Here is a 55,992-nt window from a genome sequence, read left to right on the forward strand (position 1 = left end):
CAGGAAACGCGGCGAAGGCAAACGCCACAACGCCGCCCTGATCTGCCTCACCCGCCGCAGGATCGATGTCCTGCACGCCATGCTCAAACACCGCGTCATCTACGAGCCGACACACGAACAAGCCGCCTGACCAAGCCCGCAGACCTTGACCGAACAGATAAGAGCACCCCCCCCGCAACCCATAACGAATCACCGCCCGATCAACCGGCAACGGCGGACCGGGCGGGAGCGTGTTGGGGCCGGTGGCCGTCGACCGGGTGCTCGACCTCGGTGACGAACCGGTGCGCGGGTTTCTGCGCGGCCGTACGGCGCGGCGGACGAGCCGGCGTAGCCGTCGCGGACGAGGGCGCGGTGAGCGTGAACCACACGACCTTGCCGGACTCACCGTCCGGCCGCACTCCCCAGTTCTCGCTCACCGCGGCGACCATCGCGAGCCCCCGCCCACAAGTGGCCGTAGGCGAAACCTCGTCGATGTCGCCCACCACGGGAAGCCGGGGATCGCGATCGCGCACCGAGACCATGAGCTGGTCCAGCAGCAGCTCGATCTCGACGACGCACGTCTTGTCGGGCTGCGCGTGCCGGTGGACGTTGGTCAGAAGCTCTGTGACACCGAGCGCGGCCCGGTCTATCAGAGGATCCAGATGCCAGTAGCGCAATTGCGCAGAGACGATTCTGCGGACCTGGCCGATCCGCGACGGCAGGGCTTGGAGCTCCACCGTGCAGTGCCTGCTTGGGTGACTGATCACGGCTGCGACTCCCCGACTGAGGTCCGGAAGAACACGGAGTTCGGATCCAGCAGGGTGGTCGAAGAAACGGCCGCCTGCTGTTGTGTCCGGCGGGCTGGTTCGCAGCGTTATCGCCGGTAAACCCAGAGTGACGTGAGACCAGAGTGACTCAGGGGCCGCGGTCCCGCAACTCGCGGTCGGCTACTGCTCCTCAATGGCGCGGAACAGCCGCTGCACGGCGAGCGCGAATCACTCCGTGCCCCGGACGAACCACTCCACCGCACGGCCCGGTCGCTCCACCACGCGCACCGGCCACTCCACTGCACGGCCACTCCACCGCACGGCCACTCCACCACACGGATGGTCCGCCGCACGGAGAACCCGCCGCGAGGTTCACCCGCCCCGCCCGGCCGCCTTGCGCACGGCCTCGATGAACCGGCGTGCGGCGGGCGGGCCCGGCTGCCCGGGCGCGGGGTCGTGTTCGCCGAGGGTCAACAGATACCTGTTGCCGTTGAGGTCGGCCAGCGCCCGATCCTCAGGGGCGAACCAGGGCTTCGACGCACGCACCGCCTGCACCGGCGCGCTGTCGATCTCGCTGCCGTAACTGGTGAGCAATTCAAGCCTGCCGTCATTGATCCGGACCTGTCCGGCCCGGGTGAGCGAACGCAGCCGCTTCCCGATCCGCACGCCCGTGGCCGTGAACTCCGGCTCCGCCATGCTTCCCCGCCCCCTTGGTCCAGGACATCTGGTGATCCAGTGTGCGCCCCCGTTCAGGACGTTCGTCCCGCTGCGGTGCAGTCTGCCCGCCGAGGCCGTCGAGCACCAGTACGCACGGCTCGGTCACGGTGAGTATCCGAAGCACTCGCACGAGTGCGCCCCCGGGCCCCACGGGCGGCCGATCGCAAACCCGCAGCAAAGGCGTCGCAAACCCGTCACGAGCCCACCGAACCCTTGCCCCAGGGCCGCCTTTGAGTCGCCCAAAGGCATGTTTATGCAGGTGAGAAGCGTGCGGAAGGTGCATATGATCGAAGCGTCGGCCGCGCGAGACGCCGTCGGCGCAACGTGTAAGGAGCCCCGCCGTGAGCACCACCCCCCAGGCCCTGACCGGTGCCACCCTCGACGTCGACCGCAGCGACGCCGCCTACCGGAGCTGGCTGAAAGAAGCCGTCCGCAAGGTCCAGGCCGACGCCAACCGCTCCGCCGACACGCACCTGCTCCGGTTCCCGCTCCCGGAGAAGTGGGGCATCGACCTGTATCTGAAGGACGAGTCGACCCACCCCACAGGCAGCCTCAAACACCGCCTCGCCCGCTCCCTCTTCCTCTACGGCCTCTGCAATGGCTGGATCCGGCCCGCCCGCCCGGTGATCGAGGCGTCCAGCGGTTCCACGGCGGTCTCCGAGGCGTACTTCGCCAAACTGATCGGGGTGCCCTTCATCGCGGTCATGCCGCGCACGACCAGCGCCGAGAAGATCCGCCTGATCCAATTCCACGGCGGGCAGTGCCACTTCGTGGACGACCCGCGCAAGATGTACGAGGAGTCGGCCACCCTCGCGGTGGAGACCGGCGGCCACTACATGGACCAGTTCACGTACGCGGAGCGGGCCACGGACTGGCGCGGCAACAACAACATCGCCGAATCCATCTTCCGCCAGCTGGAGTTGGAGCGTTTCCCGGAGCCGGCGTGGATCGTCGCGACGGCCGGCACGGGCGGTACCTCGGCGACTCTCGCGCGCTATGTCCACTACATGCAGCACGACACCCGCGTCTGTGTCGCCGACCCGGAGAACTCCTGTTTCTTCGAGGGCTGGACCACCGGCGATCCGGACGTCACCCGCGACTGCGGCTCCCGCATCGAGGGCATCGGCCGCCCCCGTATGGAACCGAGCTTCGTCCCCGGCGCCATCGACCGCATGATGAAGGTCCCCGACGCTGCCAGCGTCGCCGCCGTGAGAGCCCTGGAACAAGCCATCGGCCGCAAGGCGGGCGGCTCCACCGGCACCGGCCTCTGGAGCGCCCTCAAAATCATCGCCGAGATGGTCGCGACAGGCCAACAGGGCAGCGTGGTAACCCTGTTGTGCGACCCGGGCGACCGCTACCTGGACAAGTACTACTCGGACACGTGGCTCGCGGAACAGGGCCTGGACATCACCCCGTACAGCAAGGCGATCACCTCGCTTTTGGCAACGGGAGTATGGCCAACCTGAGTTGATGAACACCGTTTAGGGGGTGCCCCATTTAGGGGCGCGAGGCTGTATCGATTTGCGGCTCCGCCGCGTGGGCGCGACCAGCCCCCACGCAGCCGCAGACGACGTACTCCCGTGAAACCTCTATCCGACTAGTCGCCGGTCCAAAGCCATCACCGCACCCTTGAACGCCCGCCCCAACCCAGCCCGAGCCACCCGCACAACCCCCCTGAACAACGCCGTCCCATCCGCGGCGAACGTCCACTGAACCCGAGTCCCACTCCCCGCAGGGCTCAACCGCCACTCCTCGGCCATCGCACGGGCGCCCGGCGCGTTGGTGACGTCGACCCGATACGCGTACACCTCCGCCGGCTTCGCCGCGATCACCGTCTCGCGAAAGTGCCCGCCACCCGTGAGCCGGATGTCACGCCCGGCCCCGTCGTCGACGGACCGCGCACTGGTGACGGCCGAGAACCACTCCGCCCACCCCGGCACGTCGTCGTTGAGAGCGTGGAAGACCGCGTCCGGCGCCGCTGACATCTCCTGCGTGAAGACCAGACGCACCGGAGCGGTGTCGATGAAGTCGAGCCCGACGGGACGCAGTTGGTTGGCCATGGACGCGAACCCCCTTGACAGGTAAGGGAAGTTGATCGGGGTGGGTGGCGTCACGGTAGCTGGCGACCCGTCAGATGTCTGCCCCGTCATCAACTTCGCCCGCCACCACGAGCCGTAGATGCTCAGAGATATCGGCGCGCGCCTCCGCGGGCAACCCCGCGTCCGTCACGAGCGTGTCGACCTGTTCCAGCGCGGCGAACGAACTCAGGCCCACCGTCCCCCACTTGGTGTGGTCGGCGACGACCACGACCCGCCGCGCGGACTGCACGAGCCGGCGGTTGGTCTCGGCCTCCGCGAGGTTCGGGGTCGACAGGCCGGCCTCGATCGATATGCCGTGCACGCCGAGGAACAGCATGTCGAAGTGGAGCGCCGCGATCGCCTGGTCGGCCACCGGGCCCACCAACGAGTCGGAGGGGGTGCGCACTCCGCCGGTCAGCACGACCGTCGCCGCGCCCTGCCGCTGCCCCGAGGTCCGCTGCGCCGCGTGGAACACGTCAGCCACCCGCACCGAGTTGGTGACCACGGTGAGGTCGGGGACCTCAAGCAGGTGATGCGCGAGCGCGTACGTCGTCGTACCGCCCGAGAGCGCGATCGCCGTACCCGGCGCCACCAATTCCGCCGCCGCCCGCGCGATGTCCTCCTTGGCGGTCAGCTCCAGGCCCGACTTCGCCTCGAAGCCCGGCTCGTGCGTGCTCGCCTCGACGACCGGGACCGCTCCGCCGTGCACCTTCTCCAGGACGCCCTGGCGGGCCAGCGCGTCGAGATCGCGGCGCACGGTCATGTCCGACACGCCGAGCTTGCGGGTCAGTTCGTTGACGCGGACGCCACCGCGGCGCCGGACCTCGTCGAGGATCAAGGCGCGCCGCTGCTCCGCGAGGAGGTTCTGATTCTCACTCACGTACGCTCCGGTCCTTTCGCCGCAACCCGTCAGACTGCCCGCGCGCCTGCCCCGACCAGGACATTTTCCCCGGCGGCGGTGCGCGGACGCCCCAATCCTCGCACGCCCCCGCAAGCACCGCGCCACCGCCTGTCCCGACGCGCACATGTCATTCGGTCATCATCCGTCGCTCGCGTGTCACACGGATCGGGGAGATTCGGTGACGGGGCGTGTGCGACGCGCCGGAAAGGACGATCCTGGTGTGCACACGGACACAGCCAGACAGTGCGTCACGGGGGATGTGCGAACAGTGGAGCGTGTACAGGAACACGCCGTCACGAGCGAGGCGAAGACGCTTGCCGGACGGCCCGAACAGACCGAACCCGCCCTGGAACTCCTGGTCCACGGAGTCGGCGGCACCACGCCCGAGGAGATGCTCGGCGATCCGCGCACGGTGCGGATCACCGGCGACGACACGGCGGCCGTCTTCCGGCGCGCCGCCGACGTCGACGCCGAGTCCCGGCCCGCCGACCAGCGCACCGGTCCGATCCGCGAGGCCTACGTCTGGTGCAACCTCACCTCCGGCAACGGCACGCGCGCGTTGTGGCTGTTGCTGCTGCCGTTCATGGTGGTCAACCTCGCGCACTGGATGCGCCCCACCGCCCGCGACCGGAAACGGACGGTGCGTTTCTACGGCCTGCTGGTACGCCTCGCGGGACTGACCCTGACCGTGCTGCTCGTCGCGGCCGCCTGCGAGGTCGCCCTCGACCTCGCCGCCTGGCAGTGCGCCGGCACGCGCGCGTGCGCCGAACGGCACACGTGGCTGGGCTTCCTGTCGCCCGCGATGTCCCACGACAGCTGGTGGAGCCGCCCCGGCCGCCGCCTCGCGCTCGCCGCCCTGGTGCCGACCGCGCTCACCGTCCTCCTCTGGTACCTCTCGCGCCGCACCTGGAGCGAGTACGAGTCCCAGCAGCCCATACCCCGCAGAGCGGAACCCGACGACGAGCCCGACCGCAGCTCCCTGGGCCGCCCCGGGTTCTGGTACGGCCGCCGTCTGGTCGCCCGACTGCGCGCCGCGCACACGGCGGCCGGCCTCCTCACGGTCGCCGCGGCCGTCACCGTCTCGGCGGCCCGCTTCGACCGAGGGCCCGACGGCTCCGACCCGCTGGCCCGCCTCGGCACACTCCTGGAGACCGCACTGGGCGGCCTCGCCTTCGTCGTGGTCTACGTAGTGTGCCGTCGGGGCCGCAGCGAGAACCGCCTCGACCAGGCCCTCGACCGCCGTCTCGTACGCCGCCTGCCGCTCGGCGCACTCCTGCTGCTCGCCCTCGCGCTGCTGTACGCCGGCTGGTCGCGCCCGGGATGGCAGTCGTCCGGGCGGCTGCCGGGCGACACGACGTTCGGCGGAATCGCCCTGGTGCAGGGCCTGTTGGTGGTCGTCCTGGCCGTCGTAGCCCATCTCCTGCACCGCACCCGCCCCGATCCGCGCTCCGCGATGCGGGGCCTCGGCGGACCGGCCGTGGCGATGCTGGCCTGCGCCCTCGGTGGCGTGATGTCCGGCGGGGTCTCGCAGCGGGTCTCCGACTGGCTGGACGGCACCGGCACCTCCATCGCGGGCCCGCCCGTCCTGCTCACCTGGCAGGCCTCGGTGATCCCGACACTGCTCGTCGTCGTCCTCGTCCTCTGCGCCGGAATCGGCCACCGCACCTGGCGGCTGCGCCGTAGCGAACTGGCCGCGGTGGCGCGCGACTATCCGGGCGGGCGGAAGGACCGGGCGCGCACCGCCAAGATCGCGAGCACGCGCGCGATGGCCGCGCTCACGGACCGTGGACCTCTCCTCGTCGCCGTCATCTCCTCCGCGACCCTGCTCCTGGGCGCCGGTGCGCTCGTCGGCGCCTTCGCCACCGACAGGACACCGGAACGCGCCGGCGAGGACGGCCACGCCTTCGTGCACGGCGCCGCCCAGACCTCGCAGGGCCTCGGCTCCTGGCTGATCGGACTCGGCTTCATCCTCTTCGTCACCTGGGGCAGGCGCGCCTACAAGGACGCCTCCGCGCGGCGCACGATCGGCATCCTGTGGGACGTCGGCACCTTCTGGCCGCGCGCCGCCCACCCCTTCGCCCCGCCCTGCTACGCCGAGCGCGCGGTCCCCGACCTGACCTGGCGGATGGCCACCTGGACCCGCGCCACCGGCGGCCGTCTCGTCATCTCCGGCCACTCCCAGGGCAGCGTCCTCGCGGCCGCCGCGGCCTGGCAACTCAAGCCCGCCCAGCGCAAACGCGTAGCCCTGCTCACCTACGGCTCACCCCTGGAGCGCCTCTACGGCCGCTGGTTCCCGGCCCACTTCGGACCGGCCGCGATGACCCGGCTGCACCGCGAGGTCGACTGCTGGCGCAATCTGTACCGGCTCACCGACCCCATCGGCGGCCCGGTGCGCGTGTCCGGCGACTGCGGCCCCGAGGTCGACCACGAACCACCCCTCAAGGACCCACTGGAGTACGGCCGTACGGCACGGCATCCGCTGCCCGCGCCGATCCTCGGCCACTCCGACTACCAGGCCGACCCGGCGTTCGCCGAGGAACGCGAGCGGCTGCTGGCCCGGCTGCGGCCCGAGGTGCCGCCTCAGGGCAGCTCGGGCAGGTCCTCCGCGTAGAGCAGGGTCAGGTCGTCCGTGCTCGGCTCCTCGAACTGGGCGACCCGGCTCGCGTGCCGCTCCACCATCGCCTCGAAGGTCTGCCGCGCAGTACGGCCGTTGCCGAACGCGGCGCCCTTCGGGATCGCCGTGAAGTACTTCGTCAGCCCCTCGGACGCGCCCTCGGCCAGCCGGTACTCGTGCTCCTCGGCCTGCTGCTCGACGATCCTGAGCAGTTCCTCGGGGTTGTAGTCGCTGAAGGTGATGGTCCGTGAGAAACGGGACGCCACACCGGGGTTGACGGACAGGAACCGCTCCATCTCCGCCGTGTAGCCCGCGACGATCACCACGACCGCGTCGCGGTGGTCCTCCATCAGCTTCACCAGCGTGTCGATGGCTTCTTTACCGAAGTCGCGTCCCGAGTCCTCCGGAGAGAGGGCGTACGCCTCGTCGATGAACAGGACTCCGCCGCGCGCCTTGTCGAAGGCCTCCTGGGTGCGGATCGCGGTGGAACCGATGTGCTCGCCGACCAGGTCGACGCGGGACACCTCGACGAGATGGCCCTTCTCCAGGACTCCGAGGGAGGCGAGGATCTCGCCGTAGAGCCGGGCGACCGTCGTCTTGCCGGTGCCGGGGGAGCCGGTGAAGACCAAGTGCCGTTTGACGGAGGCCGCCTTGAGGCCGGCCTGCTGGCGGCGGCGGCCCACCTCGATCATGTCGGTGAGGGCGCGCACCTCGCGCTTGACGCTGTCCAGGCCGACCAGTGCGTCGAGTTCACCGAGGACGGCCTTGGAGGAGCGGGACTCCTTCTCCGGGTCCGTCGCGGTGATCAGCGGGTCCTGCTCGGCCGTGCGCTGGCTGGGGATCGCGCCCAGCACGCTGGTCGACTGGCTTGCCGTCTCCACGGCTGTCTCGTGAGCGGTGGGCGGCTTGAGGCCGCTCTCGTCGCTGGTGCAGTCCTCGACGACGGGTCCCGTGCCGGGCGCCGCGTCCGGTCCGGCGTCCGCGAACTCGTAACCGCCGCGCGCGCACCGCTCCGTACGGCACTTCTTCAGCGTCGTACGACAGCCGTCGATCACATGGAAGCCGTAGCCGCCGCTGCCCGTCACTCGGCAGCCGAGGAAGGTGCCCCGGCCGCCCGCGGAGACGTAGAAGCCCGCCTCGGCGGGGGAGTCGACCGTGCAGCGCTCGATGGTGGGGTCGGCGCCCTTGGTGACGATGACGCCGGTCTGGGTGGCGTCCACGGTGCAGTTGTTCAGGGTGCCGCCGCTGCCGTGGTCCCGGAACCACGCGCCCGTGGCCGCGTCCCGGATCCGGCAGTCGTCGAGCTGCGCGGTCGCACCGTCGCTCACCGACACGGCGGTGTTGCGTACTTGGGAGATGTCGCTGTCGACGACGTCCGCGCGTGAACCGCGGTCGAGCACGAACAGCGCGTCCGGTACGTCGTGCACCCGGCACGAGTCGAGGACCGCGGTCGCGCCGTCACTGACCCACACCGCCGGGTAGTCGCCGGTGCTGTCGAAGATCTCGCACTGGTTGGCGTCCACGCGCGTGCCCGGGTCCCACACCGACAGTCCGTTGCGCCCGAACTGACGCACCGTCGTCCGGGTCAGCGTCAGCACCGAACGGGAACGCAGATCCACCGCGTTCTCCGGGATGTCGTGGATGCGGCAGTCGGCCAGCGTCAACACCGCATCGGTGTCGAGCGTGACGCCGTCCGCGGTCGTACGGTGCACATCGCAGTCGGTGAGGTGTGCGGTGGCCCGGCCGGTGATCTGGACGCCGCTGCCCCGCGTCTCGTAGACCTCGCAACCCACCGCCTCCAGCGCGGAGTTCTCGCCCGTCGCCGACAGACCCACCCCCGACGCGTGGTGGATGCGGCAGCGCTCCAGACGCGGGTGGCCGCCGCCGCGGACCGCGACGCCGGCCTGGCCGGCCGAGACGACCTCGCACTCCTCGAACACCCCGCCACCGCCGTCGAGTACGGCGATCCCGATGCCGGCCGGATTGTCGACCGTGCAGCGCCGCACGGTGGGGCGGGCACCGCCGCGGACCTCGATGCCGGATGCCGACCGTGTGACGATCCGAAGGTCCGTCAACTCCGGTGCGCCGTCCTCGACAAGGAGGGCGGGAGCGGCCGAGTCCTGACCCTCGACATGCAGGTCCTGGACGATCGCCGAGGCGCGGACCGTCAACGGCACGCCGTCCAGGGGCGCGATGCGCACCGAGCCGGGCGAACCCTCGGGGCCGCGCAGGGTCACCGACCGCTGGACCACGAGGTTCTCCCGGTAGGTGCCGGGAGCGACAGTCAGTACGTCGCCCTCGGCCGCGGCCTCCAGGGCGGCGGCGAGCGACGCGTACTCACCTGTGCGGCGCCGCCACCGCGATGTACCGGTGTGCGTCACCTGGACCGTGCCCTGTGCCATGGCGCTGCTGTGCCCCCACCTCGTGGTACGCGGGTTGATGCCGAAGCCTTCGCCGGTCCACCGTAGCGTGCGTGCGGGCGGTGGGTTGACCAGAGCCGGAAGGCTGTCAGCTGCCGGTGCCGGTCCGGCCCCAGTCCGGGCCCGCCCGCTCCCACGCCCGGTCCCAACGGGCGTACCTGCGGCGGACCATGCGCCACAGCACGAACCGTCTGCCGCTGTCGACGAGGCCGGCCGTCAGCAGTGCCGCGCCGAGCCCGGCGAGCACGGCGTGCGTCGTCGCCGTGGCCGAGTCCAGCGGGCGGGCCACTATGTGTCCCTGCTGGTCCGTCCAGAGCCTGAAGTGGTCGCCCGCGTGCGGGGTGTTGAGGCTGGCCATGACCGCGCCGTGGTGGGCGGTGCCGTCCGGGGCGGTCCAGTCGGCGAGGACCTTGCTGCGGATGTCCCGCGCGGTGGACGAGTCGGGGTCGGGGTTGAGCTCGGCCCCCTTCAGCTTCTTGACCACCGTCGCCGTCACGACGTGCCGGACCGCGCGCTGCTCCCGCACCGACCGCTGCAGGCTGTCCTGCGCGACCGCGCCGACGAGCGAGCCGATGACGGGTGCGGCGACCAGGACCAGCAGCAGGACCACGAGGGCCAGCCAGGCCTCGACCAGATCGGTCGCGCGACGCAGCGGATTGCGCCGCCAACGCCACAGGCCCCTGATTGCTCCCACCGTCCCGCACCCCCTTCCCGCTCCGTGATAACTCCAGGCGTGGCCGTTCACCCAAGAGCCCCGGCAAAGAGAGAGCGAAATCACCTCTCACCGGCCTCTCATGAACTTCTCACGGGATCTCAACGACCGGGCCCACGGGGAGGGTTCCCGCCTCACGCGCTCTTCGGCGGAACCTCGTGCGCTCTCGGCGGATCTCCGCCTACGCGAGGATCCGGACCGGATCACCGATACGGATCGTGCCGGTCGACCGGGGGAGCAGGTTCTGCCCGAAGACGAGCTTGCCGTCGATACGGCGGTGCCGGGCCAGGGTGCGCAGGGGCTCCTTGCCGCGCTCGGCGGTGCCCTGGTCGGTGGTGGTCACGACGCAGCGCCCGCACTTCTTCGCGACCCGGAAGGCGACCTCGCCGATCGTGACGTCCGACCAGTCGTCCTCGGCCCAGGCCTCGGTGCCCGCGACGACGACATTGGGCCGGAACCGGTTCATGGGCAGCGGGCCCTCGTCCGGGTGATCCCCTTGCGCGACAAGGGAGTTGAGGGCGTCGAGGGAGGCCTCGGAGGTCAGCAGCAGCGGATAGTTGTCGGCGAAACTGACGGTCTCACCGGGAAGCGCGTAGGCCGGGTCGACGGGCCTGCGGGTGGCGGGATCGTCCATGTGGACAAGACGTACGGCGGAGCCCAGGTAGTCGCTGCACCAGATGTGCGCGGTGTCCGGCCCCGGCACCGCGTCGACCTTGGTACCGAAGATCTCCGTCGCCACGGTGGTGACCGGCTCCGGAACGGCCACGGTCAGCGGGTCGTGGCCGGGCGCGGACAGACGAACACCGCCGCCGGGCAGAAGCTCGGCGGCGGCCAGCGCGAGACGCGGGTGCTCGCGTTGCGTGACGACCTTTCCCCCGTCGTCGATCAGCACCCAGCGTCGGTCCCCGGCCAGTCCCCAAGGCTCCACGAGAGCCTCCCGGGGCGAGAAGCCCCGGAGCGCCTTGACCGGATGAACGTGGATCGACCGCAGCTCCGCATTCCCCATCGCTCCATCGTGCCAGGTGGCACCGACAACGCAGGGTGCGGATCAGTAACCGCCGCGGTACTGCTGCTGGTTGTTGTACGGGTCCTGCTGGTACGGGGCCGGGGCCGGGCGGGGAGCCGCCGGACGCATCGCCTCGTAGCCGGCCGGAGCCGCCATCGGGCGCGGCTGCTGTTGCTGCTGCCCGGGGTAACCGCGCGGCGGTGCCTGCTGCGGGATGTAGGCGGCGGGCGCCTGCTGCAGCGGGGCGGGCTGCTGTGCCTGCGGATAGCCGTAGTTCTGCGAGGGGCCCGCCGGCAGAGCGGGCAGTGCCGACGGCAGCGCCGGCAGGTTGCTCCCCGGCATGTCGTAGGCGGCGGGGACCCGGATCGGGGCGATCTGCGGGGTACCCCGCTCGGCCACGAGGGAGTCGTAGATCGGGGTGTCCGGGAAGGAGGCGGAGTAGTAGCCGCCGCCATAAGTGGAGCGGGGGGAGGTCATGGCACATAAGTTAAGCCCACGATGTGCTGGTTGGGGAGACCGATTAGAGGGTTGTTTTCCGTGTCGGGGGTGGCACGGGATCCCCAATGCGAGCGAACTTGTCAAAAAAGGGCATCGACCTGTGTTCGGATCGGGTAAAAGCCTAGTTCCCGGCGGGTTACCAGCGGTTGGCCGACGGTGTTGACGCGCTCCTGATGGGCGTTCGCCGCCCCGGGGAATAGGTTGTGCGGGTAGACACCTGATGGGCTGCCGGGGCGTGTCCTGGCACGGCGACACGTGATGTGGGGGCAAGCATGTCGATGCCGAAGGGATCGAATGTTCCGGTGCCGACGACGGCACTGCGCGTCGAATTGGGCTGGCGGTCCGGACCCGGAGTCCCGGACGCGGACGCCTCGGCGCTGCTGCTGGTCGACGGGAAGGTCCGTTCCGACGGCGACTTCGTTTTCTACAACCAGCCGGAGCACTCCTCCGGCGCGGTCCGCCACGAGGGCAAGGGCAACGCCGGCGGGAAGGTGACCGACAGCCTGCTCGTCGACCTCGCGCGCGTGGAGCCGGCCGTCGACCGCATCGTTCTCGCCGCCTCCGCCGACGGCGGAACGTTCGGCCGGGTCCCCGACCTGTACATCGAGGTCCGGGACGCCGTGCAGAACACCGCGGTCGCCCGCTTCGACAGCACGGGCGCGACGGTCGAGACCGCCTTCGTGCTCGGCGAGTTCTACCGCCGCCAGGGCGCCTGGAAGTTCCGGGCCGTCGGCCAGGGCTACGACAGCGGACTCGAAGGCCTGGCGACCGACTTCGGCATCACCGTGGACGAGCCCCAGCAGGCGGCACCGGCCGCGACCATGCCACCGTCGGCGGGACCGGCGGTGACCATGCCGCCGCCCGCCGGGCCGCCCGTGAACCTGCCGCCGCCGGTCCAGCCGCCCGTGACCATGCCTCCTCCGGTCGCGCCTCCGGTGAGCCCGCCCCCTTCGGCGGCCCCCGTGCGGCTGTCCAAGGTGACGCTCACCAAGGCGGCACCCTCGGTCTCCCTGACCAAGCAGGGCGGCACCTCGGGCGCCATGCGCGTGAACCTCAACTGGGAAGTGCGCAAGCAGTTCTCGGGCTGGGGCAGCAAGCGCGGCCGCGCGGTCGCCATGCACGCGGACCTCGACCTCGACCTGTGCGCGTTGTACGAACTCGCCGACGGCCGCAAGGGTGTCGTCCAGGCCCTCGGCAACGCGTACGGCTCCCTGCAGCGGCCCCCGTACATCCACCTCGACGGCGACGACCGCACCGGCGCGTCGGCGAGCGGCGAGAACCTCACCGTGAACCTCGACCACATCAAGGACTTCCGGCGCATCCTCGTCTTCGTGACCATCTACGAAGGGGCCCGTTCCTTCGCCGACCTGCACGCCACGGTCACCCTCCAGCCGCAGCACGGCGCCGCGATCGACTTCTCGCTCGACGAGTGCACGGTGCCCTCCACGGTGTGCGCGCTCGCCCTGATCACCAACACCGGGGGCGATCTCGTCGTTCAGCGAGAGGCCCGCTACCTCGTCCCCGACCGTGGGGTCAGCCCGCAGCGGACCGTCGACCGCGTCTACGGGTGGGGCATGAACTGGACCCCAGGTCGCAAGTGAGCGCTCAGCTCTCCTCGCCGACGACGGCGTCCGGACGTGCGTAGGTCCGGCCCTTCCAGGCCGCACCGCGTCCCCTGTAGTGCTGCACCGCGGAATCGACGGTCATCAGGAGGTACAGAAACGCGGTGAACGGCAACAGGGGAGCGAGCCACAGCGGCTGCCCGTAGTAGCGGACCATCAGGACGTACGTCCCCGTCATCACCAGCCACGCGAGACCGCCGAGGACCGCGGTCGCAGTACTCCCGACGGCCAGACCGGTGAACAGGGCCACCGGCGGCACGAGATACACCAGCGTCAGCCCGAGGACGGTACCGAGGAGGAGCAGCGGGTTGTGCCGCAGTTGCGCGTAGGCGCTGCGCGAGACCATCCGCCACAGGTCGTGCAGCCGCGGATACGGGCGCACGCTGTCCACCCGCTCGGCAAGCCCCAGCCAGATGTGGCCCCCGCCGCCCTTGACGGCCCGCGCGAGCGCCACGTCGTCGATCACCGCCTGCCGGATCGCGTCCGGGATCCGTGCCCGCTCGGCCGCGTCGGTGCGCAGCAGGACACAGCCGCCCGCCGCGGCGGCCGTCCGCGCTGAGCGCTTGCCGATCCGGCGGAACGGATACAACTGCGCGAAGAAGTAGACGAACGCCGGCACCACGAGCCGCTCCCACGGGCTCTCCACGCGCAGCCGGGCCATCAGCGACACGGCGTCGAAGCCGCCGGTGCGGGCCGCCGCCACCAACTCCCGCAGGCTGTCCGGGGCATGCGCGATGTCCGCGTCCGTCAGCAACAGGTACTCGGGCTCACGCGCGCGTGCCAGACCGATGCCGTGCCGTACGGCCCACAGCTTGCCCGTCCAGCCCGCGGGTGGTTCGCCGGGGGAGTCCACGGTCAGCGGCAGCCCGCCGTGCCGGGACGCCAGCTCACGGGCCAGTTCCCCGGTGCCGTCCGAACTGCCGTCGTCGACAAGGAAGATCTCCGCCCGCCCCGGATAGTCCTGGGCGAGGAGCGAGGGCAGACTCTCGGGCAGTACGGCGGCCTCGTCGCGCGCCGGGACGACCACGCACACCGACGGCCAGTCGTCCGGGTAGGTCCGGGCCGGGAGTCTGATGTCGGTGCGCCAGAAGAAGCCCTGACAGAGCAGCAGCCACAGCCAGGCGGCGAGTGATCCGGCGGCGATCCACACAATGGCGCTCACGGGCGCAGTCTGCCCTACGGCAGCGGATCCACGGAGGCCATCGTCTATCGTGGCCGGGTGAAGATCGCGCTGATGGACTCCGGAATCGGCCTTCTGGCGGCCACCGCTGCGGTACGGCGCGTGCGCCCCGACGCGGATCTCGTGCTCTCCCTGGACCCCGAGGGGATGCCCTGGGGACCGCGGACGCCGGAGGACGTCGCCCAGCGCGCGCTGGCCGTTGCCGAGGCCGCCGCAGCGCACCGGCCCGACGCCCTGATCATCGGCTGCAACACCGCGACGGTGCACGCCCTGACGGTCCTGCGTGAGCACCTGGAGCCCGGTATCCCGGTCATCGGCACCGTCCCGGCGATCAAGCCGGCCGCCGCCGGTGGCACGCCCTTCGCCATCTGGGCGACGCCCGCCACCACCGGCAGCCCCTACCAGCGCGGCCTCATCAAGGACTTCGCCGACGGCGTGCGGGTCACCGAGATCCCGTGCTGGGGACTGGCCGAAGCCGTGGAACACGGGGACGAGCCGGCCATCGACGCCGCCGTCGCCGCTGCCGCCGAGCTGACCCCCGACGATGTAACGACCGTCGTCCTGGGCTGCACCCATTACGAACTGGTCGCCGAACGCATCCGCGCCGCAGTGCAGCGCCCCGACCGCCCGCCGCTGGTTCTGCACGGCTCCGCCGACGCGGTGGCTGCCCAGGCGCTGCGCCGGATCGGTGAAAAGCCCGCCCCCGAGGCGCTGCCCGACGGCACCGTGACGGTGCTCCTGAACGGCCGCGAGGGCGCGCTGCCCGCCGCCGCGTCGGTCTACGCCGAGGGCCGACTCCTGCGGGCCGTCTCACCCGCCCACTGAGTACCGGCGACGGACCGGACCCTGTGCGTCCACCGTGTCGCCGCACAAAACGGTCACCCTCCGCAACGACGTACCCGCGCAGCGAAACCTGAGTAGTCTCGTAGGCATGAGGGACCACCCCCGCGACGAAACCTTCCCGCAGACCGAGATCTGGACCGGACGCGCCACCAACCGGTTCCAGTGGCTGCTGGCCCTTGCCGGTGCCGCCTGCATGGCGCTCGGCATCGAGCTGGCCGTGGACTCCACCTGGACGTCCGGCATCGCCCCGCTTGTCATGTCCGTCGTCGGGTGCATCGCGGCCGGACTGCTCATGCTGTTCGGCACGCTCGCCTTCGTGCACGTCGCCCTGAAGGTGGACACGGAGTCCCTCGAAGTGCGCTGCGGCCACATCGGTGTGCCGCGCCGCCGCATCCCGCTGGCGAGCGTCGCGGGCGCCGAGTTCGCCCCGCACGTCACCCCGCGCCAGTGGGGCGGCTGGGGCTACCGCTGGCGGCCCGAGAAGGGCACCGCGGTCGTCGTACGGCGTGGTGAGGGCATCGTCCTGCGGCTGTGGGACGGGCACACGTTCACGATCACCGTGGACAACGCGGAGGCGGCCGTACGGATCATCACGGACCGGCTGGCGCCGCCCAAGCCCGGCGCGGTGCTCTGACGCGTTCCTCGTCCGTCACGGGGCCAGCCGGTCGCCACGCGCGTGTGCGTCCGGCGCGGTGCGTGAGGCGTCGTCGGCGATCGGGTGGGCCGTGGCCAGCCCGGCCAGGAAGCCCGCGCCGACCGACACCGAGGTGAAGCTCAGCGCGTTGCCGACCGCGGCGACGATCGCGAGCCCCGTCAGCGCGGCGCCCGCGGTGAGCGCGATCGGGGTGGAGCGCGTGGTGCGCCACAGCGCGTGGAGCACCCAGCCGTACGCCGCCGCCAGCAGGAGCACGCCGACGATTCCCTGTTCGGCCGCCAGCTGAAGCGGCGCGGAGTGCGGTTTGCCGTCCGGGAGCAGCGCCTCGGCCGCCGCGCTGCTCAGCTCCCCGAAGCGTCCGGGGCCCACCCCCAGGGCGGAATCCTGATGCGCCATGTGCAGGGCGTCCTGCCACAGCTGGACCCGGTGCGGGGTCAACTGGCCCTCCAGGGACGAGGTCAGCCCGTCCGGGAGGATGTTTCCGGCGACGGCCCAGGTCGCGCAGGTCACCAGCGCCGTGGCCAGGCCCAGTCCCGCGATGCCGAGACCGCGGTGCCGCATCCGGCCGGCGGCGAGCGAGCACAGCAGCACCGCCGTGCACAGGGCGAATCCCGTGATCGAGCCCAGGACGGCCGCGGCGACCGTGATCCCGGCCGCCAGCAGCCGCAGCGCAAGCCGCAGGGCCGGTGCCGAGGCGGCCCAGGCGGAGCAGCACGCGGAACCCGCGGCCAGGGTCAGCAGGGCCGCGGTCGCACCGGCGTGACCGAGCGGAACGGCGAACTGGGGGCCCGGGGCGAGACGCGGTTCGGCCAGTGCCATGCCGAACCCGGCCAGCGCCCCCACACAGGGCGCGGCGACCGGTACGAGCGCCCCGGAGATCCGCCCCGACGCGTAACCGGCGGCGACCGCCAGGACCGCGAGCAGCACGCCCTCGGGCCGGCCGTCGTGCATGGCGGCGGTGATCAGCGACCACGCGGCACACGAACCGAGCACCGCGATGCCCGCCGCATCCGAAACGTTTCGTCTTTCACTGTCGGCGTCCGGACCGGTCGCCGACGCCATCCCCGTGGAACCCACCCCGCCGCCCCCTGAACCGGGCCGCCCCCGCGACCCGTGACAGGCCCCGGCCGTCCTGGCCTGGACCGACCGCACGACAGGGGCTCCGGCACACCGTAACGGCTGATGACCGATTTGTGGACGAGTTGCGCAGGAACGATGCTGCTGCGGCCCTGCTCAGTGGCCGGGCTGCCATGCGGACCGTGCTGTCGGCGCCGAGGTCGACCGCCGTACACTCCCGGAGTGACCGTCACCGCAACTTCCGTGGACGAGTCGGACCAGCTGAAGCCGCAGGCCGCGCCCGCATCGCGCCTCGCCCGCCTCGTCCGTCTGGTCCCGGCCGCCGTAGCCGCACTCTCCGGAGTGCTGCTCTACGTCAGTTTCCCGCCGCGCACCCTGTGGTGGCTGGCGCTGCCCGCGTTCGCCTGTTTCGGATGGGTGCTGCGCGGCCGCAGCTGGAAGGCGGGCCTCGGCCTCGGCTACCTCTTCGGCCTCGGATTCCTGCTGCCGCTGCTGGTGTGGACCGGCGTGGAGGTCGGCCCCGGGCCCTGGATCGCCCTGGTCGTGGCCGAGGCGATCTTCGTCGCGCTGGTCGGCGCGGCCATCACCGTGGTCTCGAAGCTGCCCGCCTGGCCGCTGTGGGCGGCGGCACTGTGGATCGCCGGTGAGGCGGCACGCGCGCGTGTCCCCTTCCACGGCTTCCCCTGGGGCAAGATCGCGTTCGGCCAGGCGGACGGCGTCTTCCTGCCGCTCGCCGCAGTGGGCGGCACCCCGGTCCTCGGCTTCGCGGTCGTCCTGTGCGGCTTCGGCCTGTACGAGATCGTCCGCCTGACCCTGGAGAGCCGCAACACCCGTGTCGTACGGCGGTCCGCCGCGGCCGTGGCCCTGCTGAGCGTGGCCTTGCCGGTGGTGGGCGCGGTGGCCGCGCGGTCCCTGGTCAGCGACAAGGCCGAGGACGGCACCACGACGGTCGCGGTCATCCAGGGCAACGTCCCGCGCGCGGGACTGGAGTTCAACGCCCAACGGCGGGCCGTGCTCGACTACCACGTCAAGGAGACCCTGCGGCTGGCCGCGAAGGTCAAGGCGGGCAAGGTCGCCAAGCCGGACGTCGTCCTGTGGCCGGAGAACTCCTCCGACGTCGACCCCTTCGCCGACGCCCAGGCGTACACCGACATCGATGCGGCGGCCAAGGCGATCGGCGCGCCCATCTCGGTCGGCGGTGTCGTCGAACGGGGCGGCAAGCTCTACAACGAGCAGATCCTCTGGGACCCGGTGAAGGGTCCGACCGACACCTACGACAAGCGGCAGATCCAGCCGTTCGGCGAGTACCTCCCGATGCGGTCGCTGCTCGGGGCGATCAACAAGAACTGGACCAGCATGGTCCGCCAGGACTTCAGCCGGGGCACCAAGCCGGGCGTCTTCACCATGAACGGCGCCAAGATCGGCCTGGTCACCTGCTACGAGGCCGCCTTCGACTGGGCCGTGCGCTCCGAGGTCACCGACGGCGCCCAGCTGATCTCCGTGCCCAGCAACAACGCGACCTTCGACCGCAGCGAGATGACCTATCAGCAGCTCGCCATGTCCCGGGTCCGCGCGGTCGAACACAGTCGGACTGTCACCGTCCCGGTGACCAGCGGCGTCAGCGCGATCATCATGCCGGACGGGACGATCACCCAGAAGACCGGCATGTTCGTCGCCGACTCCCTGGTCCAGAAGGTGCCGCTGCGCTCCTCGGAGACCCCGGCCACCAAGCTCGGCATCCTGCCCGAGATGGCCCTGGTGCTCATCGCCGCGGCCGGCCTCGGCTGGGCGGTCGCCGCCGGTGTGCGCGGGCGACGCGCGGGCGACGTGTAGCCGTACGCCCGCTGTACTCCCGTTGCGCGCACGGCAGTTCGTGGGGTAGCCATGGATCGTCCCGTTAGGGTCGGAGCATGGCTACTCCTGATTTCATCCGTACGATCCGGGCCTCCGCGGGGCATCAGCTGCTCTGGCTTCCTGGCGTCAGCGCCGTCGTCTTCGACGACTCGGGTCGCATCCTGCTGGGCAAGCGGGCGGACAACCACGAGTGGGCGTTGCCCTCCGGCATTCCCGAGCCCGGTGAGCAGCCCGCGGTCTGCGCGGTGCGCGAGGTGTTCGAGGAGACGGCCGTCGAGTGCGTCGCGGAACGCGTCGTCTTGGTGAAGGCTGGGGGACCGATCCGTTATCCCAACGGCGACGCCTGCCAGTTCATGGACATCACCCTGCAGTGCCGGGCCGTCGGTGGTGAGGCGGCCGTGAACGACGACGAGTCGTTGGAGGTCGGCTGGTTCGAGCTGGACGCACTGCCCGAGCTCAGCGATCACCAGCTGTTCCGGATCAAGCAGAGCCTGGTCGACGCACCCACATGGTTTGACACCACGAGTTCCGACTGAAGTATGTGCTCGGCCCATATGCGGTGGGGCGGGGACGCTGTTTAGGCTCGCCCCATGACCGTGCCCAACGCCCTCCCGGGGTCCCACGCGAGCCTCCTCGACCTCACCGGCCGTACCGCCCTCGTCACCGGTGCCGCCGGCGGTATCGGCCGCGCCTGCACGCTGCGGCTGGCGGCCGCCGGGGCCAAGGTCAGAGCGGTCGACATGGACGCCCCCGGACTCGCGGAGCTCGCCGAGCAGGCGCAGGACCTCGCGGGCACCGTCGAACCGCACGTCCTCGACCTCACCGACCTGGACGCCGCCGAGCACGCCGCCGCCGGCACGGACGTCCTGGTGAACAACGCCGGGCTGCAACTGGTGAGCCCCATCGAGGAGTTCCCGCCCGACGTCTTCCACACGGTGCTCACCGTGATGCTGGAGGCGCCCTTCCGGCTCATCCGCGGCGCCCTGCCCCATATGTACGGGCAGGGCTGGGGGCGGATCGTCAATGTGTCCTCCGTCCATGGGCTGCGGGCCTCCGCCTTCAAGTCCGCGTATGTGGCCGCCAAACACGGTCTGGAAGGACTCTCCAAGACCGCCGCCCTCGAAGGCGCACCCCATGGCGTCACCTCGAACTGTGTGAACCCCGCCTATGTGCGCACCCCCCTGGTCGAGCGACAGCTCACCGACCAGGCACAGGCGCACGGCATCCCCGAGGAACGGGTCCTGACCGAGGTGCTCCTGCAGAACAGCGCGGTCAAACGGCTCATCGAACCGGAGGAGGTCGCCGAGGCCGTCGCCTATCTGTGCGGCCCGCACGCGTCCTTCGTGACCGGCACCTCGCTGGTACTGGACGGCGGGTGGACCGCGCACTGAAGCACCGGGTGCGCAGGCGATCGGGGAGTTATCCACAGGCCAGACCGGCCGGCCCGGCGATGGGGAATCCTGTGAGCATGTCCAGCGATCACGTGCAGTCCGCCGAGCCCTCCGCCACCGTCACCGGTGCCGCGGCGCGACCGAGCAGTGCCGAGGCGCCGTTCCTGGAGCTGCTGGCCAGGGGCGCCTCCGCCGACGCCTATGAGCAGCCGGTGCTGCTCGCCCGCGCCGACGGAAGACCGGCCGAGGCGATCGCCGGGCTCGAACACGCCAAGGTGCTCGCGCTGCGCGTGCGTTCGGAGCTGGAGGGACGCCGACGGCGCGAGGCCGAGCTGTCCGCGCTCTTCGAGACGGCCCACGACCTCGCCGGACTGCGCGACCTGGACGCCGTACTCCAGGCGATCGTCCAGCGTGCCCGGTCGCTGCTCGGCACCGACATCGCCTACCTCAGCCTCAACGACCCGGCCAGGGGCGACACTTACATGCGGGTGACCGAGGGTTCGGTCGCGGCCCGGTTCCAGCAGCTGCGGCTGGGCATGGGGGAGGGGCTCGGCGGACTCGTGGCCCAGACGGCACGGCCGTACGTCACCGACGACTACTTCAAGGACGATCGCTTCCAGCACACTCTCACCATCGACTCCGGGGTGCGGGACGAGGGGCTGGTGGCGATCCTCGGGGTGCCGTTGATGCTCGGGCACCGGGTCATCGGGGTGCTGTTCGCGGCGGACCGGCGGGCGCGGGTCTTCGAGCGGGAGCAGATCGCGCTGCTCGGCTCCTTCGCCGCGCTCGCCGCGGCCGCCATCGACACCGCGAACCTGCTCACCGAGACCCGCTCGGCGCTCGCAGGTCTGGAGCGCGCCAACGAGATCATCCAGGACCGCAGCGGAGTCATCGAGCGTGCGTCGGACGTCCACGACCGGCTCGCCGAACTCGTTCTGCGCGGCGGAGGAGTCCATGACGTCGCCGCCGCGGTGTCCCAAGTCCTCGACGGAGTGGTCGAGTTCACCGAGATCGACGCCGCGCCCACGAAGGCGTTGGAAGCGTCCCGCGTCGAAGGTCACGCGGTGCGGCACCGGGACGACTGGATCGCCGCCGTGGCCGCCGGCGGCGAACTGCTCGGAGCGCTCGTGCTGCGCGGCCACCCCGGCCTCGACCCCGTGGACCAGCGCACCCTGGAGCGCGCCGCCATGGTCACCTCGCTGCTGCTGCTCGCCCGGCGGTCGGCAGCCGAGGCCGAACAGCGTGTGCGCGGCGAGCTGCTGGACGACCTGCTCGACGCCCGTGACGGTGACCCACGGCTGCTGCGGGAGCGTGCGTCCAGGCTGGACGCCGACCTGGACGCCACCCATGTGGTCCTCGCCGCCCGGCTCGACGGCGCCGCCGCCGACGCCGCCCACGAGGCCGCCGCCCGCAGACGCCTGTGGTCCGCCGCCTCGCACCTCGCCGGAACCCGGCACGGACTGGCCGCCGCCCGCGACGGCGGCACGGTTCTGCTGCTGCCCCTCGATCCCGGCGACACCGCCACTGACCTGGCCCGCCGCACCGCCGCCCACCTGGGAGCGGCGGTCCACGAAGCGGTCACCGTCGGCGCCTCCGCCCCCGTCGGGAAACCCGGCACCCGGCCCGACGCCGTGGTCGCCGCCTATGAGGAGGGGCGCCGCTGCCTCGACGCTCTGCGGCTGTTGGGCCGTACCGGAGACGGCGCCGCCGCCGAGGACTTCGGTTTCCTCGGGCTGCTCCTCGCCGGGGACCGGGACATCGGCGGCTTCGTCGAGCGGACCATCGGGCAGCTCGCGCGGTACGACGAGCGGCGCGGTACGGAGCTGCTGCACACGCTGGACGCCTACTTCGCGTGTGGCATGAGCCCGGCCCGGACGAAGGACGACCTGCACGTCCACGTCAACACCGTCGCCCAGCGGCTGGAGCGGGTGGGCCGGCTCCTCGGCGAGGACTGGCAGGAACCGGGACGCGTGCTGGAGATCCAACTCGCCCTGAGACTAAGGCGGTTGGCGGCTCCGGCGCGGCGGTGACCCTCGTAGGCGCGGGGCGTACGAGGGCCGGTGCCGGGCGTGGCGATCAGGCGGTGCGAGCGTCTGCGGCGTCCTTCGTGGGAGCGGTCGTGGGCCGGTCGTCCGCGGTGGCCTCGATCTCGGCCAGGTCGCGGTGCCGTGTCTCCTTGGCCATGCCCACCGCGATCAGGGTCAGGACGACCGCCGCGATCACATACAGGGCGATCGGGGTCGAGCTGTCGTAGTCGGCCAGCAGGGCGGTGGCGATCAGCGGGGCCGGTGCGCCCGCCGCGACCGAGGCGAACTGGGCGCCGATGGAGGCGCCGGAGTAGCGCATCCGGGTCGCGAACATCTCGGAGAAGAAGGCGGCCTGGGGCGCGTACATCGCGCCGTGCAGGATCAGGCCGACGGTCACGGCGAGGACCAGGTTGCCGAAGTCTCCGGTGTCGATCAGCGAGAAGAAGGGGAACATCCACAGCCCGATGCCCACAGCGCCCAGCAGATACACGGGCCGGCGCCCGATCCGGTCCGACAGGGCGCCCCAGGCCGGGATGACGGCGAAGTGCACGGCGGAGGCGATCAGTACGGAGTTCAGCGCCGTCTGCCGGGAGACGCCGGCCGAGGTGGTGGCGTAGACGAGGATGAAGGCGGTGATCACGTAGTAGCTGATGTTCTCCGCCATGCGGGCGCCCATCGCGACGAGGATGTCGCGCCAGTGGTGGCGCAGTACGGAGACGAGCGGGAGTTGCTCGGGGTCGGTGCTTCGGGCCGTTGTCCGGGCGGCGGCTTTGCGGGCCTGTGCCTGGGCCAACGCCTTCTGGAACACCGGGGATTCATCGACAGAGAGACGAATCCACAAACCGACGGCGACCAGGACACCGGAGAGCAGGAACGGGATGCGCCAGCCCCAGCTGCCGAAGGCCTCGTCGGAGAGGACGGCGGTGAGCAGGGACAGCACTCCTGTCGCGAGCAACTGCCCTGCGGGCGCACCGGTTTGGGGCCACGACGCCCAGAAGCCGCGCCGGCGTGCGTCCCCGTGCTCCGAGACGAGCAGGACGGCTCCGCCCCACTCGCCGCCGAGTGCGAAGCCCTGCACCAGGCGCAGCGCGGTGAGCAGGACCGGCGCCGCCGCTCCGACGGTCGCGTGGGTCGGCAGCAGCCCGATCGCGAAGGTCGCACCGCCCATCAGCAGCAGGCTCAGGACCAGCAGTTTCTTGCGGCCGAGCCGGTCGCCGTAGTGCCCGAAGACGAGGGCGCCGAGCGGGCGGGCCGCGAAACCCACGGCGTAGGTCAGGAAGGAGAGCAGGGTGCCGACGAGCGGGTCGGAGCCGGGGAAGAAGAGCTTGTTGAAGACGAGCGCGGCCGCGGAGCCGTAGAGGAAGAAGTCGTACCACTCGATGGTGGTGCCGATGAGGCTGGCGGCGACGATGCGTTTGAGGTTGGCGGGGGGTGGGGGAGCGGTGGGTTCTGAGGCCATGTGCGCCACTTCCTCGTGTGCGGTGGGGACGGGTACGTGATGGCACACGGTAGGAAGGGGCACGTCAGCGGCACATGTGGTGGGACACCATAGTTCTGGGGGACGAAGTGAGTGCGGCGACTATGAGTTGAGGGTGTCAGGGCAGGATCGAGTCGATGTATCCGCCGTCGACGCGCAGGGCTCCGCCCGTCGTGGCCGACGCCTGGTCGGAGCTGAGGTAGACGACCATGTGGGCGATCTCCTCGGGCTCGATCAGCCGTTGCAGGAGGGACTGCGGCCGGTGCTTCCGCATGAACTCGCGCTGGGCCTCGTCCCAGGGCAGGTCGCGGTCGACGAGTTCGTGGACGAAGTCCTCGACGCCGCCGGTGTGGGTGGGGCCGGCGATGACCGAGTTGACCGTCACGCCCGTGCCCGCCGCCTGCTTCGCGAAGCCGCGGCCGACGGCGAGGAGTGCGGTCTTGGACATGCCGTAGTGGATCATCTCGGCCGGGATGACGACCGCCGAGTCGCTGGCGATGTACTGGATCCGGCCCCAGCCGTGCGCCGTCATGGCCGGCAGGTACATGCGGGTCAGCCGTACCGCGGCCAGCACGTTCACCTCGAAATAGCGCCGCCACTCCTCGTCGCTGATCTCCAGCGGGTCGGCGGAGCCGAAGATGCCCAGGTTGTTCACGAGGATGTCCACCTCGGGCAGCGTCTCCAGGACGCGCTGGGCGCCCTCCTCGTTCGCGACGTCGGCCGCCACGGGAACGAAGACCGCGCCGGGGACCTCCGCCGCGAGCCGCGCGACAGCCTCCGCGACTCGTTTCTCGTCCCGGCCGTTCACCCCGACCCGGACGCCGGAGCGCGCGAGTCCGGCGGCGATCGCCGCGCCGATGCCCTGCGTCGAGCCCGTCACCAGGGCGGTGCGTCCGGTCAGATCGATCTGCATGTGGAACCAGTCCCCTTGTGCGTCTGCTTGTGTGTCTGCGTGTGATGGCACGTCTGCTGTCAGCCTGGCGGCAGGGTGATCGGGCCGCCACTTCGGCCTATGCGGGCGGGCGCGGTAATGCGCGGGGCCGGGTATCGCCTGCCTTTAAAGCCCGGACCTGAAACCGGCGCCTTGGTGAATCTCCCCGTACCCCAGTGCGTAGCCAGTGCGGTGCCCGCGGCGATCCCGTGGGCGCGTACCCATCGTCGACGGACAGGAACGGATGGACTCAATGATGAGATCAACGGATGGACTCAATGATGAGATCTAGGACCGCGACGCGACTCACGCTCGACCGTCCCGCCCGCTCGCTCTCCAGCCGTGGGCGCGCGCTCGGCGTGGCGCTGGCCCTCGGCGTGGCGCTGGCCCTCGGCGCGTTGCTGGCGTCGGGCGCGACAATGACCCTCGCCGCTCCGGCAGTTGCCGCGACGGGAGACGTCACGTACCCGTCCACGGATTGCGTACGGATTGCGTACGGATTGCGTACGGATCGCGCCGGCGGCCGGTTCACCGGTCGCCATCGCCTCCGACAACGCCGGCGCGCCGTACCTGGCGTACTCGGGAGGCGATCTGCTCAAGCTCGACCTGGCCACCGGAGCGCTCGACACGGTCACCACCGGTCTCGGCAACCTCCGCGGAGTCGCCGCCCTGGACCAGTCGGTGGCCCGGACGGCGGAGACTCTGGGGATACCGCCGGGCACGTCAAGTCCCGGACGCACGTTGCCCTCAGGGCTCTCCGGGGAGCGCTTGCCGAGCGCGGGTACACCCCCGTGAGCAGCGGGCGGGCGGCGCTGAAAGAACGCGCTGCCCGCCCGGAATGCGGAGGGGGAGCGCCGACAGCCTCGGCGCTCCCTTTCTCGGCACACGGTCCCGTAAATGGCGGACAGGTGTGCCCAGTTACCGAGCCGCCCGATCCGCAGCGGTTTCACGCCGGGTCGCCCGCCGGCGTGCTTCCTCCACCGCGTTCCGCTGCACCGGGGTGAGGCGATTCATGAGCCGCTCGTTGTTGACCCAATCGTTCAGAAGGGCGTGAGAACCCCCCAGGCTCAGGGAGTACGCCCACATACTTCGCCCCCGCCTGGTTCCGTTCCATTCATGTGCCCAGCTGAGCAGATGGCCTATTCTCTGCTCCTGCGTGAACCTCATCAACTGCATGCCCGTCACCTTTCTGTGGTTACGACAAGGCCTGTTCTTCATCCGCCCTGTGAACGGGGGTCCGCTGTGTAAACGGGGTGGGGAAGGAAGAGGTTCACAGCAGACTCAGAATCCGGTGAGCGTCACCTTGCCGATGGCGCTGCCGGACTCCAGGATGCGATGCGCCTCGCGGAGGTTCGCGGCGTTGATCGTGCCGAGGTGCTGCGTGGCCGTGATCCGCAGGGCCCCCTCGTCCACGAGCCGGGCGATCCGGTCGAGGATGTGGTGCTGCGTCACCTGGTCCGGGGTCCTGAACAACGAGCGCGTGAACATGAGTTCCCAGGAAGGAGCCCCTCCACGCCATGCTGACCGGGCAGGACGACGTCGAGGAACTCTTCGTACGGGCCGAACAAGGCGTCGCGGGCACCGAGTTCCACCGGGACCGGGCGATTCTCCTGACCAACTGGACGACGTACTGCCTCCAGGCCGGCGACATCGACGGCGCCCGCAGCCACGGCCGGGCCGCCGTTGCGGGGGCAACGGCCTCCGGCGACGACTTGGCCAGGGCGTGCACCCTCACGCTCCGCGGCGACGCGGACGAGGGCGCCGGCCTCCGCGACCGAGCCCGCGCACTGGACCGAGGCGGCACACATCCTCCGGTCGATCGGCGCGCGTGGTCAGTGCGCGTACGCCGCGCTCAGGATCGTGTGCCTGGACATCGCGGAGGGAGCGGTCGAGTCGGCCGAGGACCGGCTCCCGGAGGTGGTTCGCCTCGCGGACGAGCTGAGCGCGGACGACCTCCGAGCCGCGGCGGCCATCCTGCGCGGAAGGCGCCCCGACCCCGCGACCCGCCGGACCGACCTGCCCCGGGTGCACGCGTTCGTCGGCGACCATCTCCACCTGGCGGAAGCCGTGGCGCAGCAGCCGCTCATACCCGTCAACTATGCCACCGCCGCCTACTGGGTATCCACGCCTTCTCTGGGTCGACGCGGACGGCGCTGAGCGGCCCGTGCGGTACCGCTGGGAACCGGCGGCCGGACGCGCACCGGTGGCCTTCGACCTGCGGATCCAGCTCGCCGAACCCGACGACCCCACCCACGACCCCCGCAGCGTCTGGCCCGATCGCCGCGAGGAGTTCACCGCCGGGTGGCTGGAGATCGCCCCACCCGCCGACGACCAGGACCCCTGGAACACACAGGCCTTCAACCCCACCCGGGTCACCACCGCCAACCAGCTCTCCGACGACCCCGTCCTCGCCTTCCATGCCCACGCCTACGCCGAGTCCCACCTCCGGCGCAGCGAAGCCAGTAGGGCTTCGCCCTCAGCGGTGAACCTCCCTGGTGCGCCCGCCGTTTGACGTCCGGCCAGCACAACGCCCTCGCATCTGGAGCCTGTTGGCCGAGCGGCTCGACGAGTGCTTCGGGGTCGACGAATGGATGGACTTGAACAACAAGCAGACCAAGAGACGCACTCGGCGCCGACACGGACGTGGTCACTTTGACCATCGGCGGCAACGACATCGGCTTCTCCAGCAATCTGGCGACCTGTGCCGGACTGACGTCGAAGGACCCGACGGGCAACCCGTGCCAGACCTTCTTCACGAGCGACGGGCCGGCCGCACCAGCTCCGCCGTACCGCTCGCCGCCGGTGACTTCGCCTGTCTGCGCGACACCGAGAAGAAGCTCAACGCGATGATCGCGGAGCAGGCGGCGGCCAACGGCGCGCGGTACGTCGACACCTACACCCCGACGGTCGGACACGACATGTGCGAGCCGCGTACCGCCGATGACCTGACCCGAGGCCCTGAGGGGAACGGGAGGCACCGGCTCGTTTTCTGCGGCTTTCCCCATCATGGTGCCGCAGCGGGCTGAAAGGCTTTGTCGGGGGTACTCGGCTTTCCGCGGCACCCAGGGGTCGCCGCTCCCCAAAGGAAAGAGAAACCCGTGTACATAGGTCTCGGTACCGTCGTCGTCATCATTGTCATCATCGCTGTCGTCATGATGCTGCGCCGCGGCTGACCCGTGCCCCTCGTACAGCACGAGCAGCACGAGCAGCCATAACCACAGCCCGCCCTGGATTCCCTTTGCCGGATCTCCGGGCGGGCATGGTCACGATCGGCGCCGGTACGACTTCCGTTTCGTTCGGCCCTTGGAATCCGTCAAGGGGCAACGGCGGTGGATGGGTACGAATTCGGACTGCCACGTGAGCGAGGACGAATTCCTCTGGCCCCGGCGCGCGGAACGGACGGCGCTGCACGCCGGGGCGATCACGCGCATGGAGGAACAGCACCACCGGCTCGAAGAGGTGGTCACACGGGTGAGGGACGCGCTGGACACGGGCTGGCCGCCGATCCCCGGCCGCCCCTCTGCGAGCAGGTGGCGGCTCAACTCGCCGAACTGGGCTCGGTGTTGAACACACACATGGACGAGGAGGAGAACACGATCCTCCCGCTGGCCGCCGAATGTCTGAGCGTCGCCGAGTGGGAGGAACTCGGCGAGATCAGCCTGGCCAAGTTGGAGCAGAAGCATCTACTGCGCGCCTTCAGCGCGTTGATGGCGGTGGCGACTCCCGAGGAGCAGCGGGCGACCCTCACCAAGGCACCGCTGCCCGCCCGCATCCTGTGGCGCCTCTCCGGCCGCCGCTCGCACGCCCGTCGGGAGGCCCGCCTGCACGGGGGCGTGAGTCTACGGCGTGGCCGTGGCCGGACTCGTGCTGCTCGGCGGATCCGTCGGTGATGTGTCCGCCGAGCTGTGGTCGGGGGAGAACCAGGCCAGGCCGACCAGCAGCGCCCCGAGGAAGATCAGCACGGCGGCGACCGTGCCCACCGTCTTCGACCGGCGTACGGCGACTCCGCGGACTCCCGGTCGTTGCCGGCGCCGGGTTCGGTGGGCCGGAGCGGTGCTGCCGGTGGCGGCGGTCGGGAAGGCGTACGTGGTCACAGAGCCGGAGCCAGGGCCGGCCCCGGCGCCGGGAGCCGCGTTCGTCCTGGGCTTCACGGGCGCGTCCCAGGAGGTCACATGCGGTGTCGGCGTCGGCTCGGGGCGCGGTGCTGCTGCCGGGAGGGGCTCGGGGCGCCCTCTCCAGGCGCCGGAGGCGAACCACTCGGCCACCTGGCGCGCCGTAGGACGGTCCTCGGGGCGCTTGGCGAGGAGACCGAGCAAATAGTTCTCGAAGGCGGGCGGGAGTCCGACGCCGAGTTCCCGCGGGGGTACGGGGGGTGTGTCGAGGTGGTGGTGGAGGACCGCGATGGCGCTGCCGGCGCGGAACGGCGGTTGTCCGGTGAGGAGTTGGTAGAGCACGCAGCCGAGCGAGTAGACGTCGGACGGCGGCCCGGCGGGCTGGCCCAGGGCGCGCTCGGGCGCGATGTACAGGCTGGTCCCGACGATCTGGCCGGTCGCGGTGAGCGCGCCGTTCGGGTCGTTCATGAAGTGCGCGATGCCGAAGTCGGCGATCTTCACGGACCCGTCGGTGGCGAGAAGGAGGTTGCCGGGCTTGATGTCGCGGTGGACGATGCCCTGGTCGTGTGCCGCGCTGAGCCCGGCGGCCGACTGGGCGGCGATGTGGGCCACGTGCTCCGCCGGCAGCGAGCCCGCCTGGGCGAGCATGTGGGAGAGGCTGTCTCCCTCGACGAGCTCCATCACCAGGTACAGACGGCCCTCCTGCTCGCCGAAGTCGAGGACGCCGACCACATGGGGGTGGCTGAGCCGGCCCGCGGTCTGGGCCTCCAGACGGAAGCGGGCGGTGGCGGTGGGCTCGGAGTTCTGGGAGTGCAGGAGCTTGACGGCCACCGGACGGCCGCCCATCTCGTCGTACGCCTGCCAGACCTCGCCCATCGCGCCGCGTCCGATGGTGGTGTTCAGCCGGTACCGGCCCGCTATCAGCACCTGTTGCTTCATCCTCACGCAGTGGAGCGACTCGACTGCTGCAGGCCATGTCCCTTTGGGGGAAGGGGTGTTGGTGGGGTGGCGCAGCTGTCACAGCCTACTGGCGGGCAGGCGGTCACCGACCGCGATCCCGCACATGCTTCGCGGCGGCGGGCGTGCCGGAGGCGCGCTGGTAAAATGGGGGCACGCTTCGACGCCGCCGGGGCCCGTACCGAGGGGTACGGGCCCCGGTGCCGTTGCGGGCACAGGACTGAGGAAGGTTCCCCATGAACGCGAAGCCGCCGGCCGCTTCCTTCGGCGCGCTCGGACTGCCGCCCGAGCTGGTCGGGACGATGACCGGCCTCGGGGTGACGGAGCCGTTCCCGATCCAGGCGGCGACGCTGCCCGACGCGCTGGCCGGGCGCGATGTGCTCGGCCGGGCGCGGACCGGTTCCGGCAAGACGCTGGCCTTCGGTCTCGCGCTGCTCGTACGGCTCGCGGGCCGGCGGGCGGAGCCGAAGCGGCCGCTCGCCGTGGTCCTGGTGCCGACCCGGGAGCTCGCGCAGCAGGTCAGCGACGCGCTGGAGCCGTACGCACGGACGATGGGGGTGCGGCTGGCGACGGTGGTCGGCGGGCTGTCGATCAACCGGCAGCAGGCGCTGCTGCGGACCGGTGTCGAGGTGGTCGTCGCGACGCCGGGGCGGCTGACCGACCTGGTGTCGCGCCGGGACTGCCTCCTGAACCACGTGCGGATCACCGTGCTGGACGAGGCGGACCAGATGTGCGACCTGGGGTTCCTGCCGCAGGTCTCGGACCTCCTGGCGCAGATCCCTTCCGACGGGCAGCGGCTGCTGTTCTCGGCCACGCTCGACCGTGACGTCGACCAGCTGGTCAAGGACCACCTTCACGACCCGGTGCACGCGTCGGTCGACCGGGCGTCGGGCTCGGTCACCACGATGGAACACCATGTGCTGAACATCCACGCCGCCGACAAGTACGCGACGGCGACGGAGATCGCCGCCCGGGACGGCCGGGTGCTGATGTTCCTGGACACCAAGGCCGGTGTCGACCAGTTCACCCGCCATCTGCGGGCCAGCGGTGTCCGCGCGTCGGCGCTGCACAGCGGTAAGTCGCAGCCCCAACGCACGCACACGCTCGGCCAGTTCAAGGACGGCGAGATCACCGTGCTGGTGGCCACCAACGTCGCCGCGCGTGGCATCCACATCGACGCCCTCGACCTCGTCGTCAACGTCGACCCGCCGGCCGACGCCAAGGACTACCTGCACCGCAGCGGGCGTACGGCGCGCGCCGGCGAGTCCGGGAGCGTGGTCACCCTGGTCACCCCCAACCAGCGGCGCGATGTGAACCGGATGATGTCCGACGCCGGTATCCGCCCGACCGTCACCCAGGTCCGCTCCGGCGAGGAGAGGCTGACCGCCATCACCGGCGCCAAACGCCCGCCGACCGAGACGAAGACCAGCGGCGGCAACGCCCCCTTCCGCGGCATGGGCACCCGCCCGGGCCGGGCTGGCAAGGAGACCCGGAAGACCGCCGAGGCCCGCAAGGCCGCGGAAGCCCGCGCGGCGGCGAGGGTCCGCAAGAGCCGCTGACCCGTGGGGAGTTCGCTCTTTCGGGACTACTCCGGCTGCGCGGAGGCGTCACGTGAAGCGGCATCGACGGGTGAGGCCGCATCGACGTCCGGGGCGGCACGGCCGCGCAGCGTGACGAGAGCCAGCACAGCCGAGCACAGCGCGGCCGTACCGCAGACGACGAAGCCGATCGCGTAGCCGTGGCCGAGGGCGTCCAGGGCGAGCGGATGCAGGTCGGCCAGCTTCGGCGATGCCGCCGAGGCGCCGTTCACCGCGAGTGGTCCGCCTTCTTCGAGTACGGCCGTGCCCGCTCCCTTCAGTGCCTGCGGCAGCGCGGAGTCGTGCAGGGAGTCGGAGAAACTGCTGGCCGCGCGGCTCAGGGCGACGGCGCCGATGACGGCCGGGCCGAGGGTGAAGCCGAAGTCCCGGAGCAGGTTGGTGGTGGCGCTCGCCATGCCGGCCAGGTGGGTCGGCACGGTGTTGACGGCTGTCGCGGTGATCGAGGTGACGGTGACCGAGAAGCCCAGGCCGACCAGACCGAGCGGCACGATCAGCGAGGTGAAGGCGGTGTCGGTGATCGGCAGCGTGGCCGCCAGGTAGTCGCCCGCCGCGATCAACAGCAGCCCGGCGCCCAGGAGCAGCCCCGGCGCGACCGTGCGCAGCAGCCGTTCCGTCAGGGGCAGCATCGCCAGAGTGATGCCGTTGAGGAGGACGAACGCCAGGCCCGTCCGCATCGGGGCCTGGTCCTGCACCGGGCCGAGCCGGATGCTGACGGAGTAGGCGGTGCCCAGGAAGGCGAACATGCCCACCACGGCCACGATCGAGGCCACCGCGAAGGCACGGTTGCCGAACAGATCCAGGCGCAGGAGCGGGGACTTGGCGCGCTTCTCGGCCAGCACGAAGCCGGCGAGGAACACGGCCGCCAGGACGAAGGCGATGACGATCGAGGGCGAGGCCCAGCCGTCCGTCGGGCCCTGGATGATGGCGTAGAGGAGGGCGAACAGGCCCAGACCGATGGTCACCTGGCCCGCTATGTCGAGTGAACGGCCCTCGGGGGCACTGGAGTTGACGACGAACAGGGCGCTGACGGCGGCGCTCGCCGCGGCGATGGCGGTGACCACGACGAACGACCAGCGCCACGAGCCGTAGGTGGCGGTGACGCCGCCGAGCAGCGGGGCGAGGAATCCGCCGGTGGAGAGCAGGGCCGCCCACATCGCGATGACCCGGGCGCGTTGTGCGGGTGAGGTGGTGCCGGCCGCCAGGATCGCCAGCGAGGTCGGGAACAGGGCGGCGGCGCCGAGGCCCGCCAGGGCCTGCCCTGCCCACAGTTGGTGGACGCCGGAGGCGGTGGCACTGGTCAACTCGCCCACCGCCAGCAGCGCAGCACCGCCGACGAGCAGTCGCTTGCGGCCGAAGAGGTCGCCCAACAGGCCGAAGGTCAGCTCCAGTACGGCGACCGGGAGCAGGAACGCGTCGGAGATCCAGGTGAGTTGGGAGCCGACCGGATTCAGGTCGGACTGGAACAGCCCGTTGAGCGTGGCCGGTATGGCCAGGCCGATCTGGGCGAGGCAGACGGCGAGGAGACCAGCGACCAGGGTGCCGGTGGTCAGACCAGGACCGGTGGCGGTCCTGGTGGAGGGTTCGGTCGTCATTGACACGGAGGCTCCTGGGGCGCGCGAGCAGGGGACGGGGGAGGGGCGGGGAGAGCTGGGGAGGGAGTCGGGGAGAGATCGCTTCGGGATCAGCGGGTACCGGTCAGGCGGCTCGGCCGGTAGTCGGTGAAGGCGGCGCCGTCGAGGGCCAAGTCCTCGGCGCTGCGCTGGAGTTGGGCGGCCGTGGTGGTGTCGCCCCAGTGCCGGGTGTCCAGTCGGTGTTCCACGGCATGCAGACCGGCGACCACTTCGGCGGTGGTGAAGTTGCAGTGGCTCTGGCGGGACACATAGGCCTGTCGCAGGAGGTGAGAGTCGCCGGCCGCGCGCACCCGCCCGGCGAACGCCGATTCCTGTTCCACGGGTACCAGTTGGTCGGCGGTGGTGTGGATGTCCAGCAGCGGAACGGCCAGTCCCTGTCCGGCGGTCGAGGACCGCTTCAGACGGGCCACCGCGGCCGGGTCGGCGGTGATGTCCGCGCCGCGGGTGAGCCGGTTCAGGTCGGTGCGGAGGTCGAGCCCGGCGTCGCGGTAGAGCGCCTCGACCTGCTTGACGTGGGCCGACTCGCGCAACAGCCCGGCGTAGTCGACACCCTTGTTCCACGACGTGTTGCCGCCGGCGGACTGCTCCACAGACCAGCGCGCCGGAATGATGAACGAGAGCAGCCCCTGAGCCATCCATGCGTACTGCTGCTGCTCCTGGCCCGCGAAGTCGCCCTGCGTGGGCGGCGGTTGGCCGGGAGCCCAGTCGGCCAGATTGAGATAGGCGGCGGCGAGGGCGATCCGGGCCCGGCCCGCCGGGGTCTGCTGCGCCGTCTGCACGGCTGTCGTGAGCCGGCTGGCGAGGGCGGCACCGTCGGCCTGGTTGTCGAGGTCCACCAGGGCATCGGCGTCGGCGGGGTCGAAGAACGTGGCCAGGGTGTACTCGGCGTCCAGCTGGTAGTTGTCCAGATCGACACCGCCCGCCACCAGCCCGCACAGGCCGAGCGCACCGTCGACGCGGCCCGCGCCGTCCCGGGCGATCTGGGCGTTGACGAGTCCGCCCATCGACTGGCCCACCGAGATGACCCGGGTCGGTGTGCCGACCTGTTGGCGGAACGCGGTGAGCGCGGCGAACTGGTCCCGCTCGGCCGAAGTGAGCGCCCACATCGAGCCGTTGGGGTCGTAGGAGGACCCGGCGAGGGCGTAACCGGCGTCCAGCAGGGCCTTGCTCACGGCGGGCGAGGGCGCGTCGGCCGCTGTGGTCGGTCCGAAGCCGTGGCTGAACAGCAGAAGGGTGCCGTTCCACTGCTCGGGCGTGTCCGCGATCCAGGTGGCGCCGTCGGCCAGCGTGCCGGAGTAGTGGCCGGCGGTCGCGGCGTGGGCGCCGCTCGCCGGACCGATCAGGGCGGTGGCGAGGGCGGTCGCGCAGGCGGCGGCGAGGGTCGAGAAACGGGGTCGGGGCATGACGGCGGCTCCGCGAGTCAGAGGGACCGAGGGGGAGCGTGCTGGACGTGCGAGGTGGAGCGAGCGAGGCGGTGGAACGAACGGGAAGAGCGGTGCGAATGTAGGGCTCTTTTTTGATGGCAGTCAATAGAGTGACCAATAATGAAGCAGACGGATCCGCGTGTGGGCGCACGGGAGCCGGGTGCGGACGCAATCGGTCCGGGTGTGCGGATCAGTCCAGGGGCATGGTGTCGAGCAGCCGGGCGGCCGCTCGCGCCGCCGGACGCTCCCAGCGGCTGGCCAGACCGCGGAAGACGGTCTCCGCCTGCGCGGCGGGCCAGTCTCCGGGCAGGTGCTCGGCGGGCAGATGCGGGTCCCGCCGTACGAGATCCAACCAGTCGGTGTGCAGCAGGAGTTGACCCGCGAGGTCGTCGCCGGAGGTCGCCGCGGGCAGGGGGTCGGTGCGGTCCCAGCGGTCCAGGAACGCGCGGTACCTGGCGCCGATGGCCGGCACGTCGAAGGCCTGCTCCAGCACTTCACGGACGTCGGTCGGCGACTCCACCTCGGCCCGGAACACCCGCAGATACGGCTCCAGGCCGAGACCCGCCACCATCTCGCGGACGTCGACGGGCGCCGGGGCCAGCCACAGGCCGTTCTGCAGCGGGCCGAAGCCTGCCCAGATCAGACGGGAGCGCAGATCGTGCCGCTCGCGGCTCCACGCCTCGGGCAGCGAGAAGCCCACCATCGTCCAACGGCCGTCCCAGTCCCGGTTCACCGCACCGGTCTGCCAGATGCGGTCCCTGCCGTCCGTCAGCACCTGCACGGCGTGCGGTGTCAGCGCGAAGTACGTCTTCCGGCCCTGGCGGCGACGCTCCAGCAGATCGCGCTTGACCATCCGGTTCAGCGTGGTCCGCACCGCCTCCTCGGTACTCCCGACCCTCCCGAGAGCGGAGATCACGCTGCCCGACGACACGGCGACGGGCCGCCCCAGCACGTGAGCGCCGAAGAAGGTGAGCATCAGGGACTGGGTGCGCGGCTCGGGTCCGCTCTCGGCGGTGGTTCCGGGGGCGACGTCAACACTGGTCACGGGCACAGCGTAGGCCCGGGGTGGGTGTAGGGAGCCTCTGTTCCGTTAAGTGTGTCGCGTCTGTCACGGCAATCAGCGATCAGACGAATGTTGGAGTCGCGGGTGACGCGTGGCTCAGAAGGTGAACGCCTCGGTCAGGCGCAAGGTGTAGCCGTCCTCTTCCATGAGGACGACCGTGACGCCGAACGGGGACGGATGGTCCAGTTCGAGGGGGGTGAAGGCGTAGTCGACCGCTGCCTGCACGGGCGGCAGCAGTTCGGCGTCGGGCTGGGGAGCCGGGGCCGGCTGCCACTGGGGTGCGGCGGAGGACGGGTCCTCGGTGTACGGGAACTGGTGGAGCGTGTGGCCGTCCGTCGTGGCGTGCACCATGTTGAGGCAGGGGGACGGACCGTCGGCGGGGAGTTCGCAGGTGGTGGCCACGTCCTGGGTCTCCCAGGCGAGCACGATCTCGTCGGCGTTCGCCGCCGCGGCGATGTTCGACAGCGAGGCGATCGCCGTGAGCGCGTCCTCGCCGGACTTGACCGGGCGCAGCCAGATCAGGCCGACCAACTCGCCGCGCACCAGCGGCATGATGACCGGGCGGGGCACGGCGCCTTCGCTGAGACCCGCGACGTACGCGCTCTTCATCGACTCCGTCAGCGCGTCGAACGTACGCGTGTCCATGAACTCCCCATCCGCAGCGGCTGTGTGGCGTCCATTCTGCCCCGCTCGCGGGGTGCGCGAGGTCGCTCCTCGGAGTGAAAGAGGCCCCGGCTGGACGGGGGAGACCAGCCGGGGCCGTACGTGGTGGCGTGCGGAGGGCGGTCGCCTCTCGGCGAGGGGCTCCATGGGGCTTCAGCCGAACGATCGTCCCCATGGGCTATAGGTGAGGCCCGGGGACACTGTCCCCTCCGCAGCCACGTATGGATGAACGGGCCACCCGTCTCGGTTGTTCCCGCTCATGTCCCGTCGACCGCTGTGATCTGCGGAACACCCCATGCGGCACGCTCCCGGTGCGGAACACCCCTTACGCAGGCCCTCAGTTGAGGTACTCCGCGATCAGCGTCGCGAACTCGTCGGGCGTGGCGAGGCGGATGCCGAGCGTCTCGGCCTTGGCTCGCTTCGATCCCGCGTTCTCGCCCGCCACGACCAGGGTGGTCTTCTTGGAGACGCTGGAGGAGGAACGGCCGCCGGCGCGCTCGACGAGTTCGTTCATCTGGTTGCGGCTGAGCTTCTCCAGGGGGCCGGTCATCGCGCCGGTGACGACCACCGTCATCCCGGCCAGCGGCCCGTCGTCGGCCGTGGCCCCTTCGCCGCCGTCCGCAGCCGTGTCATCCGTCGTGGGCGCGGGCGGGGTCGCGCCCGGCTCGGTCATGTTGACGCCGACGGCGACCAGTTTGTCGATGAGCGGGGCGAGTTCGGCCAGCTCGGCGACGATCGAGGGGACCTTCTCCGTGCCGATGCCGTCGACCCGCTGCATCGCTTCCGCGTCGGCGGCGCGGATCTCGTCCATGGTCGCGAAGTAGCGGGCGATACGGCGGGACATGGAGCGGCCGGTGCCGCGCACCCCGAGCGCGCACAACACCCGGGACAGCGGCTGTCCTTTGGCCGTGTCGATCGCGGCGAGGAGGTTGTCGGTGCTGGTCTCGCCCATCCGCTCCAGGCCCAGGAGCTGCTCGCGTGTGAGGGCGAACAGGTCGGCTAGATCGGCGACCAGACCGGCGTCGACGAGCTGGACGACGCGGGTGTGGCCCAGCCCCTCGATGTCGAGCTGGTCGCGGCCCGTGGCGTAGGAGAGGGCGGCGACCAGGTGGCAGTTGCGGCCCTGTTCGCAGCGCCAGCGCAGTTCGCTGGTGTCGATGCCGGAGCCGCAGCGCGGGCACACCTCGGGGAACACGATGGGCTGTTCCTCGCCGGTGCGCAGATGCGCGACCGGGGCCTCGATGCGGGGGATCACGTCACCGGCGCGGTGCACCATGACGTGGTCGCCCAGGCGCAGGTCGCGGCGGGTGATGTCGCCCGGGTTGTGGAGGGTGGCGTAGGTGATGGTGGCGCCGTCGATCTCGACCGGCTCCAGGACCGCGCGCGGGGCGATGATGCCGGTGCGGCCCACGTTCCACTCCACCTCCAGGAGCCGGGTGATCTTCTCCACGGCGGGCAGCTTGTAGGCGATCGCCCAGCGCGGGGCCCGCGTGCCCGACCCGGCGGCCTGCTGGTCGGCGGCGAGGTCGGCCTTGATGACGATCCCGTCGATCCCGAACGGCAGTTGGGCCCGCAGCGCGGCGATCTCCTGGACCCGGGCCAGCACCTCCTCGACCGTGTCGGCGGTGATGCCGGGCACGTCGGTGGTGGCCGTGGTGTTGACCCCGTAGGCCGCGGCCTGGGTCATGAGGTCGCTGTGCGCGAGCTCGGCCAGCCGTGCCGCGAGCCCGGCCTCGGTGTCGGCGAGGGGCAGCAGGCCGTAGCCGAAGAACGTCATCGGCACCGTGTAGGCGCGCTCCTTGGCGCGCAGCGTGCCGGCGGAGGCGCCGCGCGGGTTGGCGAAGGGCTGGCCGCCGTGCGCGGTGCGGACCTCGTTGCCGTGCTCGAACTGGGCGGTGGTCATGAGGACTTCGCCGCGCACCTCGACGGTGACCGGCTCGGCCAGCTCCTGCGGCAGGCCCTCGATGGTGCCGATCGCGTGGGTGACGTCCTCCCCGGCCGTGCCGTCGCCGCGGGTGATGAGCCGGGTGAGTCTGCCGCGCGTGTAGCGGGCCGCGACCGCCAGGCCGTCCAGCTTCGGCTCCACGCTGAACCGCGTGACCTCGTGGTCGATTCTTCGGGCCAGCGAGGCCGTCCAGGTGGTGAACTCCTCCGCCGAGAACACGTTGTCCAGGCTCAGCATCGCCACCGTGTGCGGGACATCGCCCTCGACCGCGCCACCGGCCACCTTCCCGGTCGGGGAGTCGGGCAGCACCTGCTCGGGATTCCCGGCCTCCCACGCGGCGATGCCGCGCACCAGCCGGTCGTAGGAATCGTCGTCCAGGGCGGAGGTGCCGCCGGCGTAATAGGCGGCCGACGCCTTCACCGCGTCCTCGACGGCCTGCGCGTAGGCGGCGGCATCCACGATCACAGCTGCAGGAGTTGTCATGACTCTCATCCTGCCTCCCACCACTGACAATGCCCCCGGCCCGACGCGGCGCGGCCTCTCACTCGCATCGCGCGGCGCCGCCCCCGTCTTCGGCGGGAGACGGCGTGCGGCCCCCGTCAGTCCTCCGGCTCGGAGGCCCGCTGCAGATCGGCCCGTCCCTCCGCCGCCCGGATGAACCGGGTCATCCCGAACTGGCTAGTTCCGGGGGCGTCTTGCGGGTTGCCGGTCGCAGACTCGGGGGAGCGGGGCGTGGTCGGCAGGACGTACGGGCGGCGGAGCACCTCGTCGAGGATGATCACGGTCTCGGTCGCGCGGACCGCGGGGATGGTGGAGAGGCGGTCGGTGACCAGGCGGTGGACGGCGGTGACGTCGGCCACCCGAATCTGGATCATGGCGTCGTGCTGGCCGGTGGTGACGGCGCAGTACTCCACCTCCGGCATCTGGGCGAGCGCGGTACGGAACTGGTTCCACAGCTCCTGGCGGACCGTGACGAAGATCAGGGCGCAGATCTCCAGCCCGACCCGGTTGTGGTCGACGCGGGCGCTGAAGCCGTTGATCACGCCATCGGCGCGGAGGGCTTCGAGGCGGGCGTAGGCGTTCGCGCGGGAGACGCCGACGCGCTCCGCCAGGGCGGCGACGGAGATGCGGCCCTGTGTACGCAGCACGTCGAGGATCTTGAAATGCACCGAATCCAGGGCAAGACCGATGCCGATCCGTCCAGAGCGGCGCGAGCCCGGGGTCTCCGGGGTCGACAGATCTTCCATGTTCGCGCCTCTCCGTTGCATTACGTCTCGCGCTGGTCCCGTCCGCCGAGAGTCCTGGTTAGTTTCAGCCAACCCTAACGGCGAATCGTCCAGGTCCCCTCCCGGTATCCGCCCGCATCCGCACGACCGGTCCCGCACGGCCTTCTTCCGCTCCGCCCCGCTCCGCCCCGCTCCGCCCTGCTCACGGAGGCACGCATGCCCAGATTCACTGCCGGGTCGTACCCGGTGGCACTCCCTCTCGTCGCGGTCGCGGCGCTCGCCCTGAGCGCCTGCTCCGGCGGTACGAGCGCCACCGGCTCCTCGGCCGGCAAGACCCTGGTCGTCGACACGTCGTTCAACCTGAAGACCGCCGACCCGGGCCGCGAGTTCGAGCCGACCGGGCAGATCGTGGACAAGGCGCTGTACGAGACCCTGCTGTCCTTCAAGGGCTCCGACGTCACCAAGCCGGTGCCGGGGCTGGCTTCGTCGTACGAGCAGTCCAAGGACGGCAAGACGCTCACCCTGCACCTGCGTGCGGGTGCGAAGTTCGCGGACGGCAGCGCGGTCACCGCCGACGACGTCGTCTTCTCGCTGAACCGGGTGATCGCGCTCAAGGGCAACCCGTCGTTCCTGCTCGACGGTGTCACGGTCACCAAGACCGACGCCTCCACCGTCACCCTGGTGTCGAAGAAGGCGAACCCGGCGCTGCCCTTCATCCTCCCCAACCCCGCGCTCGGCATCCTCAGCGCGAAGACGGTCCAGGCCCACGGCGGCTCGGCGACCGCGACGGACGCGGCGGAGAAGTACCTGAACACGACGTCGGCGGGCTCCGGCCCGTACACCCTCACCTCGTTCAACACGAACACCCAGGTCGTCCTGACCAAGAACCCCAAGTACACCGGCTCCGACAAGCCGACCTACGACAAGATCGTGCTGCGCAACGTCCAGGCCCCCACCCAGAAGCTGAACGTCCAGCGCGGTGACAGCCAGATCGCCCTCGACCTCACCTCCGACCAGGTCAGCGGGCTCGGCGGCGGACTAAAGGTGGACAGCGGCGCGTCCTCGGACGTGATCTTCCTGCTGCTCAACCGGAACACCAAGGTCAGCACTACGACGGCCAACGCGAAGTTCGCGGAGGCGGTGCGCAAGGGCATCGACTACAAGAGCCTGCTCTCGCTCGCCGGTACCGGCTCGGTCCAGCCCGCCGGGATCATCCCGTCGACCTTCCTCGGCGCGCTGCCCGCCTCCGAGGCCGCGGGCCGCGACCTCGCCGGGGCGAAGGCGGCGCTCAAGGCGAGCGGTATCGCCAAGCCGTCCGTGACCCTCGGCTACGCCAGCGACCTGACCGTCGACGGACTGTCCCTGCAGACCCTCGCCGAACGGGTCCAGGCCCAGCTGAAGGAGGTCGGCATCACCGTCACGCTCGCCCCCGCGCCGACCACCACGGAACTCGACAACTACCGCAACGGCAAAGAGCAGTTGGGCCTCTGGTACTGGGGCCCGGACTACCCGGACCCCAGCGACTACCTGACCTTCCTCCCCGGCGACCTCGTCGGCCTCCGCGCGGGCTGGAAGGCCGGCGCCGACCCCACCCTCACCGCACTCGGCGACAAGGCGGCGACGACGATCGGCGACGACACCCGCAAGACCCTGTACGAGCAGATCCAGACCCGCATGAACGCCTCCGGTCCCTTCATCCCGCTGATGCAGCCGAGCCGCAACACCGTCTCCGCCGCGTCCGTGACCGGCGTCGCCTACAACCCCGTATGGACGATCGATGTCGCCGCGCTGGGCGCGAAGTAAGGGGACAGGGGGCGAAGGGGTGGGCGCCGAGGACGCCGGCGGCGCGGGCTCGGGTGGCGGCGACCGCCTTCGCACCGGCCGCCCGACGGCCCTCCGCCCCCGTCGACTCCTCGCCCGCCACCCCCTCGCCCGTTTCCTCCTCCGCCGTACCGCCACCGCCGTTCTGCTCGCCCTCGGCGTGACCCTGGTGACGTTCGTCCTCACCAACCTGGTCCCGGGCGACCCCGCTGCGGCCAACCTCGGCCAGCGGGCGATCGGCGATCCGGCGATCGTCGCCCAGTTCCGTCACCACTACGGCCTCGACAAGCCACTGCCGGTCCAGTACGTCACCTACCTCGGCAACCTCCTACACGGTGACCTCGGCGAGTCCCAGCAGAGCCACCAGTCCGTCCTCACCGACCTGTCGACGGCCGTCCCCGCGACCCTCGAACTCGCCGGGGCCGCGATCGTGGTCTCCCTGATCCTGGGTGTGGCCTTCGGCGTCGTGGCGGCCCTGCGCCGAGACCGCTTGACCGATCAACTCCTGCGCGTGGTCAGCCTGTTGGGGGTCTCGGTACCCACCTTCTGGCTGGCCCTGCTCGCCTTCTACGTCTTCTTCTACCGCCTCGGCTGGGCCCCGGGCAGCGGTCGCCTCGACCCCGGCATGACCGCGCCCCCGCACGTCACCGGCCTGTACACGGTCGACGCGGCACTCGCCGGACAGTGGCCGGTGTTCTGGAGCGCGGTGAGCCATCTCGCCCTGCCCGCACTGGTGTTGACGGCGTACACCGTCGGCCTGCTGACCCGCTTCACCCGCTCCGCCGTACTGGAGGTCCTCAACCAGGACTACGTCCGTGCGGCCCGCGCCAAGGGCCTCCCCGCCCGCACGGTCCTCTTCCAGTACATCCTCCGCGCGGCCCTCGTCCCCGTCATCACGGTCGCCGGACTGGCCTTCGGCGCCCTCCTCTCGGGCACCGTCCTGGTCGAGTCGATCTTCGCCTGGCCGGGCCTCGGCGCCTACGCCTACCGCAGCGCGACCACCCTCGACCTCCCCGCCGTGATGGGCGTCGGCCTGGTCGTGGGCCTGGTGTACCTGACCGTCAACCTCGCCGTGGACGTCCTGTACGGCGTGATCGACCCGAGGGTGAGGGTCCAGTGAAACGCAGTCCTGAGCGGAGCCCCGAGGGCGTGGTGAAACGCGGTCTCCTACGACGGCTGCCGGCCGCCTGGCGTCGCCCGCTCGCGGTGACGGGCGGCCTGGTCGCGGTGTTCTGGCTGCTGATCGTGGTCGCCGCCCCGCTGCTCGCCCCGCACGACCCCCTCGCGCAGAACCTGCCCCGGCTGGCCGCCCCCGGCGCCGGACACTGGTTCGGCACGGACGAGCTGGGCCGGGACGTCCTGAGCCGCGTGCTGTACGGCGCCAGGGTCTCCATCCCGCTCGCCCTCCTGCTGGTGGCCATGTCGCTGCTGGTCGGGGGAGTGCTCGGGGCCTGCGCCGGGTTCTTCGGGCGGTGGGTGGACGAGACCGTAATGCGGATCGCGGACCTGGTGTTCGCCTTCCCCACCGTCATCCTGGCGATGGTGGTCGCCGCCGCGCTCGGCGCCAGCCTGCAGAACGCGGTGCTGGCCGTCCTGGTCGTGTCCTGGCCGTCGTACGCACGCGTCACCCGGGGTCTGGTCATGGGCCTGCGGAACCGTGAATTCGTGCTCAGCGGACGGCTGTTGGGCTTCTCCGCCTGGCGGTCGCTGCGCGTCGACATCCTGCCCAACGTGCTCGGCCCGCTCCTGGTGCTGGCCACCCTCGACATCGGCACGGCGACGCTGCTGCTGTCCGGACTGTCCTTCCTCGGGCTCGGCGCGAAACCGCCGACCGCCGAGTGGGGCGCGATGGTGGCGGACGGCACCCAGCAGTTCGACAAGTGGTGGATCGGGGTCTTCCCAGGCCTGGCGATCCTCACCGTCGTCCTCGCCTTCAACTTCCTCGGCGACACACTCCGGGACGCCCTCGACCCGGGTACCGCCCGCACGATCGGCGCGGAGAAGGAGCGTGTGGCATGACCGGCGGCGACTCCGTGGACGTCCTGAGGATCAGCGGCCTCACCCTCGACCTGGGCGGTGCCCGCATCCTCGGCGGCGTCGACCTCGCACTCCAACCCGGCCGTATCCATGGGCTCGCGGGGGAGAGCGGTTCGGGCAAGACCATGACCGGTCTTGCCGTGCTCGGTCTGCTGCCGCCGGGTGCGCACACCGGTGGGCGGATCGAGTTCGAAGGCACGGACCTGCTGGCCCTGCCGACCCGCCAACTGGCCGCGCTGCGTGGGCAGTCGGTGAGCATGGTGTTCCAGGACCCGTCCACCAGCCTGCACCCCATGCTCAGCATCGGCCATCAGCTCACCGACCACCTGCGCCACCACCTGAAGCTGAATCGGAAGGCGGCGAAGGAGCGGGCCGCCGCACTGCTGACGCAGGTCCGTATCCCCAACCCCCGTGAGGCACTGGGCCGTTACCCGCACCAGTTCTCCGGCGGCATGCGCCAGCGCATCGCGATCGCCATCGCGCTGGCCTGCGAACCGAAGGTCCTGATCGCCGACGAGCCCACGACCGCGCTCGATGTGACCGTGCAGGCAGGGGTGTTGAGGCTGTTGCGCGGTCTCTGCGACGACCTCGGCCTCGCCGTCCTGCTGGTCACCCACGACCTGGGCGTGATGTCCGCGATCGCCGACGAGGTGAGTGTGATGCGCCACGGCCTGGTCGTCGAGACGGGTGCACGGGGCCGGGTCCTCACCGACCCCCAACACGACTACACCCGCACGCTCTTGGACGCGCTCCCCGGAAGGAGCACCGTATGACCCCCGACCCGACGACCCCTCTCCTCTCGGTCGACGACCTCGTGGTCCAGTACCACCGGCCGGGCGCAGCCCCCACCCGAGCCGTCGCCGGGGTCAGCCTCCAGGTGCGGGCCGGTGAAGTCGTGGGTCTGGTAGGCGAGTCGGGCTGCGGCAAGTCGACGCTGGCCCGCGCGGTCTGCGGCCTCACCGCACCCGCGGAAGGCCGGATCACCTACGACGGGACACCGGTACGGCCGTTGCGGGTGCGCCGCCGTGAACTGGCCCTGACCGGCGTCCAGATGGTCTTCCAGGATCCGTACGGTTCCCTCAATCCCCGGCGCCGGGTGGGCTCGCAGATCGCCGACGGCATCCGTACGGCGGCCGGGCGGGGCGAGGCCGCGGCCGAACTCACCACCCCGGAGGACCTGTTGACCCGGGTCGGCCTGCCGGCGAGCGCCGCCGAGCGCTATCCCCAGGAGTTCTCCGGCGGCCAACGCCAGCGCATCGCCATCGCGCGCGCCCTCGCCGCCCGACCCCGCCTGCTGGTCGGCGATGAACCGATCTCCGCGCTGGACGCTTCCGCTCAGCTCCAAGTGGCTACGCTGATGCGGTCGTTGGCCGTCGAGTCGGGCGCCGGGCTGCTGTTCATCAGCCACGACCTGTCCGTCGTCCGGCTGATCGCGGACCGGATCGCCGTGATGTACCTCGGCCGGATCGTGGAGACCGGTCCCACCGCCGAGGTCTGGGCGGACCCGCGCCACCCGTACACCCGGGCACTCCTGGCCGCGGTACCGAAGCCGGACGGGGCGGGCGTGCTGCCCGCCGAACTCCCCGGCGATGTCCCTGACCCTGCCGACCCGCCGAGCGGCTGTCGCTTCCACCCGCGCTGCCCGCAGGCCTTCGACGGTTGCGACCGGGAGGAGCCGCAGTTGATCGCGGGGGGTGTCGCGTGCCGGTTGTATGCGGCGTGAGTGGGGGTGGGGCGGGTCGTCCGCGTGGGCGGCGGTCCGGTGCGGTGGTGGGGGTGATTCGCTCCGGGTGTGATCCGGAGACGGCGATGATCCGGGCTGGTGCTGGTCCCGATCCACACCGGCAACGCCGGCAACGTTCGATCACAGCGCAGCCCGCTGACGGTCGCCCCACCGGGACGTGACGACCGCGCCCTGCCTGTCACCAGTGTGCGCACAGCCCCCGGGTCACCGGCGCCCCGCACTCCGAGAAACCCCCACCCACAGAACGCCAAACGGAACCTCACGCCGAACCCCACGGAGACCCGATGCCCGCCACCCCACCGCCCGACGACGACCACCCCCACCACCCCGCCGAACCGCCCGCGAACCTGTACCCGGCCGACCGCCTCCACCGCGCCCAGCAGGCCACGGCCCGAGCCGGTCTGGACGCCCTGCTGATCTCGCCCGGCGCGGACCTGCGGTACCTGACCGGATACGACGCCAAGCCGTTGGAACGGCTGACCTGCCTGGTGCTGCCCGCCGACAGCGACCCCTTCCTCCTCGTGCCGGCCCTGGAGGAACTCGCCGCCAAGGCATCCCCGGCCGGTGACCTGGGCATCGAGATCACCGGCTGGGGCGAGACCGACGACCCCTACGCCCTCGTCGCGGCCCGGCTGCCCGCCCGCACCGCCCGCGTCGGCGTCGACAACCGGATGTGGGCGGAGAAGATCATCGCCTTCCGTACCCAACTGCCGGGTGTCAGCCAGGAGTTGGCCGGAGCCGTGCTGAACGGGCTGCGGATGCGCAAGACTCCGGAGGAGGCGGCCGCTCTGCGTCGGGCCGGTGCGGCCATCGACCGGGTGCACGCCCGCATGGGGGAGTGGCTGCGAGCCGGGCGTACCGAACGCGAGGTCGGCCGGGACATCGCGGACGCGATCATCGCCGAGGGGCACATCCGGGTCGACTTCGTCATCGTCGGCTCCGGCCCGAACAGTGCCAGCCCGCACCACGAACTCTCCGACCGGACGATCCGCCCCGGCGACCCGGTGGTGGTCGACATCGGCGGTACGACCGTGGACGGTTACTGCTCCGACTCCACCCGGGTGTACGCGATGGGCGAGCCGCCCGCCGAGTTCCGCCGGCTCCACGAGGTACTGCTCAGCGCCCAACGCGCCCAGACCGACGCCGTACGACCGGACATCACGGCCGGTCAACTCGACGCCGTGGGACGGGACATCATCACCGACGCCGGATACGGACCGCACTTCATCCACCGCACCGGACACGGCATCGGCCTGGAGAGCCACGAGGAGCCCTACATCGTGACCGGCAACCCGCTCCCGCTCGCACCGGGCATGGCCTTCTCCGTCGAACCCGGTATCTACCTGCCCGGCCAGTACGGCGCCCGGATCGAGGACATCGTGATCTGCACGGAGGACGGCGGCGAGCGCCTCAACCGCACGCCCCGGGACCTGACCGTCCTTCCTTGAACCGAACGAACCGGCGCGAACGGGCGGGACAGGAGAAACAGGAAGCGACGCGATGGTCCACGGCAAGCACCCCGCCTCCGTCCCAGACCCCGGACTTCAGCCCTCTCACCAGGCACTCACCCAAGGATCCGTCATGCCCGCTCCACCGCCCCCGCCCGCCCGTCCCGCCGCAGGCCGCGGTGCCCGCCCGGGTGGCGCGGCCGCCGACCTGGCCGACGTGTGGACGGTGATCACGGGCATGTACGCGGGCTACACGGCCGGTGACCGCGACCGTATCGACGCCTTCCTCGACCACGACGCCACCATCTGGGACTCGGCGACCCCCGAACTCATCAGCGGCAGAACGGAGTTGAACCGCGTCCGGGACGCCCGTCCCGCGCCGGACGACGGTCCTGCCGAGACCGGCCTCACGGCGTACGGCCAAGTCGTCGACGTCTTCGGCGACTTGGCCGTGGCCCGCTACTGGCTGCGGGTCGACTTCCGCGCGGCCCCTTCGGAGTTGGCCCGCAACACCGCGGTCCTGCGGCGTGCGCATCCCGACGGTCACTGGCTCGTCGTGCATCTGCACGAGGACATCCAGTGAATAGGGTGACCGGTGAGGCGCGGGGGCCTGTTCCCTCTACTATGTCGGGGTCCGGTCCGGGCGTGTCGTCCGAGGACTGGTGTCGCATCCCCACACCCCCGCTGGGCAACGGGGTTGGAGCCCAGTCGAGTTGACCTCACGGTGGATCTGGTGACTCTCGGTTCCACCCAAGGAGGACATGTCCCGTGCTTTCGCTCGATGGCTCCGACCCATCGCACATAGGTCGTTACCGTCTGGTCGGCAGACTCGGCGAGGGCGGGATGGGGAGGGTGTACCTCGCGCGTTCGCCGGGCGGCCGTCCCACCGCCGTCAAGGTGATCAACGACCACCTGCGCCATGACGAACACGCCCTGAGCCGGTTCCGCCGCGAGGTGGAGACCCTGGGTACGGTCCGCAGCGCGTACACGGCGTCGCTCATCGACGCGGAGCTGGACACGCCGCCGTACTGGCTCGCCACCGAGTATGTGCCGGGGCCCACGCTGCACGCCGCGGTCGTGACGAACGGACCGCTCCCCGCCGACCTCGCCCGGGTCATGCTGGCCGCCCTCGCCGAGGGGCTGGACGCCATCCACGTCCGCGGTGTGTGGCATCGGGACCTCAAGCCGCACAACGTCATCCTCTCCGCGACCGGCCCTCAACTGATCGACTTCGGCATCGCCAGGACCACCGGCACGTCCAACCTGACGCAGGTCGGCGGAGCGATGGGCAGTCCGGGGTTCATCGCGCCGGAGACGATCACGGGCGGCGAGACCGGACCGGGCGCGGACGTGTTCGCCCTCGGGGCCACACTGGCGTTCGCCGTCACCGGCCGCCCGCCTTACGGGGACGGGCCGTTCGCGGCCGTGTCCTACCGTTCGGTGCACGGCGAGATCGACCTGCGGGGTGTCGATCCCGGCGTCGCCGAGCTGATCGCCGCCTGCGCGCAGAGCGACCCCGGCCTGCGCCCCACCCCGCATCAGATCGTCGAACTCTGCCGGGCCGAGGCCGATCTGGTCCACCATCCCGCCTATCAACGGGCGCTCGCCGTGGGCTCGTTGACGGACCGGGAACGTGCCGCGACCGTCGCCGACAGCGGGGGCGGTGTGCCGCCCGTAGCCCCGGATGCGGTGACGGCCGTAGCCCCGCAGTCGGCGGCCTTGGACGGCGGCTCGCGGGAAGCCCACGCAGCCACCCTTCTCGCGCCGAAGCCGGGCCTCGACACCCCCACGCAGCCTCACGCGGCAGACATGTATGCCCCCTATCCGGCGGGCACCGGTCCGACTCCGCCCCCGGACGGCGGAGGCACCGGAAGCGACCGCGGGCGGCGCGGGCTGTGGACCGTCATCGGCGCGGCCGCGCTGGTCGTCGTCGCCGGCTCAGGGCTGTTCCTGTTCAACACCCTCGACGACAAGGGCACGGACAAGAGCAAGGACTCGGCGTCCGCCCACGTCACACCGTCCGCCGGCGCCGGCCGCGCCGCCCAGGTGTCGGCCTCCCCGTCCGCAAGCGGAGCGACGGCGTCTCCGTCCCCTTCTCCCTCAGGCACAGGTGACGGAAACTTGGCCGACGCCGTGGTGGTGAAGTCCCCCTACACGTTCGACGCCGGGACATTCGTGCAGACCGTGCGCTCGAAACTGATCATGCAGACGGACGGCAACCTCGTCCTCTACGACGCGGCCGGAACGGCACATTGGGCCAGCCAGACCCAGGGCACGGGCAACACGGCCGTGTTCCAGGCGGACGGCAACCTCGTGGTCTACGACGCTCAGCACCAGGCGCTGTGGAGCAGCGGCACGCAAGGTGCCACCGGGGCCGTGCTCAAGGTGCTGGAGGACGGCAACATGGTCATAGCGACGGACACCGCGGTCGTCTGGCAGACCAACACCGCGAGTTGAGGGCTGGGGACGGCGCGGGGCCCATGAGGCGAACTCAGTTGACGGATCAGCTGAGTTGCCGGCCCCTGGGCGGGTCCGGAAGATCATGCGAGAGTGAGCGCATGACGGCACCAGAATCCACGGTCGTGGCGGTCGACGAGGTCGAGGAACTCGCGGTGGACGGGCTGCGCTGGCTGATCGGGGCGGCGCGAGAGACCTCCGGAGGAGGCCTCGCCTGGTCGAGAAAGCCCTCGGACGACGAGCCGAACCCGTCCCTCTACAGCGGTACGGCCGGGAACGTCCCCGTACTCCTGGAAGCGTGGCGGCACTTCGGCGACGACTCCTACGCCGACGCGGCCCTGAGGGCGGGCCTCAGTCTCGCCGATGCCGTCGACGGCATCGACGACGACTCCCTCTACTTCGGCCGCACCGGAGTGGCCCTCGTCCTGCGGACCCTGCACGAAGAACTCGGCGACGCGGCCTCCGGTGCCGCCGCCGACCGCGCGCTGCACTTCGTCCGGTCACGCTTCGACGGGACCCGCTGGGGCGAGCTGTTCGAGCTGATGGGCGGCAACGCGGGGATCGGCCTCGGCGCACTCCTGGCCGGCGACTCCGAACTGGCCGTCCTCGCCACGGAGCCGTACCTGCGGACGGCGGAGCACACTCCGGCGGGCGTCCACTGGCCCCACCGCCCGGGCATCGAAGCCCGTCTGCACCACATCTCCCACGGCACACTCGGCATCGTCCTGGGGCTCGCCCGGGTCGGCGAAGCCACAGGTCGCGAGGACCTGGTCGAACTCGCGCTGGCCGGTGCCGCGGACGTCGTGTCGCGCGACGAGGCGGGGCCCGAAGGCTTCCTGGTCCGGCACTCCACCCCGCCGTACCGCCCCGACGTGATCGAGCCCATCAGCTACGGCTGGTGCCACGGTCCGGCCGGTGACGCCCAGGTCTTCCGGCTCCTGCGGGACATCACGGCCGACCCCGCCTGGTCCGCCCTCGCCGACCGCTGCTGGCACACGGTCACCCACTCCGGCCTGCCCCAGCGGCTGCGCCCCCGCTTCTGGGACAACAACGGCCGCTGCTGCGGCACCGCGGGCGTCCTCGCCCTGGCCTGCGACCGGATCGCCGAACAGAAGGAACCGCAGGAGCAGCAGGACCCGTACGACTTCGCCCACGTCCTCGTCGCGGACCTGGCCGCCCGTGCGATCCGGGACAGCGACGGCGCCCGCTGGTCCAATGTGGAACACCGGGCCACCCCGAGCGACCTCGAACCGTTCACGGGCTGGGCGATGGGCAACGCGGGCATCGTCCGCGAGCTCCTGCGCTTCGTACGGCTCGGCCGAGGAGGCGATCCGCGCTACGCGTTCGCGTGGCCGGACCAGCCTCCGGTCGACGCCCAGGACACGGGCCGTCGCTAGCGGACCCGCGCCACCGCCGCGTAGATCCCGCTGCCCTCCGGAGCCTCCCCCGACGTCGGCGGATTCCACTCCGTCGCCGTCACCAGGCCGGGCGGCACCAGTTCGAGGTCGTCGAAGAAGCGGGCCACCTCCGGGCGGGTCCGGAAGCCGAGCTTGATGCCGCCCTTGGCGTACTCCGCGGTGACCTGGGCGGCGAGTTCGGGGTACAGGTCGGACGCGGCGTGGGACAGGACCAGGTAGCTGCCGGACGGCAGGGTCGCGACGAGGTTGCGGACGATGCCGTGGGCGTCCTGCTCGTCCGGGATGAAGTGCATCAGCGCGATCAGCGAGAGGGCGATCGGGCGGGTGAAGTCCAGGACGTGGCGGGCGTGTTCGACGATGAGCTCCGGCTCGCGCACGTCGGCCTGGATGTAGTCCGTGACCCCGTCGGGGTGACTGATCAGCAGCGCCTCGGCGTGACGCAGGACGATCGGGTCGTAGTCGGTGTAGACGACCTTCGCCGTCGGCACGGTCCGCTGGACGATCTGGTGCAGGTTGGGCGCGGTCGGGATGCCCGTGCCGATGTCCAGGAACTGGTCGATGCCCTGCCCGGCGAGCCAGGTCGCCGCGCGGTGCATGAACTCGCGGTTCTGGCGTGCCGCGTCCTTCGCCTCGGGCGGCAGCTTCTCTCCCACGGCCTCGTCGACCGGGTAGTTGTCCTTGCCGCCCAGCAGCCAGTCGTAGACCCGCGCTGGGTGTGCCTTGCCGGTGTCGATCTGCGGTGACGGCTTGGGGTCGGTCGTCATGGCAACTCCATCGCGGCAGGTGAGAAGGGTGGGCGAGAAGGGCGGGCGAGAAGGGCGGGGCAAGCTTCCGATCATCGTACTCGCGGTGGTTCATGTGGCTTGTGGGGGAGGGGAGTTGGGGCCTTCGGTCCCGTCAACTCGCAGTACGTCCGTGCAGGCCGTCGAAGAGGATGGTCGTCAGGGCGTCGGCCAGCGTCTCCACGGTCAGGTCGCGGTCCGGGCGGTACCACTCCACGAGGGAGTTGACGGTGCCGAACAGCAGGCGGCCGGCGAGGTGCGGGTCGATGTCCGCCCGTATGCCGCCCTCGGCCGCCGCCCGGGTCATCAACTCGGCCACCCGGTGGTCGAACTCACGGCGCCGGGCCAATGCCCTCTGTTCCACCTCGCTGTTGCCGTGCAGACGCAACAGCAAGGTGACGTACGGCAGTTCGGCGGCCAGCACCTCGACGCTGCGGTGGATGATGCGCTTCATCCGGGCAGTGGCGGTCGCGGTCGTGTCCGGGGCTCCGCTGTCCCCGTCCTGGTCCCCGGCCTCCTCGTCCAGCACGGCGAACAGCGCGTCCAGCGCGCGGTTGACCGCGAGTTCGAGGAGCTCCTCCTTGCCGGACACATGGTGGTAGATGCTCGACTTGCTGAGGCCCAGGCGCCTGGCCAGTTCCTCCATGCCGGTGCCGTCGTAGCCGCGTTCGTTGAAGACCACGACGGCGACCTCCAGCAGGGAGTCGCGGTCGTAGGCGGGACGGCCGCGGCGGCCGGCCGGGCTCTGCACAGGTGTCCTGGTCACTGGCCCATTGTGACAAGGCCGGCGACCGGGCCGCGCGGAACGGCCTCGGATGTCACTGCTCCCGCAGATCCTTCACCCGGCGGATCTTGCCCACCGAGCGCTCCAGGGTCTCCGGATCGACGATCTCCACCGCCACGGTCACGCCCACGCCGTCCTTGACGCCCTTGCCGATCACCGCCGCGGCGGCGTCCCGCTGCTCGGGAGTGGCACCGGGGCGGGCCTCGGCGCGGACCGTCATGTGGTCCATGCGGCCGCGGCGGCTGAGCTGGATCGTGAAGTGCGGGGCGACGGCGGGGATGCGCAGCAGGATCTCCTCGATCTGGCTGGGGAAGACGTTCACCCCGCGCAGGATGATCATGTCGTCGCAACGGCCGGTGATCTTCTCGATGCGCCGGAAGGCCGGGCGGGCCGTGCCGGGGAGGAGCCGGGTCAGGTCGCGGGTGCGGTAGCGGATGATCGGCAGGGCCTCCTTGGTGAGGGAGGTGAAGACCAGCTCGCCGCTGTCGCCGTCGGACAGCACCTCGTCGGAGATCGGGTCGACGATCTCCGGGTAGAAGTGGTCCTCCCACACGTGCAGGCCGTCCTTGGTCTCCACGCACTCCTGCGCGACACCCGGGCCGATGACCTCCGACAGGCCGTAGATGTCCACGGCGTGGATGTCCATGCGCTCCTCGATCTCGCGGCGCATCTCCTCCGTCCACGGCTCGGCGCCGAAGATGCCCACCTTGAGGGAGCTGGTGCGCGGGTCGACGCCCTGGCGCTCGAACTCGTCGAGGAGGGTGAGCATGTACGACGGGGTGACCATGATGATCTCGGGCTTGAAGTCCTGGATGATCTGCACCTGGCGGGCGGTCATGCCGCCGGACGCGGGGATCACGGTGCAGCCCGCGCGCTCGGCGCCGTAGTGCGCGCCCAGACCACCGGTGAACAACCCATAGCCGTACGACACATGGATCTTGTGGCCGGGGCGGCCGCCGGCCGCGCGGATCGAGCGGGCCACCACGTCTGCCCACATGGAGAGGTCGTTCTCCGTGTAGCCGACGACCGTGGGGCGGCCGGTGGTGCCGCTGGAGGCGTGGACGCGGCGGACCTGGTCCATGGGGACGGCGAACATGCCGAAGGGGTACGTGTCCCGCAGGTCGGCCTTGGTGGTGAAGGGGAACCGGGCCAGATCGTCGAGGGTGCGGCAGTCGTCGGGTTTGACGCCGGCCTCGTCGAACTTCCTGCGGTACAGCTCCACGTTGTCGTAGGCGTGCCTCAACGTGGCCTGGAGCAGGCCGAGTTGGTGCTCGCGCAGCTCCTCGCGGCTCAGACGTTCGGCGGCGTCCAGCAACCCGTCGGGGAGCGGTTCCCCGAGTCGCGGACTCACGGGCGGCGAAGCCGGTGGGGCCGCCGGGGCTGTCAGGTCGCTGCTCATGGAGACTCCTTCGTCTTCGCGCTGTTGATCATGCGGCTGCGGCCGCGGAACTCCGCGATCACCTGGTCGCCGCGCAGCACGCTCACGTCGTAGATGCCGCTGCGGCCGAACCGGGTGCGCTCCGTCGCCGTCGCCACCAGGACGTCGCCCTCGTACGCCGGGGCGACGAAGTCGATGTCGGCCGCGGCGGCCACGGTCACCGGGCCGTGGCTGTTGCAGGCACAGGCGAAGGCGGAGTCCGCGAACAGGAACAGATAGCCGCCGTGAGCGGTCTTGTGTCCGTTGACCATGGCCGGGGTCACGGTCATGCGGAGCACGGCGGTCCCTTCGCCGTGCTCGACGAGCTCTATCCCGAGAGCCCGGGACGCCTCGTCCGCGGCGAACATCCTCGCCGTCGGACCGGAGGCCGTGTCAGCGGCCTGCGTCATTTTCCACCACCTTGTGGACCGACCGAACATTCGGTTAGCGTGCGTCACGGCCAAGTAATCCAGCAACACCACTGCCTGTCAAGAGGTGGAACGCATGCCCCAGACCAGCTCCGAGCTGCCCGACTTCTTCGCCCGCCATCGCGCTCTGCTGGAACAGGCGGTCGCCGCGACCGCGAGTCGTGACCCCGGGACGCAGGGCCGCTTCGCGACCCTGCAGTCACGCCGGTCCGCCCCCGTCGAGGAGACCCCCGATGCCTGAGCTGTCCTCCGACGAGGTCTATCTGATCGACGGGGCCCGCACCCCGCAGGGCCGCTACGGCGGCGCCCTCGCTTCCGTACGGCCCGACGACCTCGCGGCGCTGGTCGTCGGCGAGGCGGTGCGCCGCGCCGGAATCCCGGCCGAGGAGGTGGACGAGGTGATCCTCGGCGCCGCCAACCAGGCCGGCGAGGACAACCGCGACGTGGCCCGCATGGCCGTCCTGCTGGCCGGGCTGCCGCACACCGTGCCGGGCTACACCGTCAACCGGCTGTGCGCCTCAGGACTGACCGCCGTCGCCTCGGCCGCCCAGGCCATTCGCTCCGGGGAGGCGGACCTCGTCGTCGCGGGCGGGGTGGAGTCCATGACCCGCGCGCCCTGGGTGATGGCCAAGCCAGGCACCCCGTGGGCCAAGCCGGGAGAGGTGCACGACACCTCGCTCGGCTGGCGCTTCACCAATCCGCGCTTCGCCGCCCAGCAGACCCTCTCGATGGGGGAGACGGCCGAGGAGGTCGCCGCGCTCGACGGCATCACCCGCGCCGAATCCGACGCGTTCGCGCTGCGCAGCCATCAACGGGCCGTCGCCGCCCAGGAGTTGGGCCACTTCGACCGGGAGATCGTGCCGGTCGCGGTCAAGGACGGCGAGGTGACCCGCGACGAGGGCCCGCGCCCCGGCACCACGCTGGAGAAGCTCGGCTCCCTGCGCACCATCTTCCGCGACGGCGGCATCGTGACCGCCGGCTCCTCCTCGCCGCTGTCCGACGGCGCCGCCGCCCTGGTGGTCGCGAGCGGCGCGGCCGTCCGACGCCACGGACTCACCCCGAGGGCGCGGATCGTCACGTCGGCCTCGGCCGGGGTGCAGCCGCACATCATGGGGCTCGGCCCGGTCCCCGCGACCGAGAAGGCCCTCGCCCGCGCGGGTTGGCAGACCGGTGACCTGGACGCCGTAGAACTGAACGAGGCCTTCGCCGCCCAGGCCCTCGCGGTCACGCGCCGCCTCAAGCTGGACGAGGAGAAGGTCAACGCCGACGGCGGAGCGATCGCCCTCGGCCATCCTCTCGGGTGCTCCGGCGCCCGCATCCTCCTCACGCTGCTGGGCAGGCTGGAGCGCGAGAACGGCAGCCGGGGTCTGGCTACGCTGTGCGTCGGGGTCGGGCAGGGCGTGGCGATGCTCGTGGAGCGGGTATGAGCGCCGGCACCTACGAGACCCTCCTCGTCGAGGAGCGCGAGGACCGGGTCATCGTCACCCTGCACCGCCCCGAGGCCCGCAACGCCATCAGCGGCCTGATGATCCGCGAACTGCACGCCGTCTGCGACCAGTTGGAGCAGCGCCCCAAGCTGCTCCTGCTCACCGGACACGGCGGGGTCTTCGCGGGCGGCGCCGACATCGCGGAGCTGCTGGCACGCGGCCGGGACGAGGCTCTCCAGGGCATCAACAGCCGCCTCTTCGAGCGCGTACGCCGGCTGCCGATGCCGACCCTCGCCGCGGTGGACGGCTGGGCGCTGGGCGGCGGAGCCGAGCTGTCGTACGCCTGCGACCTCCGTATCGCCGGACCGGACGCCGTCTTCGGCAACCCGGAACCCGGGCTCGGCATCCTCGCCGCGGCCGGTGCCTGCTGGCGGCTGCCCGAGCTGGTCGGCGAGTCCATCGCGAAGCAGGTGCTGCTCGCCGGACGGAACCTCGACGCGCCCGCTGCCCTGGCAGCCGGGCTGGTCATCGACGTCGTACCGGCGGAGAAGCTGCTGGACGAGGCGCACGCGCTGCTCGACCGCATGGCCCGTTCGTCGGCTACGGCGCTCCGGCTCACCAAGCTCGTCGTCGACTCACCTGGCGCTCACCCGATCGCCGACGACCTCGCGCAGGCCGTGCTCTTCGAGGGGCAGGACAAGAGGGACCGTATGACGCGCTTCTTGAACAAGAGGGGCTTGGAGAAGAGGAGCAGCCGAACATGAGCCCAACACCCCACTCCGCCCCCGCAGTTGTCGGTGTGATCGGCGGTGGCCGGATGGGCGCCGGTATCGCGCAGTCCTTCGCGGCCGCCGGTTCGTC

Annotated in this window: 52 protein-coding genes and 2 pseudogenes (1 of these 54 only partly in view); 30 read left to right on the forward strand and 24 right to left on the reverse strand. The window is 71.1% G+C overall.

The features are described from left to right. Nucleotides 1–130, forward strand: a pseudogene (locus ACGFY9_RS47330) (IS110 family transposase); the annotation flags it as partial. 70 nt (nucleotides 131–200) lie between these two features. Here ACGFY9_RS47330 and ACGFY9_RS47335 read toward each other — a convergent pair. Beyond that, a complete protein-coding gene (locus ACGFY9_RS47335; RefSeq protein WP_393765115.1) occupies nucleotides 201–746 on the reverse strand; it encodes an ATP-binding protein in 546 nt (181 codons plus the stop codon). A 372-nt stretch (nucleotides 747–1,118) separates the two neighbouring features. Continuing rightward, nucleotides 1,119–1,442 (reverse strand): hypothetical protein, encoded by a 324-nt coding sequence (locus tag ACGFY9_RS47340; protein ID WP_019058105.1) that lies wholly within the window; start codon nucleotides 1,440–1,442, stop codon nucleotides 1,119–1,121. Between the two features lie 362 nt (nucleotides 1,443–1,804). Here ACGFY9_RS47340 and ACGFY9_RS47345 point away from each other — a divergent pair, with 362 nt between their 5' ends. Continuing rightward, nucleotides 1,805–2,929, forward strand: a complete 1,125-nt coding sequence (locus tag ACGFY9_RS47345) for a PLP-dependent cysteine synthase family protein (protein WP_393765117.1) — start codon at nucleotides 1,805–1,807, stop codon at nucleotides 2,927–2,929. 123 nt (nucleotides 2,930–3,052) lie between these two features. Here the strand turns inward: ACGFY9_RS47345 and ACGFY9_RS47350 are convergent, their stop codons facing one another. Together ACGFY9_RS47350 and ACGFY9_RS47355 are read right to left on the reverse strand one after the other, a co-directional pair. Beyond that, nucleotides 3,053–3,523, reverse strand: coding sequence for an SRPBCC family protein (locus ACGFY9_RS47350; RefSeq protein ID WP_393765119.1), 471 nt, complete (start codon nucleotides 3,521–3,523; stop codon nucleotides 3,053–3,055). A 70-nt stretch (nucleotides 3,524–3,593) separates the two neighbouring features. Next, a complete protein-coding gene (locus tag ACGFY9_RS47355; protein ID WP_393765121.1) occupies nucleotides 3,594–4,421 on the reverse strand; it encodes a DeoR/GlpR family DNA-binding transcription regulator in 828 nt (275 codons plus the stop codon). Between the two features lie 289 nt (nucleotides 4,422–4,710). Here ACGFY9_RS47355 and ACGFY9_RS47360 point away from each other — a divergent pair, with 289 nt between their 5' ends. Then, nucleotides 4,711–7,053 (forward strand): hypothetical protein, encoded by a 2,343-nt coding sequence (locus tag ACGFY9_RS47360; RefSeq protein ID WP_393765123.1) that lies wholly within the window; start codon nucleotides 4,711–4,713, stop codon nucleotides 7,051–7,053. Here the strand turns inward: ACGFY9_RS47360 and ACGFY9_RS47365 are convergent. The 4 genes from ACGFY9_RS47365 to ACGFY9_RS47380 all read right to left on the reverse strand — a co-directional run bounded on the left by ACGFY9_RS47365 (nucleotide 7,023) and on the right by ACGFY9_RS47380 (nucleotide 11,671). Continuing rightward, nucleotides 7,023–9,458: a right-handed parallel beta-helix repeat-containing protein gene (locus ACGFY9_RS47365; RefSeq protein WP_393765124.1), complete on the reverse strand. Its 2,436-nt coding sequence runs from the start codon at nucleotides 9,456–9,458 to the stop codon at nucleotides 7,023–7,025. The genes ACGFY9_RS47360 and ACGFY9_RS47365 overlap by 31 nt on opposite strands. Nucleotides 9,459–9,564: 106 nt before the next feature. Next, nucleotides 9,565–10,170 carry a hypothetical protein gene (locus tag ACGFY9_RS47370; RefSeq protein WP_393765126.1) on the reverse strand — a complete coding sequence of 202 codons (606 nt, stop codon included), beginning with the start codon at nucleotides 10,168–10,170 and terminating at the stop codon, nucleotides 9,565–9,567. 199 nt (nucleotides 10,171–10,369) lie between these two features. Further along, a complete protein-coding gene (locus tag ACGFY9_RS47375) occupies nucleotides 10,370–11,194 on the reverse strand; it encodes an MOSC domain-containing protein (protein WP_393765128.1) in 825 nt (274 codons plus the stop codon). Nucleotides 11,195–11,236: 42 nt separating this feature from the next. Next, nucleotides 11,237–11,671: a DUF6643 family protein gene (locus ACGFY9_RS47380; protein ID WP_019058096.1), complete on the reverse strand. Its 435-nt coding sequence runs from the start codon at nucleotides 11,669–11,671 to the stop codon at nucleotides 11,237–11,239. A gap of 299 nt (nucleotides 11,672–11,970) precedes the next feature. Between ACGFY9_RS47380 and ACGFY9_RS47385 the strand changes: the two genes are divergently transcribed. Beyond that, a complete protein-coding gene (locus ACGFY9_RS47385; protein ID WP_393765216.1) occupies nucleotides 11,971–13,293 on the forward strand; it encodes a TerD family protein in 1,323 nt (440 codons plus the stop codon). A 4-nt stretch (nucleotides 13,294–13,297) separates the two neighbouring features. Here the strand turns inward: ACGFY9_RS47385 and ACGFY9_RS47390 are convergent, their stop codons facing one another. Then, on the reverse strand, nucleotides 13,298–14,464 hold the full coding sequence (locus tag ACGFY9_RS47390; RefSeq protein ID WP_393765218.1) for a glycosyltransferase: 1,167 nt from the start codon (nucleotides 14,462–14,464) through the stop codon (nucleotides 13,298–13,300). A 69-nt stretch (nucleotides 14,465–14,533) separates the two neighbouring features. On the opposite strand from ACGFY9_RS47390, the gene ACGFY9_RS47395 reads away from it, so the two are divergent. Then, entirely contained in the window at nucleotides 14,534–15,319 is a 786-nt protein-coding gene (locus ACGFY9_RS47395) for a glutamate racemase (RefSeq protein WP_393765130.1), read from the forward strand. Nucleotides 15,320–15,425: 106 nt separating this feature from the next. Continuing rightward, complete coding sequence (locus ACGFY9_RS47400) at nucleotides 15,426–15,971, forward strand: hypothetical protein (protein WP_393765132.1); 546 nt, start codon at nucleotides 15,426–15,428, stop codon at nucleotides 15,969–15,971. A 15-nt stretch (nucleotides 15,972–15,986) separates the two neighbouring features. Here the strand turns inward: ACGFY9_RS47400 and ACGFY9_RS47405 are convergent, their stop codons facing one another. Next, on the reverse strand, nucleotides 15,987–17,054 hold the full coding sequence (locus ACGFY9_RS47405) for an O-antigen ligase family protein (protein ID WP_393765220.1): 1,068 nt from the start codon (nucleotides 17,052–17,054) through the stop codon (nucleotides 15,987–15,989). Nucleotides 17,055–17,291: 237 nt separating this feature from the next. On the opposite strand from ACGFY9_RS47405, the gene lnt reads away from it, so the two are divergent. The 4 genes from lnt to ACGFY9_RS47425 all read left to right on the forward strand — a co-directional run bounded on the left by lnt (nucleotide 17,292) and on the right by ACGFY9_RS47425 (nucleotide 22,344). Continuing rightward, the gene (gene lnt / locus ACGFY9_RS47410) at nucleotides 17,292–18,902 is read left to right on the forward strand and encodes an apolipoprotein N-acyltransferase (RefSeq protein ID WP_393765134.1); all 1,611 of its coding nucleotides are present in this window, start codon (nucleotides 17,292–17,294) and stop codon (nucleotides 18,900–18,902) included. A gap of 77 nt (nucleotides 18,903–18,979) precedes the next feature. Further along, a complete protein-coding gene (locus tag ACGFY9_RS47415) occupies nucleotides 18,980–19,459 on the forward strand; it encodes an NUDIX domain-containing protein (RefSeq protein ID WP_393765136.1) in 480 nt (159 codons plus the stop codon). Between the two features lie 54 nt (nucleotides 19,460–19,513). Further along, on the forward strand, nucleotides 19,514–20,314 hold the full coding sequence (locus ACGFY9_RS47420; protein WP_393765138.1) for a 3-hydroxybutyrate dehydrogenase: 801 nt from the start codon (nucleotides 19,514–19,516) through the stop codon (nucleotides 20,312–20,314). Between the two features lie 77 nt (nucleotides 20,315–20,391). Continuing rightward, nucleotides 20,392–22,344, forward strand: a complete 1,953-nt coding sequence (locus ACGFY9_RS47425) for a helix-turn-helix domain-containing protein (RefSeq protein WP_393765139.1) — start codon at nucleotides 20,392–20,394, stop codon at nucleotides 22,342–22,344. 46 nt (nucleotides 22,345–22,390) lie between these two features. Here the strand turns inward: ACGFY9_RS47425 and ACGFY9_RS47430 are convergent, their stop codons facing one another. Together ACGFY9_RS47430 and ACGFY9_RS47435 are read right to left on the reverse strand one after the other, a co-directional pair. Further along, entirely contained in the window at nucleotides 22,391–23,800 is a 1,410-nt protein-coding gene (locus ACGFY9_RS47430) for an MFS transporter (protein WP_393765141.1), read from the reverse strand. 136 nt (nucleotides 23,801–23,936) lie between these two features. Next, complete coding sequence (locus tag ACGFY9_RS47435; RefSeq protein WP_393765143.1) at nucleotides 23,937–24,731, reverse strand: SDR family NAD(P)-dependent oxidoreductase; 795 nt, start codon at nucleotides 24,729–24,731, stop codon at nucleotides 23,937–23,939. A 507-nt stretch (nucleotides 24,732–25,238) separates the two neighbouring features. Here ACGFY9_RS47435 and ACGFY9_RS47440 point away from each other — a divergent pair. Further along, the gene (locus ACGFY9_RS47440; protein WP_393765145.1) at nucleotides 25,239–25,544 is read left to right on the forward strand and encodes a hypothetical protein; all 306 of its coding nucleotides are present in this window, start codon (nucleotides 25,239–25,241) and stop codon (nucleotides 25,542–25,544) included. A gap of 486 nt (nucleotides 25,545–26,030) precedes the next feature. Here ACGFY9_RS47440 and ACGFY9_RS47445 read toward each other — a convergent pair whose 3' ends face one another. Next, nucleotides 26,031–26,237: a zinc-binding dehydrogenase gene (locus tag ACGFY9_RS47445; RefSeq protein WP_393765147.1), complete on the reverse strand. Its 207-nt coding sequence runs from the start codon at nucleotides 26,235–26,237 to the stop codon at nucleotides 26,031–26,033. 372 nt (nucleotides 26,238–26,609) lie between these two features. On the opposite strand from ACGFY9_RS47445, the gene ACGFY9_RS47450 reads away from it, so the two are divergent. The 5 genes and pseudogenes from ACGFY9_RS47450 (at nucleotide 26,610) to ACGFY9_RS47470 (ending at nucleotide 28,639) form a co-directional block, all read left to right on the forward strand. Continuing rightward, nucleotides 26,610–26,906: a hypothetical protein gene (locus ACGFY9_RS47450; RefSeq protein WP_393765149.1), complete on the forward strand. Its 297-nt coding sequence runs from the start codon at nucleotides 26,610–26,612 to the stop codon at nucleotides 26,904–26,906. Nucleotides 26,907–26,913: 7 nt separating this feature from the next. After that, nucleotides 26,914–27,261, forward strand: a complete 348-nt coding sequence (locus ACGFY9_RS47455; protein WP_393765151.1) for a hypothetical protein — start codon at nucleotides 26,914–26,916, stop codon at nucleotides 27,259–27,261. Between the two features lie 107 nt (nucleotides 27,262–27,368). Then, a pseudogene (locus ACGFY9_RS47460) lies at nucleotides 27,369–27,679 on the forward strand (SGNH/GDSL hydrolase family protein); the annotation flags it as partial. Between the two features lie 403 nt (nucleotides 27,680–28,082). Continuing rightward, nucleotides 28,083–28,316: a hypothetical protein gene (locus tag ACGFY9_RS47465; RefSeq protein ID WP_393765153.1), complete on the forward strand. Its 234-nt coding sequence runs from the start codon at nucleotides 28,083–28,085 to the stop codon at nucleotides 28,314–28,316. A gap of 8 nt (nucleotides 28,317–28,324) precedes the next feature. Next, the gene (locus ACGFY9_RS47470) at nucleotides 28,325–28,639 is read left to right on the forward strand and encodes a hypothetical protein (protein ID WP_393765155.1); all 315 of its coding nucleotides are present in this window, start codon (nucleotides 28,325–28,327) and stop codon (nucleotides 28,637–28,639) included. Here the strand turns inward: ACGFY9_RS47470 and ACGFY9_RS47475 are convergent. Beyond that, the gene (locus tag ACGFY9_RS47475) at nucleotides 28,589–29,800 is read right to left on the reverse strand and encodes a serine/threonine-protein kinase (protein ID WP_393765157.1); all 1,212 of its coding nucleotides are present in this window, start codon (nucleotides 29,798–29,800) and stop codon (nucleotides 28,589–28,591) included. The genes ACGFY9_RS47470 and ACGFY9_RS47475 overlap by 51 nt on opposite strands. 254 nt (nucleotides 29,801–30,054) lie before the next feature. On the opposite strand from ACGFY9_RS47475, the gene ACGFY9_RS47480 reads away from it, so the two are divergent. Further along, nucleotides 30,055–31,377 (forward strand): DEAD/DEAH box helicase, encoded by a 1,323-nt coding sequence (locus ACGFY9_RS47480; protein WP_393765159.1) that lies wholly within the window; start codon nucleotides 30,055–30,057, stop codon nucleotides 31,375–31,377. Between the two features lie 26 nt (nucleotides 31,378–31,403). Here the strand turns inward: ACGFY9_RS47480 and ACGFY9_RS47485 are convergent, their stop codons facing one another. The 6 genes from ACGFY9_RS47485 to ACGFY9_RS47510 form a co-directional block, all read right to left on the reverse strand. Then, entirely contained in the window at nucleotides 31,404–33,008 is a 1,605-nt protein-coding gene (locus tag ACGFY9_RS47485) for an MFS transporter (protein WP_393765161.1), read from the reverse strand. A gap of 89 nt (nucleotides 33,009–33,097) precedes the next feature. Further along, nucleotides 33,098–34,450 (reverse strand): alpha/beta hydrolase, encoded by a 1,353-nt coding sequence (locus tag ACGFY9_RS47490; protein WP_393765163.1) that lies wholly within the window; start codon nucleotides 34,448–34,450, stop codon nucleotides 33,098–33,100. A gap of 211 nt (nucleotides 34,451–34,661) precedes the next feature. Continuing rightward, nucleotides 34,662–35,522, reverse strand: coding sequence for a PaaX family transcriptional regulator C-terminal domain-containing protein (locus tag ACGFY9_RS47495; protein WP_393765165.1), 861 nt, complete (start codon nucleotides 35,520–35,522; stop codon nucleotides 34,662–34,664). Nucleotides 35,523–35,630: 108 nt separating this feature from the next. After that, nucleotides 35,631–36,179, reverse strand: a complete 549-nt coding sequence (locus ACGFY9_RS47500; RefSeq protein ID WP_393765167.1) for a hypothetical protein — start codon at nucleotides 36,177–36,179, stop codon at nucleotides 35,631–35,633. Nucleotides 36,180–36,534: 355 nt separating this feature from the next. Then, nucleotides 36,535–38,625, reverse strand: coding sequence for an NAD-dependent DNA ligase LigA (gene ligA, locus ACGFY9_RS47505; protein ID WP_393765169.1), 2,091 nt, complete (start codon nucleotides 38,623–38,625; stop codon nucleotides 36,535–36,537). A 116-nt stretch (nucleotides 38,626–38,741) separates the two neighbouring features. Continuing rightward, the gene (locus ACGFY9_RS47510) at nucleotides 38,742–39,389 is read right to left on the reverse strand and encodes an Lrp/AsnC family transcriptional regulator (RefSeq protein WP_393765171.1); all 648 of its coding nucleotides are present in this window, start codon (nucleotides 39,387–39,389) and stop codon (nucleotides 38,742–38,744) included. Nucleotides 39,390–39,584: 195 nt separating this feature from the next. Between ACGFY9_RS47510 and ACGFY9_RS47515 the strand changes: the two genes are divergently transcribed. The 9 genes from ACGFY9_RS47515 to ACGFY9_RS47555 all read left to right on the forward strand — a co-directional run bounded on the left by ACGFY9_RS47515 (nucleotide 39,585) and on the right by ACGFY9_RS47555 (nucleotide 50,272). Next, nucleotides 39,585–41,171 carry an ABC transporter substrate-binding protein gene (locus tag ACGFY9_RS47515; RefSeq protein WP_393765173.1) on the forward strand — a complete coding sequence of 529 codons (1,587 nt, stop codon included), beginning with the start codon at nucleotides 39,585–39,587 and terminating at the stop codon, nucleotides 41,169–41,171. Nucleotides 41,172–41,190: 19 nt separating this feature from the next. Further along, complete coding sequence (locus ACGFY9_RS47520; RefSeq protein WP_393765175.1) at nucleotides 41,191–42,309, forward strand: ABC transporter permease; 1,119 nt, start codon at nucleotides 41,191–41,193, stop codon at nucleotides 42,307–42,309. Beyond that, complete coding sequence (locus tag ACGFY9_RS47525) at nucleotides 42,306–43,208, forward strand: ABC transporter permease (protein ID WP_393765177.1); 903 nt, start codon at nucleotides 42,306–42,308, stop codon at nucleotides 43,206–43,208. Before ACGFY9_RS47520 ends, ACGFY9_RS47525 begins: the two co-directional genes overlap by 4 nt. After that, a complete protein-coding gene (locus ACGFY9_RS47530; protein ID WP_393765179.1) occupies nucleotides 43,205–43,999 on the forward strand; it encodes an ABC transporter ATP-binding protein in 795 nt (264 codons plus the stop codon). The genes ACGFY9_RS47525 and ACGFY9_RS47530 overlap by 4 nt, the downstream gene beginning before the upstream one ends. Beyond that, the gene (locus tag ACGFY9_RS47535; RefSeq protein WP_393765181.1) at nucleotides 43,996–44,949 is read left to right on the forward strand and encodes an oligopeptide/dipeptide ABC transporter ATP-binding protein; all 954 of its coding nucleotides are present in this window, start codon (nucleotides 43,996–43,998) and stop codon (nucleotides 44,947–44,949) included. The genes ACGFY9_RS47530 and ACGFY9_RS47535 overlap by 4 nt, the downstream gene beginning before the upstream one ends. 305 nt (nucleotides 44,950–45,254) lie before the next feature. After that, nucleotides 45,255–46,418 carry a M24 family metallopeptidase gene (locus tag ACGFY9_RS47540; protein ID WP_393765183.1) on the forward strand — a complete coding sequence of 388 codons (1,164 nt, stop codon included), beginning with the start codon at nucleotides 45,255–45,257 and terminating at the stop codon, nucleotides 46,416–46,418. Nucleotides 46,419–46,551: 133 nt separating this feature from the next. Beyond that, nucleotides 46,552–47,001: a DUF4440 domain-containing protein gene (locus tag ACGFY9_RS47545; protein WP_393765184.1), complete on the forward strand. Its 450-nt coding sequence runs from the start codon at nucleotides 46,552–46,554 to the stop codon at nucleotides 46,999–47,001. A gap of 185 nt (nucleotides 47,002–47,186) precedes the next feature. Further along, nucleotides 47,187–48,875, forward strand: coding sequence for a protein kinase (locus ACGFY9_RS47550; RefSeq protein WP_393765186.1), 1,689 nt, complete (start codon nucleotides 47,187–47,189; stop codon nucleotides 48,873–48,875). Between the two features lie 101 nt (nucleotides 48,876–48,976). After that, nucleotides 48,977–50,272 (forward strand): lanthionine synthetase LanC family protein, encoded by a 1,296-nt coding sequence (locus ACGFY9_RS47555; protein WP_393765188.1) that lies wholly within the window; start codon nucleotides 48,977–48,979, stop codon nucleotides 50,270–50,272. On the opposite strand, the gene ACGFY9_RS47560 is transcribed toward ACGFY9_RS47555, so the two are convergent. From ACGFY9_RS47560 to paaI, 4 genes are all read right to left on the reverse strand, one after another. Beyond that, nucleotides 50,269–51,057, reverse strand: coding sequence for an SAM-dependent methyltransferase (locus ACGFY9_RS47560; RefSeq protein ID WP_393765190.1), 789 nt, complete (start codon nucleotides 51,055–51,057; stop codon nucleotides 50,269–50,271). The genes ACGFY9_RS47555 and ACGFY9_RS47560 overlap by 4 nt on opposite strands. 133 nt (nucleotides 51,058–51,190) lie before the next feature. Continuing rightward, nucleotides 51,191–51,841: a TetR/AcrR family transcriptional regulator gene (locus tag ACGFY9_RS47565; protein WP_393765192.1), complete on the reverse strand. Its 651-nt coding sequence runs from the start codon at nucleotides 51,839–51,841 to the stop codon at nucleotides 51,191–51,193. Between the two features lie 52 nt (nucleotides 51,842–51,893). After that, nucleotides 51,894–53,258 (reverse strand): phenylacetate--CoA ligase PaaK, encoded by a 1,365-nt coding sequence (gene paaK / locus ACGFY9_RS47570; RefSeq protein ID WP_393765194.1) that lies wholly within the window; start codon nucleotides 53,256–53,258, stop codon nucleotides 51,894–51,896. Beyond that, the gene (paaI, locus tag ACGFY9_RS47575) at nucleotides 53,255–53,686 is read right to left on the reverse strand and encodes a hydroxyphenylacetyl-CoA thioesterase PaaI (RefSeq protein WP_393765196.1); all 432 of its coding nucleotides are present in this window, start codon (nucleotides 53,684–53,686) and stop codon (nucleotides 53,255–53,257) included. The genes paaK and paaI overlap by 4 nt, the downstream gene beginning before the upstream one ends. A gap of 94 nt (nucleotides 53,687–53,780) precedes the next feature. Between paaI and ACGFY9_RS47580 the strand changes: the two genes are divergently transcribed. The 4 genes in view from ACGFY9_RS47580 to ACGFY9_RS47595 are tightly spaced (each overlapping or abutting the next) and all read left to right on the forward strand, a layout consistent with a single transcriptional unit that may run on beyond the window. Beyond that, entirely contained in the window at nucleotides 53,781–53,945 is a 165-nt protein-coding gene (locus tag ACGFY9_RS47580) for a hypothetical protein (protein WP_393765197.1), read from the forward strand. Further along, complete coding sequence (locus ACGFY9_RS47585) at nucleotides 53,938–55,131, forward strand: thiolase family protein (RefSeq protein ID WP_393765199.1); 1,194 nt, start codon at nucleotides 53,938–53,940, stop codon at nucleotides 55,129–55,131. The genes ACGFY9_RS47580 and ACGFY9_RS47585 overlap by 8 nt, the downstream gene beginning before the upstream one ends. Then, nucleotides 55,128–55,895 (forward strand): enoyl-CoA hydratase/isomerase family protein, encoded by a 768-nt coding sequence (locus ACGFY9_RS47590; protein WP_393765201.1) that lies wholly within the window; start codon nucleotides 55,128–55,130, stop codon nucleotides 55,893–55,895. The genes ACGFY9_RS47585 and ACGFY9_RS47590 overlap by 4 nt, the downstream gene beginning before the upstream one ends. Next, on the forward strand, nucleotides 55,892–55,992 hold the start of the coding sequence (locus ACGFY9_RS47595) for a 3-hydroxyacyl-CoA dehydrogenase family protein (protein WP_393765203.1). It continues 766 nt past the right edge of the window; only the first 101 of its 867 coding nucleotides appear in the window; it begins with the start codon at nucleotides 55,892–55,894; its stop codon lies off the right edge, out of view. Before ACGFY9_RS47590 ends, ACGFY9_RS47595 begins: the two co-directional genes overlap by 4 nt.

The organism is Streptomyces sp. NPDC048504 (genome assembly GCF_043200035.1).
Lineage (GTDB): Bacteria > Actinomycetota > Actinomycetes > Streptomycetales > Streptomycetaceae > Streptomyces.

Excerpts from the sequence above, each read along its gene's own strand:
- paaI (WP_393765196.1), bottom strand. The coding sequence starts at position 53,686 with ATGACGCAGGCCGCTGACACGGCCTCCGGTCCGACGGCGAGGATGTTC.
- ACGFY9_RS47490 (WP_393765163.1), bottom strand. The coding sequence starts at position 34,450 with ATGCCCCGACCCCGTTTCTCGACCCTCGCCGCCGCCTGCGCGACCGCC.
- ACGFY9_RS47580 (WP_393765197.1), top strand. The coding sequence starts at position 53,781 with ATGCCCCAGACCAGCTCCGAGCTGCCCGACTTCTTCGCCCGCCATCGC.
- ACGFY9_RS47510 (WP_393765171.1), bottom strand. The coding sequence starts at position 39,389 with ATGGAAGATCTGTCGACCCCGGAGACCCCGGGCTCGCGCCGCTCTGGA.
- ACGFY9_RS47585 (WP_393765199.1), top strand. The coding sequence starts at position 53,938 with ATGCCTGAGCTGTCCTCCGACGAGGTCTATCTGATCGACGGGGCCCGC.
- ACGFY9_RS47535 (WP_393765181.1), top strand. The coding sequence starts at position 43,996 with ATGACCCCCGACCCGACGACCCCTCTCCTCTCGGTCGACGACCTCGTG.
- ACGFY9_RS47555 (WP_393765188.1), top strand. The coding sequence starts at position 48,977 with ATGACGGCACCAGAATCCACGGTCGTGGCGGTCGACGAGGTCGAGGAA.
- ACGFY9_RS47485 (WP_393765161.1), bottom strand. The coding sequence starts at position 33,008 with ATGACGACCGAACCCTCCACCAGGACCGCCACCGGTCCTGGTCTGACC.
- ACGFY9_RS47405 (WP_393765220.1), bottom strand. The coding sequence starts at position 17,054 with ATGGCGTCGGCGACCGGTCCGGACGCCGACAGTGAAAGACGAAACGTT.
- ACGFY9_RS47530 (WP_393765179.1), top strand. The coding sequence starts at position 43,205 with ATGACCGGCGGCGACTCCGTGGACGTCCTGAGGATCAGCGGCCTCACC.
- ACGFY9_RS47445 (WP_393765147.1), bottom strand. The coding sequence starts at position 26,237 with ATGTTCACGCGCTCGTTGTTCAGGACCCCGGACCAGGTGACGCAGCAC.
- ACGFY9_RS47420 (WP_393765138.1), top strand. The coding sequence starts at position 19,514 with ATGACCGTGCCCAACGCCCTCCCGGGGTCCCACGCGAGCCTCCTCGAC.
- ACGFY9_RS47560 (WP_393765190.1), bottom strand. The coding sequence starts at position 51,057 with ATGACGACCGACCCCAAGCCGTCACCGCAGATCGACACCGGCAAGGCA.
- ACGFY9_RS47590 (WP_393765201.1), top strand. The coding sequence starts at position 55,128 with ATGAGCGCCGGCACCTACGAGACCCTCCTCGTCGAGGAGCGCGAGGAC.
- ACGFY9_RS47480 (WP_393765159.1), top strand. The coding sequence starts at position 30,055 with ATGAACGCGAAGCCGCCGGCCGCTTCCTTCGGCGCGCTCGGACTGCCG.
- ACGFY9_RS47375 (WP_393765128.1), bottom strand. The coding sequence starts at position 11,194 with ATGGGGAATGCGGAGCTGCGGTCGATCCACGTTCATCCGGTCAAGGCG.
- paaK (WP_393765194.1), bottom strand. The coding sequence starts at position 53,258 with ATGAGCAGCGACCTGACAGCCCCGGCGGCCCCACCGGCTTCGCCGCCC.
- ACGFY9_RS47435 (WP_393765143.1), bottom strand. The coding sequence starts at position 24,731 with ATGCAGATCGATCTGACCGGACGCACCGCCCTGGTGACGGGCTCGACG.
- ACGFY9_RS47500 (WP_393765167.1), bottom strand. The coding sequence starts at position 36,179 with ATGGACACGCGTACGTTCGACGCGCTGACGGAGTCGATGAAGAGCGCG.
- ACGFY9_RS47340 (WP_019058105.1), bottom strand. The coding sequence starts at position 1,442 with ATGGCGGAGCCGGAGTTCACGGCCACGGGCGTGCGGATCGGGAAGCGG.
- ACGFY9_RS47545 (WP_393765184.1), top strand. The coding sequence starts at position 46,552 with ATGCCCGCTCCACCGCCCCCGCCCGCCCGTCCCGCCGCAGGCCGCGGT.
- ligA (WP_393765169.1), bottom strand. The coding sequence starts at position 38,625 with ATGACAACTCCTGCAGCTGTGATCGTGGATGCCGCCGCCTACGCGCAG.
- ACGFY9_RS47425 (WP_393765139.1), top strand. The coding sequence starts at position 20,392 with ATGTCCAGCGATCACGTGCAGTCCGCCGAGCCCTCCGCCACCGTCACC.
- ACGFY9_RS47385 (WP_393765216.1), top strand. The coding sequence starts at position 11,971 with ATGCCGAAGGGATCGAATGTTCCGGTGCCGACGACGGCACTGCGCGTC.
- ACGFY9_RS47430 (WP_393765141.1), bottom strand. The coding sequence starts at position 23,800 with ATGGCCTCAGAACCCACCGCTCCCCCACCCCCCGCCAACCTCAAACGC.
- ACGFY9_RS47350 (WP_393765119.1), bottom strand. The coding sequence starts at position 3,523 with ATGGCCAACCAACTGCGTCCCGTCGGGCTCGACTTCATCGACACCGCT.
- ACGFY9_RS47515 (WP_393765173.1), top strand. The coding sequence starts at position 39,585 with ATGCCCAGATTCACTGCCGGGTCGTACCCGGTGGCACTCCCTCTCGTC.
- ACGFY9_RS47470 (WP_393765155.1), top strand. The coding sequence starts at position 28,325 with ATGGACGAGGAGGAGAACACGATCCTCCCGCTGGCCGCCGAATGTCTG.
- ACGFY9_RS47540 (WP_393765183.1), top strand. The coding sequence starts at position 45,255 with ATGCCCGCCACCCCACCGCCCGACGACGACCACCCCCACCACCCCGCC.
- ACGFY9_RS47465 (WP_393765153.1), top strand. The coding sequence starts at position 28,083 with ATGGGTACGAATTCGGACTGCCACGTGAGCGAGGACGAATTCCTCTGG.
- ACGFY9_RS47475 (WP_393765157.1), bottom strand. The coding sequence starts at position 29,800 with ATGAAGCAACAGGTGCTGATAGCGGGCCGGTACCGGCTGAACACCACC.
- ACGFY9_RS47380 (WP_019058096.1), bottom strand. The coding sequence starts at position 11,671 with ATGACCTCCCCCCGCTCCACTTATGGCGGCGGCTACTACTCCGCCTCC.
- ACGFY9_RS47365 (WP_393765124.1), bottom strand. The coding sequence starts at position 9,458 with ATGGCACAGGGCACGGTCCAGGTGACGCACACCGGTACATCGCGGTGG.
- ACGFY9_RS47415 (WP_393765136.1), top strand. The coding sequence starts at position 18,980 with ATGGCTACTCCTGATTTCATCCGTACGATCCGGGCCTCCGCGGGGCAT.
- ACGFY9_RS47400 (WP_393765132.1), top strand. The coding sequence starts at position 15,426 with ATGAGGGACCACCCCCGCGACGAAACCTTCCCGCAGACCGAGATCTGG.